Genomic DNA, 57671 nt, shown 5'->3' on the forward strand with positions numbered 1-57671 from the left:
CGCATCAGGCGGCAAACCAACACCATAAACCGGCGCATCAACACCCCGCACAGGCACGCTACCCCCTCAACTCGGTTTGCCGCAGGCGGTACCAACCACCCGCGAAATCGGGTCAGCCACAAACATGACTCAATGGACTAGGACCCACAGCTTAGAAACGATTAAGAACACACGCAACACAAACACCCAAATCTTCAGCAAACTCTCAGGCTCATATGTCCAAATCCATAGGTTCGTCCCGAGCAATTTGGATCATTTCAACTCTGCCTGAGCGGTTAACCCACTGCGCACGCCCAGCGGGAAGACGCTTGAGAAATACGCCCGGGAAGATAGCCCCCTCTTGCCGTTCACCCGACAAAAGGACACCTGCTGCCCCCGCTTCACGGATCGCTTGCATAAGTGGGTCATAAGATGCTCTGGACATGCCGGAGGACCTACGGGCGATGATGATGTGTAGCCCAACATCTGCGGCCTGAGAGATGAAAGGCACTAACGGCTTCAAGGGGTTGTTACCGCCTTCAAGTCCGTCATAGTTATCCACCAGCACATAAATTTCAGGACCGGACCACCACGAACGGGAGCGGAGTTGCTCCGCTGTAATGTCCCTGCCAGGTAGACGACGCCCCAACTCGGAGGCGATCCCCTTAGCTAGCGTTTCGCACCCTTCGCGCGTGCCAGCGAACCCGCCAAGGAACTGATCCGGTACTGCGCCAAGAAGTCCTCGTCGCAGATCCCAGACGCCGAACATGATCTCGCCCGGCCGCTTACCTGCAGTCACTTCCTCGATATATGTGCGCAATGTTGTCGTTTTACCGGACGCACTATCACCGATGACAAAGACATGGCGCTCGTCTCCCTCTATATCGAAGCGAGCGGGGCCAAGCGTCGTCTCCGTGAGACCAAGACACACGGGTGGTGCATCCGGGAATGAACGACGAATCTCCGCAAGAGCGACCGCTGATGGAAGCATGCGTACTGGGGGCGCGCCGGCACCCCGCCACCCTTCCGCAATAGCAGCCACCGTCTCCTGCGGGGTCATTGGTACGCCACCACGTTGCTCCAGGATGGGTAGAGCGATGTGACTATAGGTGCCATCTGCAATCGCAGCGCGCCCAGTGGGCAACCCTACAAGCCCTTCGGAGATCTTTTTCCCCATCGCCGAGTCAATCGGATCATTCAGCGCGAACTCCAGCCGCGTACCAATGACAGCCTGCAACGGCAGACGGAAATCCGCCCAACGCCCAGTAGCAAAGACCACATGGATGCCGTAGGCCAATCCGCGCTGAGCAATTTCAGTGACTTGTTCCGCGACATCGTCATAATCCTTGCGTAAAGTCGACCAGCCATCGATAGCCAAAACAATATCCGCAGCAGGTAGATCCGAAAGCAGACGTTTCTTATGCATCTCGCGCATTTCCTCAACATTGGAAATGTGGTGCGCTGAAAACAGCTGCTCACGCTCCACAAGGAACATGCCAATCTCTGCGACTGTGCGGCGTAGCTTGTCTTCGTCGAAACGCGTGGCCACCGTACCAACGTGCGGCAAGTCCTCCAGATACGACAAACCCGAGCCCGACATGTCAATGAGGTAGAAATTCACCTCTCGCGGGGTGTGCGTCAGCGCTGCCGCAGTAACCAATGTGCGAAGAGCCGTGCTCTTGCCTGATTGCGGCGCTCCCATAATGGCCACGTTGCCACCCGCACCAGAAAGATCAAGAGTCAACGGCCCCTGCCACTGATCCAGGGGCTTATCGCGCAACCCCAGCGTGAAAACCATGTGGCCGGGTGAAGCCGCACTCAAGCCTCGTTCGGACGACATCTCCACCGGACCAACTGCCCCCTGGAGTGATAGGGATTCTGGCAGCGGAGGCAGCCAAATCTGGCGTGTTTTCTCCGCCGCTGGGGCGAGACGCCCGACCACAAGATCAAGAGTGGTTTCCGGTGGAGTGCCGTCAGTCAGCCGTGCGTTGCGCTGTTCCAGAAATTGAGAATGTTCTTTTTCGCGTTGGCGCAGCCACTCCTCCGTGGTGTTGATTAAGTCCAAGGGCATGGGCACTGGTGGCAGCTCGCGTTCATGGGCCCGCTCGATAGCTTCATATGGGCCGGAGACATAAGCAGCCTTGAAACGGTCGAAGATGTCTGGATCCACCTTCAAAAAGCCCGAGCCTGGAATGGGTGGCAGTTCATGGGCATCGGTTGTGCCGATGGCTGCGCGCGATTCCTGAGCGGAGAAGGTGCGCAAACCAATGCGGTAGGACAGGTACGACTCCAAGCCACGCAGACGACCTTCTTCCAAGCGCTGGGAGGCAAGCAGGAGGTGAACACCAATCGAACGGCCGATGCGACCAATTTGGACAAAGAGCTCAATGAACTCAGGTTTAGCGGCAAGCAGCTCACCGAACTCATCAATAACCACAAACAGCACCGGTAGTGGCTCGGTAACTTTACCCTCAGAACGTAGCTGGTTGTATTCAGCAACGTTGGCTAAGTTGCCCGCTTCTTGCAAGACGCGCTGACGCCGCTGAATCTCACCAAGAATTGAGTCATGCAAACGATCCACAAGGCCCGCACCGTCTTCCAAATTGTCCACAATCGCTGCTGTATGCGGCAACGGCTCCAAACCAGCGAAAGTTGCACCACCCTTAAAGTCCACCAACACTAGAGAAAGCTGGTCCGGCGGATGGCAAATCACCTGGGACAAAACAAGGGTGCGCAGCACTTCTGATTTACCGGAACCGGTGGCACCAACACACAGGCCGTGCGGGCCCATACCCGATTTCGCGGACTCTTTGATGTCTAAGTTGATCGGCTCACCATCCGCACCCACTCCGAAAGGCACGTTGAGAAAATCACGAGTCGAACGCGGCTGCCACGCTTCGACAACGTCATACGTGGCAAAGTTAGCTATACCCAGCATGTCATCCAACGCAATCGTGCGCTCCAACGTGGAATCAGGTGACGCATCCTCCACCAAACGCAACGGGGAAATACTGCGTGCGATGGACTCTGCAATAGCCGGTGAGACTTCATCTAGCGACCCCGAATCACCGCCGTACAGTACGCGTTCGGCGTAGCCAGCCTCACCCTCCTTCGGCTCACGGACCTCACCGCGATCCAACAACTGCACAGTAAAAGACCGGTCAGGGCGCAACAGCACACGCACATCTACCTTTGAAGGCTCAGAATGCTGCACCCGCGACGTAGCCAGAACCGTCACACGAGACGACTCTAAAGAGCGCATGGAATCAATCCGCCCAGAAATCTGCTTGCCATGCTCTGAGTCCATATCCAAAACAATGAGCAGGTGAGGTCGGTCAATCAAAGTCTTGTGATAACGAGAGCGCTCTTTGACTTCCTTGTCCCGCTCGCTTAACTCCCTGAGCAATCCCTCGGCAGTCTCCGCGTTAAAAGAGACACTCCGCTTACCAATCGGCCCATCGAATTCCTCCGGGGACAACAGGTGTGGGAACCAAAGCGGCCACGAGCTCCTGTCCGTGTCATCCGCAAGCGGCAAAGCCAAATGGAAACGCACATCATCCGGCGCATGAAAGATCGCCGTCTGACTAAGAATCGCTCGCACTGTCTCCGTGGTCAGCTCCGGTGGGCCGACCAAAGACACCGAACCCCGCGCCGGAATCGCGATAGGCAACCCATCAATACTGCACGTGCGGCGCTTCATCCGATCCAGGTGCGCCTGCGAAATCGGCTCCGCAACCTGCATCGGATTCGTCACCGGCGGAACATCCACACCACGAGCGAACGTGCCAATGCCAGTCCCAATCCGAGTAACCAAAAAATCTTCATCACCCGGGCGACGCTCCCATAGGCGGTAGGGATCCCTCACCACGTCGACAAGCGAACGCGGATGCGGATGGCGGGTGAGCGCTTCAACTTGCTGCTCACGAGCAAGCTCACGGATTTCCCCCTCAACCTCCTCTAAATGCTCGAGGAAACGCTCCCGCTCCTCCTCAGCTTGTCGACGCGACCCCGTGCGTTGACGAATAAACATCAACACAGCACCCAAAATCACCGCCACGAACATGAAACACCCAACCACCATGCGGATCGGGTTGCCCGAAGAAAACATCATCATCACCATGCCCGTACCAGCGATGATGGGCATCAAAAGCATCATCACACCAGCGCCACCACTACGCGAGCGGATAGTAGGCACCTGGGCAAGACGAAGCGGCTTTTCCTTCGGAATCGTGCGATGCAAGCGAGCCGGGCGGTGGACAATACGGGTGCTCATAAGCCCTTTCTCCAAGCGTTCCAAAACAGTAATTAACGGTACCGGCAGTCAACGGTAGGACCACCAAGTCTAAGACTCCGCTGAGATAAGTGTTAGATTATTGTTCCATGACTGATGTCTTCGTCCGCGTGAGCATCTTTTACAAAGAGCGACAGCTCGATGTGAGCTTGCCGTATAACCGCCCCGCCGTTGACGTCGTTGATGATGCAGTGGACCTTTTTGACAGCCATTCTGACCAGACGGGCACAGAATCCCCCGACTCCATTGCCACAGCTGACACCCACACATGGGTCCTATCCTCCCCCAAAACAGGAGTCATTGATCCGCACTCCACACTCGCTGAACATGGCGTGCAGGATGGCAGCAAGCTCTACCTCACCCGCCGCCAAGAGGCAGCACGGACCCCTTTTGTCGATGACGCCATCGCGGAGGTGCGCTCAACCATCGGCGCAGCACAATGGGTGTGGTCCGGCGCAATGCGCAGCAGTGGCGCACTGGCAGTCCTCACATTCCTGATTATCCTGGCCGGCACCATTGCAGGTCGTGGCCTCTGGCTCCACGATCCACCACTGCCACCCCAAGGGTGGGCGCAACTGACCATCATCGTTGTCAGTGCCCTTATTGGTCTTGGCCTGGCACTGTGGCGCAAACACGAATGGATGCGATTCCTTGGGGCACTCCTGCCGCTGGCAACATTCATCATCGCCGAGATATCCCTACGCGGAACCCCCGCACCCCATGCTGCGGCTACAACCGTGATAGCAGTGGCGCTCAGCGCAATACCCGCAATGTGGGCAGCGGGACGAAAAGCACCTGCAGGCGGCCTCGGCGGCATCGTCACAGCACTCATCATTACACTGGTCGCCGGTGTAGTCCTGGCCGGCACGCACTTCGGTGGCAACATCTACGCCATCGCAGCATGGTCAGCATGGCTGCCCATCCTCGTTCTACTCATCGCACCATCCGTAGGCCTGCGCTCAACCGGCCTGCCAGCACTCATCCGCCACAATGAAGCCGGCGACCAAGTAGAACGCGAAGCCATCCGTACACAAGCGCGCCGGGCCGAAGCAATCAGTCGTGGGGTGTCCTGGGCGGCAGTAGTACTCGCCTTGCTCATCCTCATCATTCTTACCGCCAGCCCTGTTTGGCAGCACGGCCTCATCGCAGTGGTGCTCTGCTTTGCTTTGCTACTACGCCAGAATGGCTTTGCCGACGCACGCATCATCACCACACTCATCACAACAGGTGTTTTGGGCCTAAGTCTCACCGCCGGTGCGGCCGTACGCTGGGCACAGAACCAGGGTGTCTCCTTTGAAAACCCTGCACCCTGGTGGCTATCAGCCCAAACAAACATGTGGGTCTGGCTCGTCGCAGCAGCTGTTTTACTGTTGGGTGCAGGCATAGCCGTAGCCATCGCTCTGCGCCAACGCGATGACGTGGAAGAAGCCCGCGTGGCACGCATCCTGTCCATGCTGGATATCTTGGTGTGCCTGGCATCTATCCCCGTCATTCTAGCTGCACAGGGGCTCTACCAGTACTTTTGGGCAACCATCTAACGGGTATTGCTTTCCTCTGGCGTGGAAAACAGCCTTGCCAACAAACGGTTGTACTGCACCACCGCTGCTGGCCCTGTAGGCACCTGGATCGGTTCACGCACGCTCGGTGCGTGGGCAGCAGGAAGTGTGAGCGTATCCGCCGGATCCTCATTCGTCGGTGCAGCACCCACCTTGACCACACTGACTCGGCCTTGCCGGGCCGCCTCATAAAGGTGGTGCCCCGGCCGGTACAGCCACGAATGGTCGGTGTAGTGCCGGTCGGCGACCAGCAACACATGTGTGGCAAGGGATGTTCCGGCAACAATGAGCTCACCACTGCAGGTGTAGGGCAGATCCACAACCACGATGGGCCAGCGGTGGGATGCACGGTGCATCGCCGACATCAACTCCTCTGACGAAAGCGGTTGGGGGCTTGCTGTGGTCAACAGTGGTGATGCCCCTGAAGAATCAGCAAAAGGCTCAATCTGGGCGCGCAGCAACCCCCACGACGGCGCATGCGCCAACCCCACAAGATCACCGCCAGTATGGGCACCCAGAGGCCCTCGAAGTGGCTGATTGACACCATCAGCGTCAACCGCGATCATGGGTAACCGTGCTGCCGCATTAAGAACAATGGAGACCAGTGCCGTGGTTGGGGTGGTTAACATCTGGTCACTAACAGCAGCAACAGCGATAAGCGCTGGTTGATCATCCACGCGACCAACAGTGCGCTGTGAGTGGGCAACGGCATCAGACCACCTGAGGTGGCGTGTGAGGGAAGTCGGAGAAAATTTATTCATAGCGTTTTCGTTCTGAAGCGGAGAATGTGCAAGCTGTGTATAGCATAAGGGGACGCGGTTCTCGCTCCACCGAGCGTGACCGAACAATGAACATGAGGAGTTGAAATGAACGAGCACAAGGACACACAAGCTGGCATTCCGCCGTGGTTGCAGGTGAACCATGAGACCAAAGAGGAAACTGAGCGCTCTCAGGAGCCTCACACAAAGACGTCATCACAACACCCACAATCGTTTGATGGTGCGCCCCGGACCGCCCATTCGCCCAATCCTCCTGCCCCACAGCAGCCACCGGCAAGCTACTCTCGTCCGGAGCCCCAGCTGGCACCACCACAAAAACCGTGGTTTGACGCGCCCAAGGTGACCGAACAGCCGCCGGCCCCGCAACCGACGCCGCCTGAAACTCCACCACCGACACCGCGCCCAGACCAGTCAATTTCACAGCCGGTCACCCGGCAACCTGCGGCACCGCAGAATCCACCTAGTCAGCCTCCATTCGGGCGTACTAGCAGTGAAGTCCAGGAGCGTCCGCTCAAGGCTGAAGCAAGCATGCCACCGAAGAACCAGCCATCCGCTCCCGGATGGGCTCCGACTCAGCCACCTGCGCCTGGAATGTCATCGTCGCCGCAGAATCCGGAGCAACCCCCTCATGTGGAACTCACGCCACCGGTTGCACTGGATCAGCGCAATCTTGTGAATCCCGTGAAGGCCCCACCGAAGGCTGGTTGGCGCAAGCTCGTCCACAACTTGACGGGTGGAAAAATCAACCCTGGTGACTCGCGCTCTGCGATGGAAGAGGACGCACTGCTAGCTGCTGTTCGCACACCATTGCGTGGGGATTACCGCATCGCTGTCATGTCGCTCAAAGGTGGTGTGGGCAAAACAACAACCACTGTTGCCCTTGGTGGTGTTTTTGCCAGCGAACGCGGTGACCGTGTGATCGCCATCGATGCCAACCCTGACCTTGGCACGTTGGCGCAACGCACTGCGGCACCGGGCCCCGCGACCATCCGTGATCTCCTCACAGCAGAGGACACTTCCCGCTACCCGCAGGTGAGAGCATTTACCACACAAGCTGCTTCCCGTTTGGAAGTTATCGGCAGTGAGCGCGATCCGGCAGTGTCGGAAGCTTTCAGTGAGGATGACTACCGGCATGCGATTGATATTTTGCAGCACCACTACAACGTGATTCTTACGGATTGTGGAACGGGGCTTATGCACTCAGCCATGGCTGGTGTTCTGGAGTTGGCTAACACGTTGGTATTGGTAACCTCTTCCGCGCTTGATGGCGCCCAGTCTGCTTCGGCGACGCTGGATTGGCTTGTCATGCACGGTTATGAGCAGCTGGCCGCGAACTCTATCGTGGTCGTTTCTTCATCCGCGCCCGGCAAGCCAACTGTGGACATTGATCAAATTGTGGAGCATTTCCGTTCACGCACACGAGCTGTCCACGTCATCCCGTATGACCGCCACTTGGCGGAAGGTGCTGTGGTGGATTTGAACCGTATGGCTCGACCGACGCTGACGGCCTATCGTCAATTAGCAGCGTCGATCGCGGAAGATTTTGGGTCGTGGCACCGACATGCGCGGTAACAGAATTCTCCTTGCCGTTAGTATCAGTGCTTGTGCGCTAGCTGTAGTGGCGTGCACACCACGTTTGGAACCCCCGGAAGCAGAAAAGATTCCGCCAGTGAACACGGTGTCTGAATGGTCTAAGAATCGTGCTGAGCCCTACGGCATCCCTGAGCGGCAACTGCGAGCGTATGCCTACGCTGCGTGGCGTGTTCAGGCGGACAACGGCTGCCAGTTGGGTTGGCCAACACTTGCTGCCGTGGGCCAAGTCGCCTCGGACCATGGGCGGGCCGAAGGGTCTGTGGTGGGTGAAGATGGGCTCACATCCAAGCCCCTGCGTGGCCTTTCCATCATGAACATGCCGCCTTTGACAGTGCCGGATACAGACAACGCTGTCACCGATGGGGATGCCACACAGGATGTAGCCGTAGGCCCTATGCAAATTATGCCGTCCCGCTGGGAGCAACACGGTAGCTCTGCAGAGGAAGGCCGTAAACCGAATCCTGACAACATTGATGATGCTGCGTTGACCGCAGCACGCATCATGTGTGAAGCCGGCAACCCAACCTCACCGGAGGGATGGGATGAGGGTGTGAAGCGATTCTTTCACACGCCTGAGGCCGTCAAAGAAGTCCATCATGTGGCAAAGGAGCTGTCGCGTTAATGCAAAACACTAAGCGCGCGTGTGCGGCTATCGTGGTTCTCTTTTCTCTGGGCTTGGCGGCCTGCGGGCAACCTGGCTCGGCGAAAGTTGCCAAAATTGAGCAGCAGATTCCCCCGTTGGGTGAGCTGCCGCCGCTGCCCACGAGTTACTTCCCACCGCCCCCAGAACCCGAAACTTCAGAGCCACCACCTCCGCCACCACCGACGTCGGTGCACACGGAGACAGTGACACAAGCGCCGCCTCCTCCACCACCACCGCCACCGCCACCGCCACGGCGACCTGGAATCGAAGAAGCGTTGGATATGCTCCTCCGCCTCTAACGCACCACTTTTGCGCGATGCTGAAGGAAAACACACAGAAGGAAACCACGATGGCACACCGCCCTTCCGCTGCCAGACGGCGCCAGGCTCCCCCTATCTCCCCGCAGCAGGAACCGGAGTTTAACCAAGCCCCACCATCACACCCGAACGCAGGTTCACAGGGCGCACCCGAGCCATTACCGGCTAGTGTGATCCCTTCAGGTGTCCAGGAGGGTGACGGCCAGGCCCATTCCGTCCGCCCGCCCCGCAAGGATCACCGTCTGGCGGTGCAAGCCGAAAAGCTGCGCCTGTCGGCGTTAACTAACGCCATTCAGTTTGGTGAGCAGAATTCCAGCATCAAACCCCGGCGTTTCGGTATTCTTCTTGGCTCTTTGGCCATTGGGCTGGTTATTCTCGGCGGAACCATCGGCGGATCCGCACTCCTGCAGTGGATTGCAAACCGGTAGCAGAATTAGAAGTAGGCATTGAGCAGTAGATACTGAGCCACTAAGAAGAGGAGGGCCCGGCACCGCCGGAGCCCTCCTTCGCCTCTTTAAACGCGTGAGCGTTTAGATCTTCGCCTTGGACTTCTCCAGCTCGTCGAAGATTTCCTTCGGGATGCGGTCGCCCAGGGTCTTGAGGTACTCCTCACCCTCAGCGAACTCGGCTTCGAACTCGGCCGGGTTGACGGCGAGTGCTTCGCGGACGTCCTCGAGTGGTGTGTCCAGGCCGGTGAGGTCCAGGTCCTCGGCGCGGGCAACCAGGCCGGCGACGGTGTCGTCGGCCTCAACGCGGCCCTCGATGCGGTCAATGACCCACTTGAGTACGCGGGAGTTGTCGCCGAAGCCCGGCCACAGGAAGCGGCCGTCCTCACCGCGACGGAACCAGTTGACCAGGAAGATGGACGGCATGCGGTCGCCGCCCTCGGCGCCACGGTCGATCCAGTTCTGGATGTAGTCGCCGACGTTGTAGCCGATGAACGGGAGCATCGCGAACGGGTCGTGGCGCAGGGAACCGACCTTGGCCTCAAGGGAAGCAGCGGTCTGGCCGGAAGCCAGCAGGGAGCCAATCATGGCACCGTGGTTCCAGTCGCGGGCCTGGGTAACCAGCGGGATGGTGGACGGGCGCCGGCCACCGAAGAGGATGGCGTCGAGCTTGACACCCTTCCAGTCGTCGAACTCCGGTGCAGCGGTCGGGCACTGGGAGATGGCCACGCAGTAGCGGGAGTTCGGGTGAGCAGCCGGGGTGCTGGACTCAGGGGTCCAGTCGTTGCCCTGCCAGTCGATGAGGTGCGCCGGCACCTCGCCGTCCATGTCCTCCCACCAGACATCGCCGTCATCAGTCAGCGCGACGTTGGTGAACAGGGTGTTGCCTGGCTCCATGGTGCGCATGGCAATCGGGTTGGAGTCGTAGTTGGTGCCCGGGGCGACGCCGAAGAAGCCGTTCTCCGGGTTGACAGCGTAGAGGCCGTCCTCGCGCAGCTTCAGCCATGCGATGTCATCGCCGACGACCTCAGCGGTCCAGCCCTCAATGGTCGGGGTGATCATGGCCAGGTTGGTCTTACCGCAGGCAGACGGGAATGCTGCTGCGATGTGGTAGGCCTTGCCGTTCGGATCGGTGAGTTTGAGGATGAGCATGTGCTCCGCCATCCAACCCTCTTCGCGGGCCATGACGGAAGCGATACGCAGGGCGTAGCACTTCTTAGCCAGGATGGCGTTGCCGCCGTAGCCGGAACCGTAGGACCAGATTTCCTTGGTCTCCGGGAACTGGGAGATGTACTTGGTGTCATTGCACGGCCACGCCACGTCTTCCTGGCCTGGTTCAAGCGGTGCGCCGATGGAGTGGAGGCAGCGGACAAAGTCGCCGTCCTTGCCAATCTTGTCCAGGGCTTCCTGGCCCATGCGCGTCATGATGCGCATGGACATGACCACGTAGGCGGAGTCCGTCAGCTGCACGCCGAGCTTCGGCTCCGGGTCAGAGATAGGGCCCATGCAGAACGGCACGACGTACATGGTGCGGCCCTTCATGGAGCCACGGAAGTGCTCGGTCATCTCAGCCTTGAGCGCGCTCGGCTCGACCCAGTTGTTGGTCGGGCCGGCATCCTCTTCCTTCTCGCTGGCGATGAAGGTGCGGGACTCCACACGCGCCACGTCGGACGGGTGGGAGCGAGCGAGGAAGCTGTTCGGACGCTTGTCCTCGTTGAGCTTGATCAGCGTGCCCTTTTCTACCAGTTCAGCGGCGAGACGGTCCCACTCTTCGTCTGATCCGTCGGCGAAAACGACCTGCTCCGGCTGGAACAGCTCCACAGCGTCATTAATCCACTCAATCAGTTGTTCGTTTTCGGTGGGGGCCTGCCCCTGAAGACCCTTCACTACGGCGGTCATACATTCTCCTCAATAATCGGCGACTACCCAGTTAATTCTTCCCTCTTAGAGTATCGAAGTGTTACCCCCACCCGCCCGTCTCACGAAACTGCCCACGATAGCGCGACAATGTCACATATTCCCCACCCCCGAAAGAGGGGCCGGGAAGGGCGGCTGACGGCGAGGATAAAACGTCGATAAGCAGCTTTGATTCCTGTAATACCTGCCGAGCGGATGGTTTGTGAGGTCTGCGGGCAGGATGCGCGAATGTTTTTGTCTTTATTGCCCCTATGCGGGGGACTGGCCTCAAAGCTGCGACAATGGCGTGCGTGAATGATTCTCTTGGTGAACTCCCGCACGGCCGTCCCCCGCAAACTGAGTTTGATACGGGCCTGGATTACCCCCGCCTGGGGTCCGTGACTTTCCGTCGTGGCACGCTCACGCCTAATCAGGAGCAGCTTTTCGACGAATGGTGGCCCCGACTCGGCCGCATCCTCACCCATTCAGATGAGGATCAGACCATTGATGTTGATGAGTGGTTTGGGCGCAGCGGACACAAGACCATCGTGGAGATTGGGTCAGGCACGGGCACGTCCACGGCAGCAATGGCTCCGCTGGAGAAAGACACGAACGTGATCGCGGTGGAGCTGTACAAGCCGGGTCTGGCCAAGCTGCTGGGTTCTGTTGTGCGCGGCGAGATTGAGAACATCCGCATGGTGCGTGGGGACGGCGTTGAGGTCCTCGCCCGCATGTTCCCGCCGGAATCCCTCGACGGTGTGCGCATCTTCTTTCCGGATCCGTGGCCGAAGGCGCGGCACCACAAGCGTCGCATCATCCAGTCGGGCACGCTCAACCTCATTGCCACACGCCTGAAGCCGGGCGGCGTGCTGCATGTGGCCACCGATCACGCAGATTACGCCGAGTGGATCAACGAGCTGGTTGAGGTGGAGCCGATGCTGGAATATAAGGGCTGGCCGTGGGAGAATGCCCCCATCCTGACCGACCGCCAGGTGATCACCAAATTTGAGGGCAAAGGCCTGGATAAAGAGCACGTGATTTCTGAATATCTCTGGGTGAAAAAATGACAGATGTACATAGCTTGATCCATTCCTATGCCCCCGGCGCGGATGCCGGCCCGGACAGTTTGCTGCTGGTGTGGGACGCGCCGAATTTGGACATGGGCCTGGGCGCCATCCTGGGTGGCCGCCCCACTGCCGCGTACCGGCCGCGTTTTGATGCGATTGGCCGCTGGCTCGTGCACCGCGCCCTGGACATGCCGGGCGAGGTGGAACCGGAAGCAACCGTGTTCACCAACGTCACGCCCGGTTCCGCCGATGTGGTGCGCCCCTGGGTGGAGGCGCTGCGCAACGTTGGTTTCGCCGTCTTTGCTAAACCGAAGGCGGATGAGGAATCTGATGTGGATGCGGACATGATTGCCCACATCACCCGCCGCCGAGATGAAGGCGTGCTGCGCGGAGTAGTGGTTGCGTCCGCTGACGGGCAGAACTTCCAGGACTTGCTCGAGGAGCTCGTCGCTGACGGCATCCCGGTCACGGTCATTGGTTTTCACGAACACGCCAGCTGGGCAGTCACCGACCCCGCCATCACGTTCGTAGACTTAGAGGACATCCCTGGCGTATTCCGCGAACCGCTGCCGCGCGTCAACCTGGACCAGCTGCCGGACGGCGGTGCGTGGCTGCAGCCGTTCCGCCCGCTGAGCGCACTGATCAAGAACTAGGAGACGCATGTTCTATAGGTGGGGCCGTGCCGCCTACCGGCACCGCAAGATCATTCCTGTGGTGATCATTGCCCTGATCATCCTCATGCAGGTGCTGTGGGGCGCCAAGCTCGGTGAGCGTCTGTCGCAGGAGGGGTGGGAGGATCCGCGCGCAGATTCCACCACCGCTGCGGTGATTGAGGAGGAGACGTTTGGCCGCGACAATGCCGGCGACGTGATCCTGTTGGTCAGCGGCAACGTCACGGACCCGGCGGTGGTGGCGTCCGCCAACGAGCAGATCTCCCGCCTTAAAGATCGCCCGGAAGTTGACCACTTAACCAGCTATTTTGCCACCCCGAACCCGCAGCTGATCTCCCCTGACAAAACGAAGGCTTTTGCCGCGATCGGCCTGGCCGGTGACGGCGAGCAGACCTTGAAGGACTTCCGGGCGCTGCAGGAAGAGCTGGAAGCCATTGAGATCCCTGGCGCCGAAGTGCAGATCGCCGGCGCTACCGCCGTGGCTGATGCGTTGGACCGCGGCATGGCGGATGATATTGCCCGGGCAGAGAAAATCGGTCTGGTTTTTGTCGCCGTGATCCTGCTGTTCGTCTTCGGCGGTGTCATCGCAGCGGCAATGCCGCTGATCGTGGGCGTGCTGTCCATCATCGGTTCGCTGTCGATCCTGTCCATCCTGGCACAGTTCCAGCAGGTCAACGTGTTTTCGCAGTCCATCATCACCCTGTTGGGTCTGGGCTTGGCTATCGACTATGGCCTGTTCATGGTGTCCCGTTTCCGGGAGGAGCTGGATAAGGGCCGCACCGTTGAGGACGCCGTGGCGGAGACCACCACCACGGCAGGCAAGACGGTGTTCTTCTCCGCGCTGCTCATCGGTGTGGCGCTGTCGGGTCTGCTGATGTTCCCGCAGGCCTTCCTCAAGTCCGTCGCCTACGGCGCGATCAGTGCGGTGTTGTTCGCCGCCTTAATTTCAGTGGCGGTACTGCCGGCGTTGTTTGGGATGTTGGGACACAACATCGATAAATGGTCCGTCCGTCGCACCAGCCGGACGGCAAAGCGGCTCGAGGACACGATCTGGTTCAAGATCCCGGCGTGGGCCATGCGCCACTCCAAAGCTGTCATCGTGGGCGTGACCGGCGCACTGTTGGCGCTGACTATTCCCATCGTGGGCATCACCTTCGGCGGTATCAACGAGTCCTACCTGCCTCCCACCAACACGGTGCGCCAGGCACAAGATGACTTCAATGAGACCTTCCCCGCCTTCCGCACGGACCCAGTGAAGCTGGTTGTCACCGGCGCGGACAACCAGCAGCTGGTGGACGTGGTCATGCAAACCCGTCAGGTCACCGGCCTGGCCTCCCCCATGGCACCGACGCAGGCCACGAAGGACGGCACAACAGTGCTCTCCGGCACCCTGGCGGACCGCAATGGTGGTGAGGAAGTCATCGACCAACTCCGCGCCATCACCGCACCGGAGGGTGTGGACCTCTACATCGCCGGCACCCCAGCCATGGAAATCGAATCCATCGAAGCCCTCCTGGAACGCCTACCGTGGATGGCGGTGTACATGGTCGTAGCCACGTTCCTGCTCATGGCGGTGCTCTTCGGCTCGATGATTTTGCCGGCCAAGGCCGTGATTATGAACATCCTGGGTATCGGCGCCACACTCGGTTTCCTCACCCTCGTCTTCGTGGACGGCGTGGGTTCCGGCCTGCTCGGCTTCACACCAGGTCCGCTTATGAGCCCGGTTCTCGTGCTCATCATCGCGATCCTCTACGGTCTGTCCACGGACTATGAAGTCTTCCTGGTCTCGCGGATGGTGGAGGCACGGCACAAGGGCTCGCAAACAAGCGATGCGATTAAATACGGCACCGCGCACACCGGCGGGATTATTACGGCGGCCGCGCTCATCATGATCGTGGTCGCGGGCGCATTCGCGATGAGTGAGATTGTGATGATGAAGTACATTTCCTTCGGCCTCATCTTCTCCCTCGCGCTTGATGCCACGCTCATCCGTCTGCTGCTCGTGCCCGCCGTCATGCACGAACTGCGCGAGGACAACTGGTGGGCCCCACGGTGGATCAAACGCGCCTACGAGAGCTTCGGGGAGGGCAGTTCGCTTATCGACGATGCCCCTGCTTCAGAACCCACCCACCCCCGCACCGGCGAAATCCCCATTGGCGATACCGTCCTTGCCACGCAGCACGCCCGCAGCGGTGTGAGCGTGGACCAGGACAGCGACCTCATTCCCTTCGACGAACTCATGCGCCGACTGAATGACTGATCTTCGTTCCTGGGTGCGGTGGCTGGCCCCCGTCGCGGTCCTCATTGTTGTTGGACTGGTTTTCCGCGATCAACTGCCGTTCCTTGGGCAGGCCTTCGCGGCACTTAGCCACGCCTCCCCCTTGTACGTGACGGCGTCGATTCTGTGCTCGGTGCTGGCCATCGTGGCCATGGCCATTGTGATGCGCATCCTACTCGTGGCTAAACACGTGAACGCGAACATCGGCAATTGCACCGCCATCACTCTGGCCAGCAACGCCTGGTCCACCACTCTCCCCGGTGGTCCCGCCCTGTCCGCGTGGTTGACCTACCGCGTCCACCGCTCTTGGGGCGCTTCACCGGGATTGTGCGGGTGGTTCTTTGTCATCTCCGGCGCACTGTCCACCGTGTGGATGGTGGTCATTGGCATAGCCGCCGCTATCTTTCTTGGCGCCAACCTATCCATGTGGGCTCTCGCTGGCTCTCTCGCCGTAGCCTCTGCTGCCATTGCCGGCCTGTTCTGGGCCGTGTACAACCCGACCGTGCTCGCACGCTGGACGCGCTACCTGCCAACGCGTGTGCGCGAGCGTGTCCTGCCCGTGATCACTCAGCTTGGTGATATCCGCATGTCCCCCCGCGGTTTCATCGCCGCCGCTTTCTGCTCCCTGCTCAACCAGCTTATTGACGTAGCCACCCTCTACTTCTGTGTCGCCGCCGTCACCGGTTCCCTCCCCGGCTTCACCGCCGGTGTGGATGACACCACGATCCAGGGCGTCACCTTGGCCTTCATCATGACCAAGCTGGCCGGTGCTGCCCAGATCACCCCTGGCGGCATTGGCACCGTAGAACCCGTTGCCACCGCCTCCCTGGTGGCCACTGGCCTCACCTTGGTGGAAGCTACTGCCGCCACCCTGATCTACCGCATCGTTTCCTTTGCCCTCATTACCGTCATCGGCTGGGTGGTCTACCTCATTGCTTATGCCGGAAAAGGGTTCATGCTCGGCCGGCAGCACTAACGCCGCCGGTCGAGCATGAACAATTCCCCTCTAAAAGAGGCCAGAAGAACTACGCCGCCGAAGCAACATCCTCCTGAGCATCTTCCTTTTCATCTTCAGGCTTAGCCGAAGAACCAGACTTGGAACTAGACCCCTTAGAGCCAGAGCCCTCCTCCGGAGTCGATTCCTCATCCGACTTCTTCGAACTACTCAGATTCTCCAACGCATCACCAACAGTGATCTGGTTACCGGAACTACCAGAACCAGGAGCACAGAACGCCCACAGCAAACCAGCAGCACCAGCAAGAGCAGCCAACGTACCCAGAACCTTCAACGCATCCTGATTGTTGTAAGCAAAAGCCTTCAACTGACCATCAACCTGCGCAGCAAACCGCGAAGCATCCTCATTGTAGATACCCGTACCCTGCTGAATCCTGGAGTTCGCCTCCTGAATCTGCTTACCAATACTCTCCTGCACCGCCATAATGCCCGGCGCCTTCGCATTACCCAACGCAATCAACGGCAACGACAACAGCAGCGCACTAATCACACCACCAACAGCCGGCAAACAACGCTCAGTAATCGGATCATCACTGGAACCATCACCCGAAGAACCAGGCGCATTCTCATCCAAGTTAGACACCGTGCACGACAACTCAGAACCAGTCTTCGCCGGAACAGTGAACTTGCCACCCTCCAGCGTCACATCAACAGCAACACCAGAATCAGTGCACTTAACACTCTTCGGCTCACCATTAGCCTCAGCCACCGTCACAGTGCCCACAGTATTCGGATTCGACGTACGGTAACGAAGAACCGCAGCACCAGACTCATCAGTGACTACAGCCCCCTCATCAAGAGCCACGATCTTCTTACCCGCATCATCAGCCTTCGCATCCTCAATAGAGAACTTCCAACCAGACTTCGTCGCCGGAGCCGTCGGCTCAACAACCTTGCCACGCTTATTCACAAAGTTCTTCTCAATATTGATCACACCCTGGCAACCCTTAGTCGCTTGCTCCACGAGCGTCGCCGACAACTCGGTGTACTGAGTAACTGGAATCCAGTCATCATCACCAGAGATGTAACCCAAGTAGGTGGCGGCATCCGTACCCGGCTGCACTGCTTTACCAACAGCCAGCGGAACAACCCGAGTACCGGCATTCTTCAGGCTGTTAGCAGCCTCCACCGCGGTTTGAACTGCGGACTTCACTCCGCCACCCGAACCGTCGCCATGCTTATTCGGTTGACCATCAGTGATCAGGTAGACGACCGTGTAATCCTTACCTTGGACCTCACTCAATGCCTTCTGCCAGTTGGTGTACCTGTCAGCACCATTCGATGGAATCGCAAGTTTGTCGATGTGATCGTTCAGAGTCTCCTGCTCAGAGGCAGGGGTCTTGTCTAGGTTTTGCTGCCCCTTTGCCGGAGAATCCGTCGCAAAGTTGTAAATGCCAATCTGGGTATCCGTATCCTTCAATGCATCAACGACAGCCTTGCCAGCCTCCTTCGACTGCGCTAGGCCCTGAGGACCGATCGAACCAGAAACATCAAACACAAGCGCCATGCTCAGGCCACCGCAACGCTCCGGAAGTGGCGGGTTAGCCGCGATGGCATGGCCGGCATCGACCGGCGCGGCAGATGCGCGGGGCGTTGCCACTAGAACGCTGGCAACCAACGCCAGGATGGTGATCAGGGTGACCAGCAGCCACTGTGGGCGCACCCGATGTAATGACTTCATGGAAATGACTCCCAAAACTCTGAGAAACTACCTAAAGGGCTATGGACTCAACATTAGATACCGTTGCATTCCGGTGCAATGAATATCGCGCATGAGCAGCCTCCCTACCCCCAGCTGACACCCTTTCGGGGACGACGTACCTGTCATCGCGGGAAGGGGCGCGGGCTATTCTGGGGCCATGAAGAACTCCACCGCTATCACGCTCGACGTTGTTGCCATTGCACTGTTCGCATTGTTTGCGCGCATTGCACACCAGACTGATGAGATGCCGCTGAACTTTACCGGCTGGCTCAACACCCTGCGGCCGTTCTTGCTCGGCGTGGCGCTGGCGTGGGCAGTGGCGCTGTTTGCTCTGAAGGAAGCTAAAGGTTGGGCCATCTGGCTCATCACCGTGGCTACCGGTTTAATTTTCTGGGCAATAAGAAATCAGCAGCTGCCGCACTGGTCCTTCATTCTCGTAGCCAGTGTGATGTCGGCGCTGCTGATGTTGGGGTGGCGCGGTATTGCGCGCCTGATCAAGCGGTAGGTTAACCGCTGATTAGAACGGCAACTTGCCGGAGGCAATCGACTGAACAACCCAGACGATGTAGTTGATAATTTCGGCGCCGATGTCCAATGCACTGCTGAGCATGGGGTCCTCCCAGGGGGTCGAAGTGTATTTCCTCTAACGATTCAAGTATCGCCACTGAAGCGCAGCTTGTTACAACCGGCTGGCTACAGCGGGTGAATGGCGTGCTTCTTCGGCAGATCCCGGTCGTACTTGGTGGATAGCTGACGTAGAGCTCGGCGCAAGGTCAAGCGGGTCTCTGACGGCTGGATCATCGCATCCAAGTAACCGCGTTCGGTGGCCACGTACGGGGAGGTCATGTTCTCCTCGTAGAAGTCCATGAACACCTTCTTCATGTAGGCGCGCTGGTTCTCATCCTCAATGGTGGCCAGCTGCTTACCCTGAATCATCACGGCAGCAGCAGCAGAACCCATGACGGCGATCTGCGCGGTCGGCCACGCGAAGTTCAGGTCACCCGTCAGGTTCTTCGAACCCATCACGGCGTAAGCACCGCCGTAGGCCTTGCGGACAATGAGAGCGATCTTCGGTACCGTTGCCTCCACCACGGAGAACGCCAGCTTGGCACCACGGTGAATAAGGCCGACCTTCTCCTGGTCCACGCCCGGCAGATAGCCCGGGGTGTCCACCACGAAGATGAGCGGCAGGTTGTACGCATCACAGATCTGAATGAAGCGCGCGCCCTTGTCCGCGGCGTCCGCATCAATACATCCAGCGAAATGCATAGGGTTGTTGGCTACGAAGCCGACCGGGCGGCCGTCGATACGCCCAATGGCGCAGATGAGGTTCGGGGCGTAGTTCTCCTGGATTTCCAGGATCTCCTCATCATCACCCAGCTGGACCAGCAGGTCCATCATGTCGTAGCCGGCGTTTGTGTCATCCGGCATGAACTCATCCAAAGCAGAATCATCCAGGTCCTCGTCCGCCGGCGCCCATGCCACCGGCGGCTCATCAAAAGAGCTGGTGGGAAGGTGTGCGAGCAGGTCGCGGACAAAATCAAACGCCTCATCTTCAGACTGCACGGTGACGGAGACGTTGCCGTTCTGCTCCTGCTGCAGCGCGCCGCCGAGCTCAGCGGAGGAAATATTCTCACCGGTCACCTCACGGATCACGGCTGGGCCGGTGACATACATCTCCGCCTGGCCTTCAACAGCAACAATGAAGTCCGTGGTCACCGGCGCATACACCGCGCCACCAGCGGATTTACCCAGCATGATGGAGATCTGCGGGGAACGGCCAGACAGTGGCAGCTGACGGCGGGCAATCTCCGAGTACATGGCCAGAGAAGTCACCGCGTCCTGAATACGCGCGCCACCGGAATCCTGAATACCAATGACGGGGCAGCCGATCTTGATGGCCATCTCCATCACATCCACGACCTTGCGGCCAAAGGTCACGCCGACGGAGCCGCCGTACACGGTCTTATCGTGCGCGTAAATGGCCACCGGGCGGCCATCGATGCGGCCATAACCAGTCACAACACCGTCGGAGTACACAGCATCCGGGTCGCCGGGGGTGCGGGCGAGGGCGCCGGACTCGACGAAGGACCCTTCGTCCAGAAGCGCATTAATGCGTTGACGCGGCGTGGTTTGCCCAGCATCATCACGCTTCTTCCGCGCGCGCTCTGAGCCCGGATCCTGCGCGCGCTCTAAACGGTCGCGCAGTTCAGCGAGTTTTTCAGCGGTCGTTGCCATTAATCCACTCCTGCATATGCTTGCCGACGATCCCCACCGCCGGCTCATCCACAACCGCCAAGTGATCACCCGGCAGCTGCACGATGGTCAAATCTTCCACGATGGCGGCCCAGCCGCCGTCCGGTGCAATATCTGCGTAAGCAGGCTCCAGCATAATCGCACCTTCGTGCATACCCTCCGCGCGGAAGAGCAACACCGGCACGTCAACATCAGCCCACTTGGTCAAATCCACCTTGCCCAAGATCTGGTTGTCCACGAAGCTAGCGCGCTGGTGCTCCAGCACACCGGCGGACAGGCCGTGCGCCGAGGCGTCCGTGGTGGCCAGGAATTCACCCAGCATGGTCAGCAGCGCATCCTCACCAGCGGTGTCCAGCAGCTCGTAGGGCACCTCAAAATCGAGGCCGTACGTCTCCTTGGCAAAAGCGGCGTAGCGCTCCCAGCGTGCGCGGACGTCCTCCGGGGTATTCGGCGTTGGGTTCCGCGGCTGGGTGGTATCCAGCAGTGCGATGAATTTCACCTCCGGGGTGTCCTCGCCGGCCCCGGAGCTGGCGCGGTTTTGCAGCTGGTGCGCCACCTCATAGGCCAGGGCACCACCGAAGGACCAGCCAGCCAGCACGATCGGCTGGCCTGCGGCGAGTTCCACGATGTCCTCGATGTAGGCCGCGGCACGCTCCTCGAGGCTGCCTTCGAGACGCTCCAGGCCGTACACCGGAACGTTGTCCGCCAGGCGACGCGTCAGCGGTTCGTACACCACGGTCGAACCACCAGCCGGGTGGAAAAGGAACACCGACGGCGTGGTCTCATCCGTGCGTGCGCGCAGCACGCGGACGTTGCCCTCCACAGCGGTTTCCAGCCCTTCACGCACCACGTTGGCCAGCGGCTCCAAGGTGTCTGCGTCCAGCACCTGCTGCGCGGTCACCTCGATGCCGGAGCGCTCCGTCAGGTGCGCGGCGATCTCACCGGCCACGTTCTCATCGATCTTTGGCAGCGGCGAGGTCACACCAGCAGCGGCCGCACCGGCGTACTTCGCCCACGCACCAAAGACCATGCGCTCAGAGGCATCGCGCGGGGCGACACCCACGCCGGTAGCGGGCTGGTCAGCCCCTGGCTGCTCTACCTCTGTTTCTACTGGCTGAGCCTGCGCAGCGGGCTCAACCAGGCCAGCCCCCGTTTCCCGTGGCAGGTCGGTCTTTGACCGGCCTGCCACGGCGTCTTCAACCATGTGGATGACGTCGGCCACGGAGGCGTCGCGAAGCGCCTGGAGCTGCAGCGGCGGGATCTGGAAGTCGTTTTCCACACGGTTCTTGATGCGCATGCCCATGAGGGAATCCAGGCCCAGGTCAATGAGTGGCAGTTCCACCGGCAGGTCATCCACGTCATAGCCCATGGACTCAGACACGATGGCGCGGAGGCGTTCTTCCACGGTTTCCTTGGCGGGATCCCACACGACGGACTCCACATCCACGGCACCGGGAACACCGGACTCGCGGGCGGCTTCGGCCAGCTCACGTGCGGCGGCCACTTCCGGGGGCTGGGGGTTGTCCGTCACGCCGGGGAGGGGAGTATTGGCCAGATCCAAAGTCGTGGCAAAGCCTTCTGCGATGAGTGCTTCCCCACTGTGCACCGTGACGGTGAGACCACCGAGACCACGGCGAACCAAGGTGGTGAGCTCGCCCGAGGCGGGCAGGGAGGCGCGCTCCTCCGCAGCGATGACCCGCGCATTCGGGTCCGTCTCACCGGCGGCAAGCTCCACGAGCTGCATGACCGAGTAAATCTGATCGGCCTGCGTGGCGTAGGCCAGGGTCCCGTCAGGAAGCGAGACGCGCGCACCCAGCGGGCCGGAACCCGACGCGGAGGGGCGAGCATCCGTCCACAGATCATTGCGCTTGAACTGCGTATGCGGCAGATCCGCGCGCGCACCAGCACCAGCAATCGCGGCGAGATCCACCGGCATGCCCTGGACATACAGCTTGGCGGCGAGGTCCAGCAGCGTGGCCACCTCGTTCTCCTTGCGCTTCAAGGAGAACAGCAGCTGCGCATCCGGCTTGCCCACGGAGAATGCCGTGTTCATCATGCCCATGATCGCAACCGGGTTCGGGGAAATCTCCACCAACGTGGTGTGATCAGCAGCAAAAGCCGCCTCCGTGGCATCCTGGAACATCACCGGTTGGCGCGTCATGCGGATCCAGTAGTCCACGTCATGCACGGTCTCACCCGGGCGGTGCGTGCCGTCGACGGAACCAAAATGCGTGATGCGCAGCGGCTTCGGCTCAATGCCCGCGATCTCGCCGGCCAGCTCACCCAGGATCGGATCAAGCATACTCGTGTGGCCAGCACCGCGAACCTGCAGCTTGCGCGCGAATTTCTCTTCCGCTTCCAGCGCCGCCACCAGGTAATCCACGGCCTTGCCGGGCCCACCCACGGTGGTCATGCCCGGACCCGCGTATACCGCGGGCTCAACGCCGACAGCTTCGGGATGCTTGTCGACGAACTCCGTCAACTGCTCCCTGCTCAACTCCACCACGGCCATGGCACCTTCTGCATCGGTGCCAGCCACCTGCTTCTCCCCCTCACCCATGAGGCGGGCGCGAGCGCAGGCGATGGTGAGTGCGTCCTCGGCGGACAGGCCACCGGCGGCATATGCCGCGGCCATCTCGCCCATGGACATGCCCATCGTGGCAGCCGGGGTGATGCCGTAGCTAGCCAGAAGATCTGTCACTGCGATTTGAATGGCGGTGATGGTGACTTGGCCGGTTTCGGTGTCATACGTCTGCTCATCATCAAGAATGAGGTCCATCATGGACCAACCGGATTCAAAGGCAACGACCTTGTCCAGCTCCTGGATGCGCTCGCGGAACAGCGGGGAGACCTCTACTAGGCGTTTGGCCATCTTGCGGTGCTGCGAACCAAAACCGGAGTAGACGAACACCGGGCCAGCGGCCGCCGGGCTATCAGCGGAGTACACGCCCTGCGTGTTCTTACCCTGGGCGACGTAGCCCATGCGCTTGGTGGCTTCTTCCAGGGTGGATGCGGTGACCACGGCGCGTGAACGGCCATGGTTGCGGCCAGCCAGCGTGCGGGCCACTGCGCGCAGATCCGTCTTCGCGCCGGTTTTCTCCAGCGCCTCTTCCACCACGCCCGCCATATCCCGGCGACGCGAGGGCAACAGGCCAGACACCGGCAGCAGAACAAGGTCCGGGTTCTCCGGATCAATCAGTGCAGATGGCGTGTCAGCCTCGACCTTGTAGTCCGACGCATCAAAGTCGCTGAGCACTACGTGTGCATTCGTGCCACCGAAGCCGAAACCGGACACACCAGCGGTGCGGCGGCCGGAGTACTGCGGCCACTCGCGGGGATCTTCCACGATCTCAATAGACTGCGCATCAAAGTCCACATACCTGTTCGGCGCGGTGAAATTAGCAGTCGGCGGAACCGTGTCGTGCTTGAGCGCATCGATGACCTTGATCATGGCCACAACACCAGCGGCGGATTCAGCGTGGCCGATGGTGGACTTCGCCGACCCCAGCAGCAGTGGCTCCGAATCCGGGCGGCCAGCGCCGGAACCCAAGACCTCACCCAGGGCGGTGGCCTCAATCGGATCACCTAGGGCGGTTCCCGTGCCGTGGGCCTCCACCAGGTCCACCGTTGCCGGATCCACACCAGCATCCGCGTACGCGCGACGCAGCACATCCACCTGTGCTTCCGGGTTCGGGGCGGTCAGACCATTGGAGTGGCCATCCGAGTTCGTGGCCGAACCCTTGATCACGGCCAGCACGTCATCCCCATCCGCAATCGCGTCCTCAACGCGCTTGAGCACGATGAAGCCGGCGGCCTCCGCACGCACAAAACCATCCGCATCATCCGAAAACGCGCTGATTTTGCCAGTCGGGCTAATCACGCCCAGCTCGGAGAAAGCAGTGGAGATAAACGGCGAGGCCATGATGTTCACGCCACCGGCCAAGGCGACATCCGTTTCCCCATCGCGCAGTGCGCGCACGGCATGATGCACTGCAACCAGGGAAGAGGAGCACGCGGTGTCCACGTTCATGCTTGGGCCGCGGAAGTCGAAGGCGTAGGAAATACGGTTCGGAATGATGGAGCTCGCTGTACCCGTCAGTGCATACGGGTGCGCCGACGCCGGGTCGGAGGTGATCAACATGCCGTAATCATTCGAGGAGGAGCCTACGAAGACACCGACGGATTCCCCGCACAGATCACTGGCCGGCAGGTTGGCATCTTCGAGTGCCTCCCACGCCAGTTCCAACATGATGCGCTGCTGCGGGTCCATATTGGTGGCTTCCAATGGGGACAGACCAAAGAACTCATTATCAAAGGTGCGGATGTCATCCAGGTAGCCACCCTGGACGTTCTGCTCCTCCATCTTCTTGGCCATCACCGGGTCACCGAGGTACTCGGACCAGCGGCCTTCCGGCACATCACCCGTGACGCACTGGCCGGTGACAAACAGGTCCCACAGTTCATCCGGGTTGGCTGCCTTGGGGAAGCGGCCAGCGCGACCCACCACAGCAATGTCCCCAGAGCTATCCGTGGCGCGGCGAGTGCTCACCGGCTTGGCCTCACCGGACAGGCCGGTACCCGCCAGCAAACCATGCGCGAGCGCCTCCACCGTGGGGAACTGGTACGCCACCGTGGGGTCCAGTTTGATATCCAGCAGGTTCTCCAGTTCACCGGACAAGACGATGACATCGCGGGAGGACAGCCCCAGGTTCTCCAAAGGTGCAGCTGGGTCTACCTCATCAACACTGGTTCCAGTGGCATCTGAAATCCACTGCCGCAACCAGGTGATCAGTTCTGCCTCGGTCATCGTCTGTGCCACAGGTCCTTCCTAGTGAATACCGTTAAAAAAATTGAACAGGGCAATCCAGTTATGTATCGGACGGTCAAGGTTAACCGTTAGCCAAATACTTCTTTCGATTAACCTGTCGGGCAATCTTGCCGGAGGAGGATCGCGCGATCTCATTCGGGGCGTAGAAGCGCACTTCTTCCGGGCTGATGCCGTGTTTGCTGCTCACCGCACCGCGGATCGCGTCCTCGGCGAGTGCATCGGCAGTCGGGTCAGCGCCTTCAACGCGTTCAACCAGCAGCACCAGCTTCTCCACATCCTCACCCGGGACAGCGAATGCTGCCACCGAATCAGGGCGCACATGATCGCTGGCCTCCATGACGGTGGCTTCAATGTCCTGCGGGTAGTGGTTACGGCCGGCAATGACAATGAGATCCTTCACGCGGCCAGTGATGTACAGGTGTCCCTCATAGAGTGACACCAGGTCACCGGTAGCCAGCCACCCATCATTCGGCGTGTCTTCCGGCACGGTGGAACCTTCAGCCAGGCGCTGACCAAGAGTGTTGCGGAAAGTCTGCAGTGTCTCGTCCTCGCGGCCTTCATACCCCACCGCCACGTTGTCGCCGTGGATCCACAGCTCACCGATGGTTCCTTCCGGCACCTCATTGCTTGTCGAGGGATCCACCACCGCCACCGCCATATCCGGCACCGGCTGCCCATTGGAAGCGAACGCGATACCGGACGCATCACCCGCGGAGACTTCCACGATCTTGCCTTCGCCGACCTGCTCGCGGTCAAAGTACTTGAACAGCGGGCGCTCCTCGGTCTGCGGGGTGGACACGATGAGGGTGGCTTCTGCCAGACCATAGGACGGGCGCAGCGCCAGCGGGTCCAGCTTGGATGGGGCAAATGCCTCCACGAAGCTTTCCACGGCAGCGCGCGTGACCGGCTCGGAGCCGACGATAATGCCGTCTACCTGGCTGAAGTCATAGTCTTCGGCGTTCTCCGGCGTGGCGTATCGTGCCGCCAGATCCAGCGCGAAGTTCGGCACAACGGTGTAGGTGAACTGGTCTTCATCGCCTTCACGGAAAGTCATCTGGTCCATCCAGCGCTTCGGCTGCTGGATGAAGTCACGCGGGCTCATCAGCTCGAACTCGATACCCATGATGGTCACGAACACGGTGAGGATGATGCCCATATCGTGGTGCAGTGGCAGCCACGTGGACAGACGCAGCGGCATTTTCAGTTCCGCTGCATCATAAATCTGCAGAACGTTGGTCAGGATCGACCGGTTGGTCAGCACAACACCCGCCGGCAAACGCGTAGAGCCGGAGGTGTACTGCAGGAACGCCACCTGGTTCACCGGGTCAATGTCTTCCCGCTCCTCCGGCGGCGTCCACGCGTCCGCGAGGGAATCCGGCAGGGAATCAACCACGAGAATGCGCGGGCGCTCCGGCTTAGGCACCTCCGCGAAGAACTCGCGGACAGCCTTGGCACCCACGTTGTTGGTCAGGACCGTCTTCGCACCACAGTCAGCCATGACGGAACGCAGCTGCTCATCGTGGCCCGGCTCATTCGGGTCATACAGTGGCACCGGCACCTGATCGGCGTACACGGCACCCATGAAGGCAAAGATGTACTCCGGGGAATTCGCCGCCAAGATGGCCACACGGTCCCCCGGCGCGCCGGTCTGCTGCAGGCGGGCTGCCACAGCCTTGATGCGGGTGATTACCTCTTCACGGGTGAAGTCCACCGGGGTGCCTTCACGCGATTCGGAGAAATCCCAGTAGCGCATCTGGTGCAGGTCGCCCGTACCCATCTCCGCACTGCCCTGGTAGAGCATTTCGCACAGCTGGTAGAGCGAGAGCTCCGGCGGCAGGTCAATCTTGTCGTCGTCATAGAACTGGTAGAGCAGTTGCTCGAGATCCATACTTCTTCCGCTCCTTTTGTTGTGGCTAACTAACTTCAGCGATGCGCTGTCGAATCCACTCTACGGTCCATGCGTTCGCTGTGGTGCCAGGAATCACGTTTGGGTTGGATGCGTACATGGCGTGCACACCATTCGCGTTCACCAAATCTTGTGCTCGACCCAGCGCATCCACCACGTTTGGCGGTGCATCGCAGATGCTGTCATCCGGGGCACAAATCTCAATGGCTCGATCATTCAGGACACCGAAGCCACCTTCACGCACACCCCGCATGGTGGCGCCAGGCACAACTGCCTGCACAATGCGGTTCAAGGGGTGCAGGGCGATCTCCGCACCCACACCGCCGAGTTCCACACCGGGGTTGATGCCCACCGCGTTCTCGCGGCGTCCATCCGCGATCATCACCACACCGGCGATGCGCTCCGGACTGACCACACCGACATCACGTCCGATCTCATTGGCAATATCACCAACAATGACCGCTCCCTGGGAGAACCCAGCCAAGATGAATTGAGTTGAAGCGCACGTGTCCGCCACGAACTTCAGTTCAGCCTTGAGTCTCTCCGTGCCCTCATTACGCGAATCGTCATAGCTCATCTCACCGCGGGACTGCACAGACTTGAACTGTGCCGTGTACGGCAACGTCCACACACGCACATCATTGATGTCGTACTGTTCCTGCAGTGGCTGCGTAATGGAAAGCATGAAGCTCAGCGGGTTTGCCTGCGGATTAAACGGATCATCATCCTTGGATGACTCCCACGTGCCCGGCGCGGAGATAACCTCCACCGCCGGGCACCATGCGGGCTCATCAGGCTCCCCTGGGCCTGGTGGCAGGACCTCATCAATCGGACCACCGTCTGGCCCGAGCCACTTCACCGCACCGAAGGCGATGACACCCACAACAAACAGGGCAGTAACAAGAGTAAGGACTTTGCGGGTGCGCACGTGCGCGCCTCCTAACTAGCAGAGGTTGGCGTGCGCGGCGTCGTCGATAAGCTTGATCAGCTGCTCATGGTCCAGTTCAGTGCGCTGCTGCTCAATGAGCTGACCAGCCACCGCGTCACGAGTGATAGTTTCACCACCGCACAACGTACCGGCGGTAGCTAAAAGTTGATCTTCGTTCCCTTCAATTTTCACTCCACCTTCCCGTAGAGCTTCCAGGTAAGCCTCCTGCTCTGGAGGACGCTTCGCGGTGTTCTCCGGGAAATCAGAGACCTCGCTCGCAGCACCTTCATTCTCCAGAGCATCATCCTCCGGGCGCTTCTCGCTCGGCTTCGTGCTCGTGGTGGTGGACGCGGTACTCGTCGCAGAACTCGTCACCGCACTCGGGGTTGCGGTCACATCAGAACTATCGACGGTCGTCCCACCACACGCAGCCAACGTCAAACCAGCCACGGCGAGGGACAGTGCTACTGCGATATTACGCATAAGAGGTGTGACTCCTTAGTTCTTACGCTCGCGGACCTGGCCGAAGATCTCGTCCAAGGTGCCGTGCTGGAACGTGATGGTCTTACCACCGGCCGGGATGTCCTTCATGTCAGACGTTGGCCAGCCAAGGCGGCCCTGCTCCCAACCGTTCTTGCCCCACTCGTTGAAGATGTTGCCGTAGTAGATCACGTGAGCACCAGACGCCGGGGAGAAGTAGATGTTGCCGTGCTCGAACTCTTGGAAGAAGCCACCATTGATCTTCTTCTCGTTGCTCGTTGGGTAGCCCAGGTTAGAGCGGGCGGTGCCCATCTCCGCGTACTTCGCGCCGATGGCACCGAAGACCATGTGGTGGCCCTCGCCCACGCCCTCTGGGTTGCGGGTCAGGTAACCATTCTGGAACTTCTGCACGTAGCCAGCACCAACAGCCTCAGCCTCAGCGACCGGGTAGCCCAGCGGGCCACCCTCGTAGCCACCCTTACCCCATGCTGCGAACATATCGCCCGGGATAGCCTGCGCACCGGTCTCCGGGGTCCAGTAGACGGAACCACGCTCAAAGTGGACGTAGCGGCCCTTACCATCCGGGGTGGTCAGCTCGCTCGTCTTGGGGAAGCCCAACCAACCAGCCGGGCCACCCAGAGCGTTGTACTTAGCGAGGATCGCACCGATCAGCACGTGCGCACCGGTATCCGGGGACCAGAACGCGGAACCATTCCTGAACTCCTGAGCCTTACCGCGGCCACCGGCCACGTCGTACTCGTTGTTCACGCAGGAACCGATAGCACCGGACTTGGTGGCCTCACTGATCGCACCAATGGCGTTGCACTGTGCACCACGATCACCCTCCGGAATGTTCAGCGACTCAGCAATGAACGGCCATGCCTGGGACATCTCAAACTGCCAGTACTCCCAGGAGTGAACACCCGACGGACGGTACCGAGTGACGATCGGCACGCCCGCCTGCTTCGCATACCGCTCAAAGGTCTGGGTGGACATGCGGGAGATAATCTCCAAGCCAACACCAGCCGCATTGGCTGGGCCCTTTGCCACAGACTCAGCGTTACCAAAGTCATCCTTGCCCGAGCCAGCAGAGACGTAGACCGTCTTGCCCTTCAAGTTCTCAATACCCAGCTTCGGATCATGGTCGATCCAATCCTGGGAACCAGCCGGGCCCCACATTGCCTCAGAGTTGTAGCCGCCAGCATCCTTTTGAGCTGCCATAATTGCCATCGGCATACCGGACGTGGTGGTGTCCAAGTAGCCAGAGAAGGAACCCACAAAGTTGAACAGGTGCGGGTTACGCTCCGCCAAGTTCACAGCAGCCGTACCACCCATGGACAGGCCCACGACAGCGCGGGAACCATTCGAGCGGTACTCATTGTTCAGCACCGGGACCAGCTCCTTTGTCAGGAAGGTCTCCCACTTGTAGTGCTTACCGTTATCCGGCTGCTGCCAATCGGAGTAGAAAGAGGACTCGCCGCCCACCGGCAGAACCACGTTGACATTCTTGTCCGCGTAGAACTGCTCGATATTCGTCTCGATGGTCCAACCATTCTCATCATCACGCGCACGCAAACCATCAAGCGCCCACACCTCCGGGAACTTCGCCTGCGGGTTCGAGTGCCAGTCACGCGCCAGCAGGATCTGCACCTGGATCTGCTCACCCGGCATCGCCGCCGAATTAATGAACACAGCCACACGACGCTGCGTCAACCACTCAATACGATCAACCGTCACACCCTCCGGCAGACCATCAATCTGCGGATTCTCATCCACCTCAATCGGCGTGCGCTTCGGCGGGTCCGACGGACGCAGACCATCGGAAAGGCCACGCCCAGAGGACAAAGAGCTGGACAGATCAGAGGAACCAATCTGTGCAACCGCCGGAGCGACGGCTACGCCAACAGCCAGTGCTGTCGGGACCGCGGCGATAGCGAGCATCTGGCCCTTCGTGGCCTTGCGGGGAAAACGTCGAGGTGTCAAGCGCATGGAGGCATCCCTTTAGTGGTTCGAGTGTTTCACTGTTCTTCACTCAGAAAAACAGGTACGGAAAATACCGGAGCTCACCACCCCAGGGGTTCCCCTCCCCTAGGCCGGGCCGGCTGCTTCATTATGTTGTGGCATGAAGTTTAAGTTTCACTTGAGACTTTACCCTGGAGACACGCCGAGTGAAAGGTGTGAATTGTGGGTTTAGTGGTGATCGCGTGTTTGTTGGGGCCTCTTTCCGGTCCCTGCCAGTGCACGATTTCCGGAAATCGTGCACAACCCGCATTAAAACACCAGGACTGCTCTTAACTTTGGAAAGTTCAGGGCAGAGGCCCGACCAACTCCGAGGAGTTCGTCGTGGGCTTCCTCGAGCAAGGGCCCTCAAAAGTGGAAAAGCCTCCAAAACCAACAAAAAATCCCTCCCAGCCCTTTTCAAAGGGACTGGAAGGGATCCCGTCACTCGTACGAGCGATTACCACGCATTCATGTGGTTGAGCACGCGCGCCTTGGTCTTGACCATCTGGCCGCCGAACTCTTTCCAGTTGTGCAGGCCCAGTGACGGGTAATCCGAGGTTACGTTGATACCGGTCAGGCGGGCCTTGCCTTCCCAGATGCGGGTGCTTGCCATTGCGCCGATCTCGAGGAGAGAGCCAGCGACCTGGTGCTGGGGCAGGTAGCTCGCATCAGCCGGGCCTGGGATGCCGCTGGCGGCAGAGATATACACGTCGGTGTTGCGCAGGCCGTGCATGTTGAGGAACGGGTCGTTCTCAAAACGGGTCGGGCTGAGCAGGGAGCCGTACATGGCGTTGATGTTGTAGCCACCCGCATCCAAAAGCGACAGACGCAGCATGGTCTGCATACCTGGCAGCGTAGTGGTCAGGTAGCCAGAGAAGCTGAGCACCTGACGGAACTGGTTGGGGTGCTTAGCTGCCAGGTTCATTGCGGCGGTGCCACCCATGGACAGGCCGATGATGGAGTTGTTGTTCGGCGCGACACCGAAGTGCTGCTGGAGGTAGCCGGGCAGCTCACGAGTGAGGAAGGTCTCCCAACGGTAGGTCTTGCCGTTGCCGTACTGCGGGTCCGCAGTCCAGTCGGCGTAGAAGGAGCCCTCACCGCCAACCGGGGCAACCAGGGTGATGTTCGAGTTCTCGTAGATGGCTGCCGCGTTGACGTCCTCGAACCAGGCGTTGGTCTTCTCCGTCGCACGCAGGCCGTCCAGCAGGTACAGGCCAGCGTTGCCACCGCGTGCTGCCGGCACGATCTGAACCGGGATGTTGCGGTTCATCGACGGGGACCACACGTCACAGCGCTGCACCCAGTAGCCAACTGGATCCCAGTGGCAGTGTCCGGTTGCGTCAGGGCGCAGCCACCCACGCGGGTTGGCGTGTGCCTCATTCGGCGCAACAAGCATCATGCTCATCGCTGCTACAACTGCTGTCACCAGCGCGATCAGGGCGCGGCGCACAGAGAGAGTCGCGTTCATGTTCTCACCAATCAGATCTTCGGGAAAATTTTGGGATTACATCCCGGTATGTCGCAGATTGTCTGCAAAGCGTTACCGTGATGTTATCAACGGTGCACAAAACTTTTCCACTTATTGGTCTGACCAGTACACGGGCGGGCCTTCCAACCCCACGTCTTCGCCGGCGGCGATGCGCTCGAGCGTGTCCGCATCAAGGTACACATCAGGGAAATCATTGACGGTCAACGTGCGACCTTTTGTCAGTGCCCAGCCCATGTTTTTCACAAAACGCTTCGCACTCATCGGTTCGCGGTAGGTAGCAATAAGCTCGTTGATCTCAGGCGTACGCAGCGCCGCGCGTGCTTGCCGGACGAGCTGCTTATCCGCGTTCTCCGGCAACTCCTCGACATCCACCCCCGTATCTGCCAACTGCCAGTAGTACGGCAACTGCTTGTCGTGGCCGATGCGTCCGTCCGATAGGCGTGGTTGACGCGCGGCCAGAGGCGTGGTTAAGCCGACGGAGTCCAGGATGCGATCATCCAGCTCAGCCAGCATCCCGGTCATGCCCAAATTGATGTGGTACGCCGTGGGCGGCAGCTGCCCGAGGTCCGTCTGCGCGTCCTTCCCGGTCATACGGGAGCGGGGCTGCCACTGGAAGGCGCTTGGGTGCCCTTGGATGCGCACCAGGGTCACCGCGGCAGTCGAATTAGTCTCATCGGAATGGATTGCGTCCCAGGCTTCGGGCCACCCGTTCATCATGTCTGAGGCGTAGAAGTCTTCGGCGTAGCGTGGCGGGTTACCGGATTCACGGAGCAAGACTGCCGTCCAGAATTCTCGTTCGTCCACGATAGTGAGCTCCACCGGGTTCTCATCAAAAGGATCAAAACCTAAGTCGTGGCCACGGTGGATGACCAACCCCGCCCAGATGACTAGCCCCGCGGTGGCCACCCCCGTAATCAGCGTGGCTGGCACCGCCATCACCGGCAGCAGCATGGCAAACAGGGGCAGCAAAACCATGCGTCCGTGCATGAAGTCCCCGCCCACTTTCACCACATATATAAGGTGCAGTGCGCCACAGCCGAAGACCAAGAGGGCCACCAAGGCCTGTTTGCCAGCGCGTTGGTAGATAAACATTGCACCCAAAGCGATGGCGATAAGGAGGGGCAACCACAGCCAGTAAGGGTGCACCGTGTCCCATACATAGGCGGCACCCGTGCGCCAAGCGGATTCGGAGGCAGACTTAGCCACCGCGGTGTGGGGTGTGAGCAGCCCGTAGTAGCCCATACGGAAGATCGTGTAGGCCGCCGGCAACGGCAAGGCCGCAGCCAGAATTCCGCCGACGCGGCGCAGATTGTGGCGGTTCAAAGCAAGCAGCAGCACACCGGTCAATCCGCCGTACAAGGCCAGTTCAGGCCTGACCAGCCACGACAAACCAGCCCAGAAGGCAAGCCAGTACAGGGTAGAGGATTTTTCCGAATCCTCTGCCCAGCGCACCAACAGCGCGAACCATACCGCCAGCCATGCCAGGGACAAGCCCCATTCCAAACCGGAGGTGGCAAAGTCCCGTGCGGGCGGCAGGGCGAGGTAGATGATGATGCCAAACGGCAACACCGTGTGCTGCCCCCACAGCTTGCCCGCGGCAACAGTGCCCACCACCGCCGCGATGACGGTGAAGGCAAGGGCCAGCCACATCGCTACATCCTCAAGCTTCATCCCTGGCAACCAAGAGAAAGCAACAATGAGGTACTGCCACAGGGTGGACGTGTTCGCCTCAACGCGCTCACCAACATTGAACACGGGGCCGTTACCGGCGAGGATGTTGCGCACGGTGCGCAGCACAATCAGCCCGTCATCGCTGATCCAGCGGCGGGCGAAACCACCCCAGAATGCGAAAGCGCCCGCGATGAGAGCCGACAAGAGCAGCGAAAGACGGGCGCTTTTTTCCATGCGGAGCATCCTAGCTCATGGCAGGAATCACATAGACAGCCATCACGATGGTGAAGATCCAGAGCAGGGCAAGCATCTGCAATACCCTGTCTTCCAGAGCAATTTCATCCGGGGCGCCACCATTGCCGCTATCCACTTCGGCTGCGTAGCGCAGGATGGCGATGATGAAGGGGACCATGGAGATCTGGTACCAGAGGCCTTCGGCGGGGGCGACGCCGTCGGAAAGCGTGAAGCCCCACAGTGCATAGGACATGACCACGGCTGTGGCGGACAGTGTCCACACGAAACGCAGGTAGGTCTGCGTGTAGCCCTGCAGCGACTTGCGGATCTTCGCGCCCGTACGCTCCGCGAGCAGCAATTCCGCGTAGCGCTTGCCGGAGGCCATGAACAGCGACCCGAACGCCGCGACCAACAGGAACCACTGCGACAGATCAATATTCGCCGCAACACCGCCAGCCATAGCGCGCAGCATGAAACCGGAAGACACCAGCGCGATATCAATCACCGGGATGTGCTTCCAGCCGAAGCAGTAGCCCAGCTGAAGCGCGATGTACACGCCAATCACCGTTGCCAGCGCCACACCATCAGAAGCCAGGAACGACAGGCCGATAGCTAGCGCGATAAGCGTTGCCGCCATTGCATACGCCAAACCAATGGGCAGCTTGCCGGAGGCAATCGGGCGGAAACGCTTCGTCGGGTGAGCGCGGTCTGCCTCCACATCACGCGCGTCATTGACCAGGTAGATCGAAGACGCACCGAAGCAGAACACGATGAACGCCAGCGCAATATCCCACACGGTGCGAGACGTGAAGGAATCCGTTCCTGCAGCCAAAGGTGCCGCCAGAACCAAGACGTTCTTGACCCACTGCTTCGGGCGCAAGCCCTTGATCATCGCGTCGGGCAGGTTCTTCGGCGGAGTCTTCTTCCGGTTGTAATCCACACCCTCGGTGTGGGGCTCAGATTTCAGAAACGGCTCGTCCTGCAAAGGCGGAGTGTTCGGCTCGGTCATGCTGTCTGCCTTTCAATCTCAATCGCGGCGCGCGCCACCCCAGCCCCCAGGAGCGCACCCGCCAGAGTGTCCGTGGGATAGTGCACGCCCAGGACCATGCGGGACGCCATCATAATGGGAATGCCGGCGTACGGCAGTTTTGAACCAGTGATGTCTGCAAGGTGCACCATCGCAGCGCTTGTCGACGTCGCATGCGAACTCGGAAAACTCAACTTCGACGGCGTACCCACACCCACCTTGATCCTGGGATCATGCGGGCGACGGCGCCGGACGATCCGCTTGATCACCACGGATGCCGCGTGTGCTGTAAAAGCTCCAGCACCCATGGCCAGCCACTTCCGTCGACGCTTCTCATCCACAGCCGCACCTGCCGCCGAGATGCCCAGCCACCCAAGGGCGTGCTCACCGAAGTGGCTGAGGCCACGGGCGGTGGGGAGGACCCCGGGGGCGTCGAAAAGCAATTTCTGAAGCTCGCGTAGAGCGCTCACTTCATAAGTAGTCAAAGAGTTTTTATTGCTCATCGAAGATCTTCTTCCAGTTCTCGTGGCTGGTCAGCTCCGGGCGTGCCTCGCGGTAGGTGCGCTTGAGCCCCGCCCAACGATCCTTGATCTCCGCGCGCAGACGCTTCTGCTCATCGAGGAGAGTCTTAGCCAGCTCCTTATCACGCTTGCGGAAGGCCACACCCGTGCCACCAGCCGTGGACACCGTCGCGGAATCCACGCGAGCCAACGTGTACCAACGCGCCTCCTCCGCGGTGAGGTTGAGCTGCGGCGCCTCCCAATGCGCACGATCCTCCGGTTTACGCAGGTGAAGCAGAGACTTCGCAGCCCACGGAATCTTCTTGATCTTGGCCAGACGCCCACCCATCTTGTTCGTGGGCACACCCGGTGCGCCTGTTGCTGCCGGCAAATCCGCCGCGGACGGCAGCACCTGCGCATCGGGGAAGCCCTTCCGGATCTCCTGAATCCGCGGCAGCGAGGATTCAAGGATGTCAAAGAGCTGGTCCGGGCCGGCGAGGAAGTCCTTCATCGCCTCATTCTGGATAGCGATGGTGGAGTACTCCATGCACACGTAGTGCTTGAGCGTGGACTTCAGCATGTTCTTCAGCATCGCCTCCGGATTCTCCGGACCGTAGATGCTGGCCACGATGAGGCGGTTGCGCATGTGGAAGTACGCCTGCCAGTCAATAGCATCGTCCTTGTCGGCCCAGGCCATGTGCCAGATGGCAACGCCGGGCCATGTGACCGTGGGAAAACCTGCTTCTTTGGCGCGCAACGCGTACTCGTTATCGTCCCACTTAATGAACAGCGGGAGTGGCAGACCCATCTTCTCCGCGACCACGCGCGGGAAAAGGTTCATCCACCAGCCGTTGTAATCCACATCAATGCGGCGGTGCAACGGGCGCGAGGTGGTCTTGCGCGGATCGAGATCCTCTTCCTCCGTACCCACGTAACCAAGCGGATATTTAGCAAAGTCGTGGTCGTAGACGGCATGTTTCGCGGCGGAGAACATAAAGATGTTCGGGTCCACCGTCTCACCCGTGGTGCGCAACTGGCTGCGATCCTGCAAGTTCAGCATCTGGCCGCCGACGAGGATCGGGCTCTTGGCATAGCGGGCGGCCTGCACCGCGCGCAGGATCGAATCCGGCTCAATCGCGATGTCATCGTCCATGTACAGAATGAACGGGACATCGGTCTGGTTGAGCGCCTCATGCATAATGCGGGAGTAACCGCCGGAACCACCAAGATTTCCTTGCTGGAAGATTTTCAATCTTCCAGCAAGATTCTTCTCGGCCTCCCTGAAGTCCGGTTCATCCGCTGGGTGCTGGTTACCCTGGTCCGGCATCAGCACATCCGTGATTGCCTCCAGCACCAGCGGGTCTTCTGCCAAAGCGTGCAGCGCGTTGACAGCATCGCGCGGACGGTTGAACGTCGGGATACCCACCGCGACCTTCTTCTCCGAGGGCGCAATCGTGCTGCCATCCGGAAGCACCTGCTCCTTCGGCTCATGCGGCGCGAACCAGCCGGCACCCGTGATCGTCGCGTCCGACTCCGCGTTCACGTCGAACCACAACCAGCCACCATCTTCAAAGTTGGCCAGCTTCAGCGGGATCTCCACCCGGGCGTCCTTCGCCTCCACGTTGGTCACTGCGATGCGCACACCATCATGCTTCGAGCGGTACACCGAAATCGTCGCCGCACCTTCCACATCCATGGCCAACACGACTGTGTCCAGCTGCGACCAGCGGCGCCAATACGACGCCGGGAAAGCATTGAAATACGTTTCGAAGGAGACTTCCTCACCCGCCCCCATGCTGAAGCTTGTCCGGCCCGACCACGTCACACGCTGTTTATTCTGCTCCGCCTCAATGAGGTACAGCATGCGGACGTCGTGCGGTTCGCCCTTCTTTGGCATCAGCACACGCTGAAGGACGTCTACTGCAGTCGTTGTTTCCACAGATCTCACTTTCGGTGCCTAAATAGAGTGTCGCCCTAAGCGTAGTGCGTCCACGCTTGCCGACGGGTTTTCGGCGCTCGAACACGCCCTGCCGCTTTTGTGCGAGCGGAACTGTGCCCTAACTCCCCGGATTCGAGAGCAGTCCTGGTGTTTTAGAGAGTTCAATGCACGATTCCCGGGAATCGTGCATTGGGAACGCGAAAAGCCCTGACCCGGATGAGAATCCAGGCCAGGGCTCGAGGCTAGTAGCAGCCAGTTAGGCGGCGATCAGGGTCTCGCCGTACTTGGCGGGGTCGAGGGTGCCGTCCGCAATGCCAGCGAGTTGCTCTGCAGCTGCACGGCCAGCGAGAAGCGGAACCCAGCGGGTCACCTTCGCGCGCTCCAGGTGCTCTGCAAGAACTGCCTCAAGCACAGCGTCGACGACATGTACGCCCACGACACCATCAAACCGGGCGTGCAAGTCCTTGGAAATATTGTTGATTGCGATCATGGCATCCTCCTTTCCTTGAACGTGATAGCCATGAACTTGTATGTGGTCGTTCCATGGAGGGGTACCTCCTCGGACGAGGCTCGCGGGGTAAACATTTACGTTAGCCCTTTGTTAACCTGTCGTTAACTTTAGCAGATGGTTGGTGAACATCAAGCATTTAATTAACCCACTAGGGCGTGTGGCGGTTCACCTGCCCGTTTAGCGTGAATATAATTTCGCAAGCTATTGCACCATGTGCAAGTTAACACCCTGTTCATCTTCACGGTTCGCGCTTTAGGTCATTTGTTAACCCTTTAGTTAACTTTGATGGCTTTAAGAGACCTCGAGAGACCTTTTCGTCGTGCTAACCTCCCCGCTGTGCCTATCCATGCCGCAGAATCCCCCAACCTCGACCGCACTCCGGCAGCATCAGCAGCCTTCCGCGTAGCGGTTCCACTGTTGTACACGGTGATGGCGTTCGTCCTTGTCCGTTCTGCCATAGTGTTCCCGCAGCTAAACCCGGGAACGGACTTCACGCCGATCTGGGACGCGGCCAATAAGTATGTCTCGGGGGCGGCGGTGTTTGGGTCGGATTACACCGTCGATAAGCCTCACTACCTGTACACCCCTGCGGGCACGGTGCTGATTGCTCCGGTTGCTGTCTTCGGCTCGCAAGAAGTGGCGCGCGCGGTGATGGCTGCCCTCGGCGCGCTTTGCATCGTCGCTGCCATCGCTGTGGCTGCGCATATGGTTCGTCCGCGCTGGTTCCACATTGTCTTCCCGCTGGCAGTGAGCTTCTTCTTCATCACACCGGAACCAGTCCGAACAACTTTGGCGTTGACCAATATCAACGGATTCATGCTGCTCTTGCAGGTGCTGTTCATCTGGTTCTCCCTGCGCCTCCGGGAGCGGAAGGTCGGCTGGCTCAACCACTTCAAACGGCCGGAAGCCTGGGCGGCGGGCGCGATCGCGGGTGTGGCTTTGTCCATCAAACCCCAGTTCGCGGTGCTGTTTATCGTCTCCCTGACCTATTGGCAGGTGGCCGTGGTTGTTATCGCCGCCCTCGTCGCCGCAGCGCTGTTCACGGTCGGATGGTTCACCATCGCGGAACCGGAACTCTTCTTCACCAACCTCGTCCCCTACCTCAGCGAGCCCCGGCCCCGCTTCAATGGTTCTGTCAGCGGACTCGGCATTGTCCTCGACTGGCCAAATACGGTGACCACCGCCTTAACGCTGTTCGTCACCGCAGCATCACTCGCCGCGGTCGCCTTGATGTGGCGATGGAAAGAAGCGGACCCGGTGCTGTTCACCTTCGTGGCCACTGGCGTGTGCTTCGCCGGCGGCTTCATGGCAAGCGGACTGTTGCAAAACTACTACTCCATCTGGCTCATTCCGCTCGTGCTCACCATCGCCGGGCGCCAATCCCCAGTGCGCTGGCCAGTTACCGTTCTCATTCTGCTGTTCATGTACGGCAACTGGACCTGGCCAGAAACCGACAACGTGCCCTTAGGCGTCACGCTGGCTTATATCCCGTCGTTCATGTTCATCGCGCTGCCGGTTGCAGTTGGCGCGTGGGCGCTGGCCAATCGGCCTGTGGAAGAGCAGCAAGTCGAAGCACCAGCGTCCCGCACTGTTGCTGGAGACTTTTAGGCACCAGAATCACATGCTCCTACCTGGGCGTTTTGCACTTTGAAACGCTTTCACTTTGCGTTTTGAAACGCAACTGCTTGGCGTTTGGGAATCGCATATCACCCAGCTAACGCCACCGAAGCCAATCCTGCTCATTCGAGCCAGAGAGGCTGCGTGGCTACGTTTCCTTTGGCGCGCTCTGCTGCGCCCGCGGCGGAAGGCCGGATCCCCAGCATCGGACATGCTGGTGGCCAAGCTCACGGGCTTCGTATGCGACATCAACCGTTACTTGGTGGCAACGTTCGTGCCCGTAAGCGGCTAAAGCGCGTCAGTTGTTCGGGAGTTGTTTCAAACAACTCTGAAACAACTAGGCAAACAACTCCCAGAAAAACACGCCGAAAACAGCGCGTTTACGCAGGCAGACATAGTTGTTTCGAGTTGTTTGGAGTTGTTTATTACTCCCCAATATCCGGCGACTCCTGCGCCCCACGCCACGTGATGATCGCGCCAGCGACCGCGATCAGCACGATGCCCGCCACCATTGACCAGGTCAGCTCGTCGCCGGAGAAGGCCCAGCCCAAAATCGCGCCGATCACAGGGTCAAGGGCAAAAAGCGTACCGACGACCGCCGCCGACACAATCCCCGCCGCAATCGTGTCCATGACATAAGGGATCACCGCGCCGATGAAGCCGGAGATGATGATGGTGATCCACATGGGGGCATCAAGAAGCGGAACGGCAGGCACGGAAAACGGCATGAGAATGAGCGCGGCGACGACCACCGACAAGGCGAGATCCGGCATGCCGCCACCGTCGGTGCCGCCCATGCGCGCGGCGAAAAGTGTGTAGGCACCGAAGAACACCGCACCGAGCGCAGCGAAGCCAATGCCGACGATGTCCAGGTCATTGGAGGGCTGCGCGATGAGAGCGACACCGATGAACGCGACGACAGCCCACAGGCGCGAGCGCCACATGGTCAGACCAAGGAACGACACCACGCACGGGCCAAGGAAGTCGATGGTCACGGCGACACCTTGCGGAAGGCGCGCGATAGCGGCGTAGACCATCATGCTCATCATGCCCATGGCCACGCCGTACACCACGATGTTGATGGCGCGGGCGCGCGTCATGCCGGTCAGCTTCGGCCGGAACAGCACCACCATGATCACCGCGGCAGCCGCCATGCGCAGGCCCGACACCCCCGGCGCGCCGACAGCGGCCAGCATGTCCGTGACAATCACGGCGGCGGCCTGCGTCCCCAGCGAGCCGATGAGCACCATCAGGACCGGGGCCGCCGGCAGAGCAAGAAAAGCGTTGATGCCCTGCCAGGTCAATCGGGTTTGGTTACGTTCGCGTGGCACTCGGGAAAGGCTAGTACATGGGTGCAGAACTTGAGCGTTCGATCGCGCCCCCTCGCGCCGAAATAGTAAAGATAGTAAAAATAGTAAAGATAGTAAGAAATAGTAAGGAGGCGGAATGTCAGCGATCCAGCGGCGACCCAAGAACCCTTTCACCGCAACGGTTGGAAAGACACCGGTGGTGGTCGCGGGGCGCGATGAGTATCTCCGCGATTTTGACGCCGCCATCCAGGACGGTCCAGGAAGCCACGAACGTATCTCCATCATCACCGGTCCGAGGGGAGTGGGCAAGACTGTTTTGCTGAATGAATTCGAAGCAGTCGCCAAATCTCACGCTTGGCACGTCATCTCCGAAACCAAAACTCGCGGTTTTATCGATCGCATCCGCGACCGTGCATACAAGCTCGTGGAGGAGCTTTCCGGCGAACCCAAGCGCCGCCTCTCCGGAATCAAACTCCCCTATCTCGGCTTTGACACCGAATCTGTTCCTGCTTATTCACCCACCCCAACATTGAGGTCGGTGCTTGATGAACTGTTTGACTGCCAGGCGGAGATTGATGCCCGCCTCGGCCAGGAACCAGTTGGGCTGCTGATTACCTTGGATGAGCTGCACTACGCCCACATGGACGAGATTGTTGAATTCGGCACGACTATCCAACATCTTGTCCGGGAAGATCGTCAGATTGCGGTTGCGATGGCCGGCATCCCTGGTGCCGTGAAACCACTTCTCGCTGCTGATGAAGGCCGCAACCCCGTGACCTTCTTGCGCCGCGCAAACAGGATTGAAACCGGAATGGTTTCGATCGAAGAGGTGCGCGTGGCATTGGAGGAGACCACTGCTCAAGTTGGGGTTTCATGGACCCCGGGGGCCCTCGACATCGCATCCAAGGCCACTGGTGGATACCCCTTCATGATCCAGCTGGTTGGGCAGCACGCGTTCCGTAACCTCACCGACAACGTGATCGATGAGGAAGCGGTGTCGCATGGCATCGGTGCTGCCCGGAGGAAACTCGGCCAGCTTGTGCACGAACCGTCGCTTGCAGATCTGTCTGAGGTTGATCGCACCTTCCTCACCGCGATGTCCACCGACGATGGCCCATCACGCATGTTGGACATCGCGGCGCGCATGGGCGTCGATTCGCAATACGCGGGCACCTATCGCAAGAGGCTTATCGACGCTGAAATGATCCGCCCAACATCCCACGGCTACGTCGACTACGAGCTGCCCTACATGCGCGAGTACCTACGTTCACACCATGCGACAGACGCAATGGAGCAGTTCTCCATCTGGCCGGAATAAGAACGCGGTAGTAGTGGACCCCTAGTGCCCGCGCGGCTGGTCGATGGGTTTGCCGTCGACGAAGTAGGTGCGCACGTGGTTGTCAAAGACGGAGAGTGCTGCGCCGATGGCCATGTGCATGTCTAGGTACTGGTAGGTGCCCAGGCGGCCACCGAAGAGGACCTTGTTCTCCCGGGACTCAGCGGCGGCGAGTTCGCGGTAGCGCTTGAGCATCTCGCGGTCTTCCGGGGTGTTGATCGGGTAGTAGACCTCATCATCGTCCTCGGCGAAGCGGGAGTACTCCTTCACAATGACGGTCTTATCGTCGGGGTACTCGGCGCGCTCTGGGTGGAAGTGGCGGAACTCGTGGATGCGGGTGTACGGGACATCCGCATCGTTGTAGTTCATCACCGGGGTGCCCTGGAAGTCACCAGTGTCTAGGACTTCCTGCTCGAAGTCGAGGGTGCGCCAACCCAGACGGCCTTCGGCGTAGTCGAAGTAGCGGTCCAGCGGGCCGGTGTACACCACCGGGGCTTCGGGGGATTCACCGCGAATGGTGTCACGGACGTCGAACCAGTCGGTGTCCAGGTGGACGTCGATAAGCTCATGCGATGCCATCTTCTCCAGCCAGGCAGCGTAACCGTCGACAGGGAGGCCTTCGTACTTGTCGTTGAAGTAGCGGTTGTTGAAGGTGTAGCGCACTGGCAGGCGGGAGATGATTTCCGGCGGCAGGTCCGTCGGGTCGGTCTGCCATTGTTTGGCGGTGTAGTGCTTCACAAATGCGTCGTAAAGCGGTTTGCCGATGAGCGCGATACCACGCTCCTCCAGGTTCGTGGCTGCGGCCGGGTCGAGGCCCTCGCGCTGCTCCTCGATGAGGGCCTTCGCCTCGTCGGGGCTGTAGTACTTGCCAAAGAACTGGTTGATCAGGCCCAGGCCCATGGGGAACTGATACGCCGTGCCGTCGTGCATGGCAAACACGCGGTGCTGGTAGTCGGTGAATTCAGCGAAGCGGTTGACGTACTCCCACACGCGGTCATTGGAGGTGTGGAACAGGTGCGCGCCGTATTTGTGCACCTCAATGCCCGTCTCCGGTTCCTTTTCGGAGTACGCATTGCCGCCGATGTGCTCTCGCTTTTCGACGACGAGTACCCGCTTACCCAGCTCACTCGCCGCCTGCTCCGCAATGGTGAGGCCGAAGAAGCCGGAGCCGACAACGATGAGGTCATACGTATTGGTGTCACCTGAAGTCATGGGCCCAAGGCTACTGGGGAGGAGGGCCGAAACGCTGGATTGGCGCGACACACCCGCAAGTCACATTGTTCACAAAAGTCACATGAGTATCCTATAGTTGCTTCTGATCTAGATTAGTCACAGCTGTCACTATTAACCCAGGAGCACTGAACGTGAAACAACGACGCCACCTCAACCCTTCCTCTAGGAAGAAGACTCCGGTCATCGCAGTTGCCAGCACCCTCGCCGTCATTGCGGCGGGTGCCTTTGGCGGCAACGAGATCCTCAAGACCCAGGACGTCGGCTCTGCCAACATTCAGGTTTCCACCTCCACCGCATCCCTGGCTGACGCGGAGTCCATCATTGTTGATGATCCCGCCGTGGCCACCCAGGGTGAAGGCGATGAAGCCCGCACGGTGAAAGAGTTCGTCCGCGATGAGGAATTCTCCGTTTTCGGCCTGACCTGGGAAGGCGACCGCGACATCGTCGCTTTCGTCCGCGCTGAGCGCCCAGACGGCACCTGGTCCGAGTGGTACGAGATGGATGCTGAGGCTGGTCCCGACGGCGTTGCCAACGGCACCGAGCCGATTTACGTGGAAAAGACCAAGCGTGTTCAGGTCTCCACCGCCAACGTTGACCTGGTGGCACACGATGCGCCGGCTAAGGCACCGGCAGAGAATGCGCCGGCTGAGCAACCAGCTGAAGCCCCCGCTGAGACCGCTGACGCTGTTGATCCCTCGCTTCCGGATTCCGCCCCGGTTGACCTGTCCGGCTTCACACCCGGCACCGCACCGTCCGTCCTGGGCGACCGCGCTCTGCCGACCAACTATGGCGAGATCGCCCCGGTTGCAGACGTTGAGGAGCTGGACGATCAACCAGCCGAGGCTGCACCGGTGACCACCGCTGCTGATCTGGATGCTGTGTTTATTGAGGGCGGCGAAGGTACCGCCGACGGTGCAATTGCCCCGGCGCAGTACAACACCAGCGGCATGCCACGCGTGGTTTCCCGCGCATCCTGGGGCGCCGGCAAGAGCCGCACCCCCTACTACTCGGAGCCAACCAAGGCGATCACCATTCACCACACCGCTGGTTCGAATAACTACACCGCGGCGCAGGCGCCGGGCATCGTCCGCGGCATTTGGTCCTACCACGCCCATAACCTGGGTTGGGGCGATGTGGGGTACAACGCCCTCGTGGATAAGTACGGCAACATCTACGAAGGCCGCGCAGGCGGTCTGGACCGTAACCCGCAGGGCGCTCATGTGGGTGGCTTCAACGCACACACTTGGGGCATCTCCATGCTGGGCAACTACCAGACGGCGGCACCTACCCCAGCGTCCCTGAACGCAATGGGTGAAATGATCGGCTGGAAGGCCGGCACTGCGGGCCTTGACCCGACCGGTAAGACCTGGCTGACCTCTGATGCAAACTTCAAAGGCTCCAAGTACTCCCGTGGCCAGGGCGCCAACTTCAATGTTGTGAATGCTCACCGTGACTTCCACTACAACACCTGCCCGGGCGACAACCTGTACGGCCAGATGGGGTACATCCGCAACGTAGCTAAGGCTAAGGCTGATGCGGTGAAGTCCAACCGTGCGTACACCCCGCCCGCATCGAACCCGCAGCAGACCACACCGACTCCGCCGGAGGGGAACACACCTGCGCCGTCACAGCCGACTCCGCCAAGGACCGGCACGGTGCCGAATAGTGATGGCACCAACACCACCATCAATAACCTGGCTAACACCTCCAGCAAGGTCTCCTTCGAAGGCATCATGAATGGTGACCCGGCTGCTATCGCTACCGCCGTGGGCACCGTCGGTGGCGCAGTTCTGCTCTTCGCTGCTGGCAACGGCATGCTGCCGAAGCAGGTGACCAACGTGGCAAACGTGGAGATCATCCCAGGTATCACCCTAGCTAGCCTCCGCCCGTACGTTGGCCAACTGGTTAACGTCGTGGGCAGCCCGGAGGCGAAGCAGAAGTGGAGCAAGTTTGAGCCGATGCTCGGCCAGCTCGACGGCGTGCTTCAGGGTGTGGGTGGCGATGAGTACGGCATCTTTGAAAAGGGCATCGCGCTACTCAGCTCCGATGGCAACCAGGTGATCATGCCTGAGAAGATCGCCGATGCGTGGCTCAAGCAGGGCCTGGACTTGGGCCCGCTGGGTAAGCCGGTGAAGTCCGATGCCGCCGCCAATAACGGTGACATCCGAGTGGACTTTGACCGCGGTTCCATCACCTACCGCGTGACCACGGGCAACCTGGATATCGACGTGAAGTAAATCACGCTAGATCAAGGGAGCGAGCCACGGCTTCCTCCCACCGCGCAATGAGCCGGTCCCGGTCGGGACCGGCCATTGTGTTTTCCCAGGTCTTTTCATCACCCAGGCTCAGTGGCTCCTCCAGGAGCCCGGCACCGATCCCGGCGGCACTCGCTGCGCCCATCACGGTGGTTTCCATGTTGTCAGGCCGCACCACGGTGGATTCCAGCACGTCGGCCTGCATTTGCATGAGGAGGTCGTTGCCGGTCATGCCACCGTCCACACGCAAGGCATCAATGCTTATCTGCGCATCTGCTTCCATTGCCCGCACCACCTCCCGCGTCTGCAGGCAGGTGGCATCCAGGGCTGCCCGCGCGATGTGGCGCCGGTCGGTGTAGCGCGTGATTCCGGTGATCACGCCGCGGGCATCTGGGCGCCAGCGTGGCGCGAACAGTCCGGAGAACGCGGGCACGATGACCACCCCGGCGGAATCCTCCACCTGGCCAGCCAGCTTCTCCGATTCTGCGGCGTGGTTGATGATGCCCAGTTGGTCCCGCAGCCACTGAATGAGCGAACCACCCACGGCCACGGACCCCTCCAAGGCGTACACCGGCGGCTTGCCCGCCTTCTGGTACGCAACGGTGGTGAGCAAACCATGCTCTGAAAACTGTGGCTTATCACCGGTGTTGAGCAGCATGAACAGGCCAGTACCGTAGGTCATCTTCGCGGTGCCCTTGTCCAGGCAGCCCTGCCCGAACAGTGCGGCCTGCTGGTCGCCCAGCACGCCCGTGATGGGCACATCACGTGAGCTCTTCTGCCGGCGAATGGACCCAAAGTGGCCGAAGCTCGGTTTGATCTCCGGCAGAATCTGTCGTGGCACACCGATTTCCGTGCACAGCTTTTCATCCCACTCCAGCGTTTCCAGATCCATGAGCAGCGTGCGCGATGCATTGGTTACGTCGGTGACATGTTGGGCGCGATCCCTGGCAAACCCAAACATCTCCGCGAACTTAGACCGGCGCGGTTCCCGTGCCCCGCCCGTGAGGTTCCAGATCAGCCAGGTATCAATCGTGCCAGCGAGCAGTTCGCCCTTCTCCGCACGTTCGCGCGCGCCCTCCACGTTATCCAGGATCCACGCCCACTTCGGGCCGGCCGGATACGAGTTAGCCAGAAGCCCCGTCTTCTTCAGATACCGCGACTTATCCCCATCCGGCACCACGTCTTCCGTGCGGGTGTCCTGCCACACGATGGCGTTATAAATCGGCTTTCCAGTCTCTTTGTCCCAGATCACCGCGGTTTCACGCTGGTTGGTCAGCCCGACGGCAGCCAGGTCCTCCACATCCAGGTCCGCATCAACCAACGCCTCCGACAACGCGCGGCGAGTGTTGCGCCAGATCTCACGCGGGTTGTGCTCCACCCACCCTTCGCGCGGCATGATCTGCTCATGCTCAAACTGGGCGGTGCCCACCACCTCGCCGTCGGGGGTGGTGATGTAGCACCGGGTGGACGTTGTTCCCTGGTCAATCGCGGCGATGTATGGCATGGGGTTATTTAACCCTAGAACCAACTCTCAAGAACACGCGCTACACCAAAATCATCATTCGAGGTGGTCACAACATCAGCCGCATCCTGCACGAGCGGCTCCGCATTCGCCATCGCCACACCTATGCCGGCCCACGCCAACATCTCCATGTCATTCGGCATATCACCAAAAGCAAGGACTCGCTCACGCTCAATGCCATATTGCGTAGCCACGATCGACACACCCGTCGCCTTATTCACCCCCGGTGCGCTGAACTCCAGCAGACCCTCGTTCATGGAGTAGGTCACGTGTGCGTCTTCGGGGTCGATGAGGGGCGCCAATACATCGAAAAGCTCCTGCGAACTCATCTCCGGGTGGCGTACGAGAATCTTCGCCGCGGGCACCGACGTCAGCTCCGCAACGTCCACCACCCCGTAGCCGATGTCCCACAAATCAGGGCTGTAACCAGGGGTGATGAGGAAGCATTCTTCCTCCGGATCGAAGGCGGAACTGCCCACGCGCTCCACACCGAAACCGTAAGCGCCATAGCCTGCCAGCGCCTCACGCGTGATCTCCGCGATGCGCCCCAACGCCTCCGGGTCCAGCTCGTGGCGCACCAGCACCTCATCCCGCGACGGGTCATACACCACCGCACCATTGGCGCAGATGCACTCCGGAGTGAACGGCAACTGGTCCAGCACCGGCGCCAACCACCGGTGTGGCCTGCCTGTTGCCAGCGCGATCTTCGTGCCTATGCGCGCCGCCCGCGAAATCGTGTCACGCAAACGCGGACTCACACGCCCGTTGCTATCCAGCAACGTGCCATCAATATCGCTCACAATCAGCTTTGGTGGATTCGGAGCTGACACGGTGAATCGACCTACCCTTTCTTCCTCTTCTTCCGCTCTTTCCGGTTCTTGCGCTCCGCCTTTTCACGCTGGTCAAGCACTTTCGCTTCCTCCACCGTGGGAGCTGAGCCGCCCATCGACGCGGCCATCCAATCCAAACCCTCCGGGAAGGGGCCGAAGCGGTCGTTGTATTCCTCCCGCGCCCCGTCGAGAAGCACCTGCATCGCGTCTTTCAGCCGGGCCGTAATTTCCTCGTGCGAGCCCTCCGTGGACACCGCGGGGCCAATATTTGTGATGATCGGGTACTTCGTCCGACCCATCTCAACCTTCCCACGCTTCGCCCAAATCCGCTGCGTGCCCCATGAAACAGATGGAATTAACGTTGCTCCTGAGGCCTTCGCAATACGCGCCGCACCCGTTTTGAACTCCTCCAGCTCAAACGAACGCGCCAAAGTGCCCTCTGGGAAGATGCCCACAACCTCATCGCTGTCCGTCAGCCGCTCAATCGCCTTATCGACGCTATCCGCACCCCTCGACCGATCCACCTCAATCTGTCCCGCGCCCCGCGCGGCCTTCCCCACCAGCCAGTGATCAAACAGCTCCTTCTTGGCCATGTAGCGCGTCGCTCTGCGCCCCCGCAGGAGACCCGGCAACGCACCGGTGACAAAGTCGTAGTAGCCAATGTGGTTACCAGCGACGAGAACCGGCCCGTCCGCGGGCATGTTCTCCAGACCATTGACATAAAACTTCAAACCCTGAAGCCGCAGAACAGACGCCACCGTGTTGAGGATCGCGCGGTACCAACGCTCGTTTTTCCACCCCGGTTGTTCCGGCAGCTCAGGGACATCCTCCGGGATGTAAAAAACACCCTTGTCAACGCGGTAGTTCGTCATGCCTTACCCCTGCTTCTTCGGCTGCTTGGTGGCCTGTTTCTTGGCGAGCCTCGCTGCACGTTCCTTTTGCTGGATGGCCGTTGCTTCTTCCAGAGTTGGCGCCGAACCACCCAGCGCAGCAGGCATCCACCTCTGGCCGGGTTCAAACGGGCCGAACCGGCGGGCATATTCCGCGCGGTTACGTTCCAATAACTCCTGCATCGCTGCCTTCACCCGGCGCGTGTCCTCCTCCGCGTCACCAGTGGTGTACACCGGCTTGCCGTAGCTGAGCATGATCGGGGTGTGAGAACGTCCCAGGTTTTTGGGGATCCCTTTGGTCCAAATCCTTTGCGAACCCCAGATCACCGTAGGAATCATGGGCACACCGGCCTCATCCGCAATACGGACCGCACCCGTTTTGAACTCCGCCAACTCAAAGGACCGCGAGATCGTGGACTCCGGGAAGATGCCCACCAGGCCACCGCCGCTGAGCCACTTCGTTGCCTCGGCGATCGAGTCCGCTCCCGCCGCCCGGTCCACCGGCACATGCTTCATCCCCCGCATGAGCGCGCCCACAATCTTGGTGTCAAAGACCTCTTTCTTCGCCATAAACCGCACCAGACGCTTCCCCCGCAAGTGCGCACCGATGCCGGCGATGATGAAGTCGTAGTAGCCCGTGTGGTTGATCACCAACAAGGCACCGTCCCGCTCCGGGAGATTCTCCGCACCGTGGACATAAAACCGCAGGCCCTGGGCCCGCATGATGCGCTTAAACCCATTAATAATGGCCTGGTAGAAACGCTCCTTCGACTCCACCGGATGCGGTGCCGGTTCTGCAAAATCTGCCGGCACCTCAAACAGTGGCCCAATCCACCGCTTCGGTTCGTTGTCCCCAGTCATGATGGGACCCCCTTCACAGAAAGCTAGTTCTTCGAAAGGATATCTTTTCCAACCCACGGACGCAGTGCCTCCGGCACCATCACGGAGCCATCCGCACGCTGGTTGTTCTCCAAGATGGCCACAAGCCAGCGCGTCGTAGCCAACGTGCCGTTGAGGGTGGCAGCAATCTGCGTCTTACCCTCCTCATCCCTGTAACGAGTAGCCAGGCGACGGCCCTGGAACGTCGTGCAGTTCGACGTCGACGTCAGCTCGCGGTACGTACCCTGCGACGGCACCCACGCCTCCGTATCAAATTTGCGGGCAGCTGACGAGCCAAGGTCGCCCGCCGCGACGTCGATAATGCGGTACGGCACTTCCACCGCGGCGAGCATCTCACGCTCAAGCCCCAGCAACTTCTGGTGCATCTCCTCTGCATCTTCCGGCTTGCAGTAAACAAACATCTCGAGTTTGTCGAACTGGTGGACACGCAAAATACCCTTCGTGTCCTTGCCGTAGGAGCCTGCTTCTCTGCGGAAACAGCTCGACCAGCCCGCATATAGCAGCGGGCCATCGGAGAGATCAATAATCTCGTCCTTGTGGTAGCCCGCCAACGCCACTTCCGACGTACCCACTAGGTACAACTCATCGCGCTCAAGGTAGTAAATCTCCTCATCATGCGCATCCAAAAAGCCCGTACCCTGCATAATCTCCGGACGGACAAGCACCGGCGGGACCATCACCTTAAAACCAGCCTCACGCGCCTTCTGCGCCGCCAGCATCAACATGCCCAGCTGCAGCCACGCGCCGTCACCCACCAGGTAGTAGAAGCGGGCGCCGCCGACTTTGGTGCCCCGTTTGACGTCGATAAGCCCCAGCTCCTCGCCGAGATCCAAGTGATCCTTGACCTCGAAATCAAACTCCGGCACCTCCCCCACATGCTCCAGCACGACGAAGTCCTCCTCGCCACCCGCGGGCGCACCCGCGATGACATTGGAGATGGAATACTGCAGCTGCGCCACACGCTCCTCAGCCTCCGACTGAGCAGCCTCCGCCTCCTTCACCTTCGCCTTCAGCTCATTCGACCCCTCCAGCAACGCCGGACGGTCCTCCGGGGCAGCCTGGCCAATCTTCTTGCCAAAAGCCTTCTGCTCCCCCCGCAACTCATCCGCCTTAGAAATGGCCGCGCGCCGCTCCTCATCGGCCTTCAACAGCGCATCAACTAACGACGGATCCTCACCCCGCGCCTCTTGAGAAGCACGAACAACATCAGGATTTTCACGCAGAAACTTCAGATCAATCACAATCCCCAACCCTACCCGTTGGACTGGGCCCACGAGCTGCAGGCATGATGGAGAACATGAACAACGGCAACTCGCTTTCCCGCACAGGACTGCGCACCCTTCTCATCGCCGGACTCGCCGGCGCACTGGGCATGGGTACATACGCCGGCACAACCGGATTCTCCCTGGCTGCCCAACCTGGCGGCACCACAGGGAAGGTCACCCCGGAACCCGACGCAAACGGCATCATCCCCTTCACCGCTGCCAAAGAAGGCACCTGCCTCACCTGGGACATGGACGGCGAAGGCACCATCAGCGCCTTCGAAGAAACCGACTGCAACAACGAACACCGCTTCGAAGTCTCCTCCCGCGAAGACCTGAACACCTACCCCACCGCCGAATTCGGCCCCGACGCCCCACCACCCAACCAAACCCGCCAAGCCCAGCTCCGCGAGGAACTCTGCCAAACCGCCTCCATCCGCTACCTCGGCGGACGCTACGACCCCTCCGGCCGCTACTCCATCGCCCCCATCCTGCCGCCCACCGACGCATGGGAAGACGGTGACCGCACCATGCTCTGCGGCCTCCAAGAAACAAACACCGACGGCGTACCTATCCTCACCACCGGCAAAGCCGCCGAACGCGACCAAGCCCGCGTCGCCGAAACCGGAACCTGCCTGATCAGCGACCAAGCCAACACCCTCACTGCTGTGGACTGCACCGAACCCCACCACATCGAGGTCACCGGCAAAATCGACCTCGCCCCCGTCTTCGCCGACCACACCCCCTCGGTCGACGAACAAAACAAATACCTTGGTGATGTCTGCGCCAAAGCCGCCGAAGAATACGTCGGCAGCGAAGAAAACCTCTACCAAACAACCCTGCAGATCTACTGGGGTACCTCACCCATCCGCGCCTGGGACGGTGGCAGCCGCACCGTCAACTGCGGCCTCATGTTTGCCAAGGACGACCGCTTCTCCACCCTGACCGGCTCCGCCAAGGACGGCCGTGAAGCCCTCACCATCGACGGAGCAGTGCCTGAAGCCCCGCCGGAGCGCCGTCCGCTGCGCTCTGAACAGGGCGGAACTGGTGGGGCCGGCGCGTCTGATGGCCCAGTCCCCGTTGCACCCCAGCCCTACAACGCGCCTTAAACCATGGAACCCATCAGCGACGAAGAGTTCGAAGCCCTCATCAACGACGCCCTCGACCTCATCCCCGAATCCTTCGCCCGTTCCATGACCAACATGGTCATCCTGGCCCGGCCCTACAACGAGGACAACCCCACCCTGCTTGGCCTTTTCGAGGGCGTCCCCCTCACCGAACAACACGCCAACCACACCGGCCACCTGCCGGATGCCGTGTTCATCTACAAAGATGCACTCGAAGCCATCTGCTCAGACATCGACGAGCTCCGCCACGAGGTCAAAGTCACCGTCTTCCACGAGGTGGGACACTACTTCGGGTTGGAAGAAGACGAGTTGCATGAGTTGGGGTGGGGGTAGCGTCGATAAGCAGCGAGGCGCTGTGTAAACGGTGACATGGCCCTCGGGCGGTAATTTTAAACCTGCAGGTCACAGATTTCTGTCTAGTGATAGTTACCAGGGAAGTGTAAAATTTTACACAGAACTTCGGACCGGAGGGAACCAAACCCCATCCCGCGGCAGTCTAAAACTATGTGAACACTTCACCTTTCAATCCGCCACAACCGCCACGCAACGGGATGAATGTGGACGGGAAAATGCCCGGCGGCCTGCACACAAACGGCCTGGGACTGCCCGTGAACGGCACATTCACCATGCCCAGCGGCTTCGCGCGCCCACCAGAACTTGCCCACCAACAATCCTTCGACCATCCGCGCCGCATCATCTACCGCGCACCGGCAGCCAGCCGCGCCATAGCGATGTGGCTCGAGCACCCACACCTGACCATCTGCGGCCTCAGCGCGCTCGCACTCTTTGGCCTGCCGTTTTTCGCCGACAGCAACGACACCACACTGCGCGGCATGACACGACGGAAACAGCTGGCCACCCAATTCACCCCGCTCGTCCTGCGCCGTCCCGCCGACACCACCTGGGCTGTCCGCGCCTGCGGGTACGTCATCCCGATCTCTCCACCCGAAGTCGCCGTCGCCGAAACCCTCCAGCTCATCCGCCACGGCACCTACTCATGGCAGGTCTATCCCGTCGATGGGTACGACCCCACGGACATCAGGGCCATTCAGCTTATCGACGCCTCCCTCCGCCACCTCCCCCTCCCCCTCGCCCCCATCCTCACCGCCAGCCGGGGAATGGTGAACCAGCGGTGGCTAAAGAAGGTGAGTGGGCTTTCGAGCGCCTTGGCCGACTCCCCCAAAGAAACCGAAATGCGCCTCCTCATCCTGGCCCTGTGCCGCGAGCTTGGCCTGGAGCTGGGTGTGGATCTGGTTGAACAACATGTCCTGATGGGCGGCGACAAGATCATCACCGTGTTTGACCTGGCCATTCCCGGCCTACGCATCGGCATCATGTACGACGGTGAACACCACCTCACCCGCCAACAACGCGACCGGGATAGCCGCATCAACATCGAGTGCGCCAAGCAGGACTGGGCCGTCATCCGTGTTACTGCGGGGACCCTCCACTCCCTGCCGGACACGCTCCGGCAATTGGTCTTGGCCCGGCGCGGCTTCCTCCAGGGGTAGGTCTGAATGGGATCGAGCCGCCAGTTTTAGGCCCTCCCCCGGGGGCGCTGTGTAAAAAATTACATGCCCCTCGCGCGGCATTTTTAAACCCGCAGGTCACAGATTTCTGCCCGGCGATCGTTACCAGGGCAATGTAAAATTTTACACAGCGTCCCGCAGGGAAGGGCTCGGCGAGGGCCGGCGGAAGGGCCGGGGTCAGCCGCGCAGACCCGCCAAGTCGTAGGCCCCCCACCGCACAACCTCCCAGTCACCGAAGGTGGCGGCGGGGTCGTCACCAGGGTTGAGCACGACGTATTCGCAGTTGGGGAGGTAGGACTGCTCGGCAAATTGGGGGTCAACCTGGCAGGCGTTGGCGGTGAAAGCCCTGATGGCCCCGCCGTGGGAAACCACGACAGTCGAGTCTGTGGAAGAACCCGTGGAAGAACCCGCAGAAGACTGGGCAGGGTCAAGCGCGGCCAGCACTCCGGCGCGGTAGCGGGTGAGGAAGGTGTCTAGGGAATCGCCGTCTTCAACAGTGGCGGCGAGGTCGCGGCGGTAGAAGCCACGGAAGGCGTTGAGGTAGGCCTCGTGGGCTGCCCAGGAGTTGTGCATCTCCCACCGGCCAGCGTGGATTTCTTGGAGGCCGGGGAGGGCGGGGATGTCGCTGACCAGGGAAGAAAAGGCAATGGCAGCGGTCTGCCGGGCACGGAGGGCTTCGGAGGAGAAGACGCGGTCCACCTGGTAGGAGGCAGAAATGGCTTGGCCGGCAGCCAAAGCTTGTTCCTCGCCGAGTGCGGTTAGGGGTGCACCGGGGACGAGGGTGTCCAGTTTGCGGTCGACGTTGGAGGTGGTTTGGCCGTGTCGTAAAAGAATCAGCATGACTAATCTCCTAACTCTCCGAGAACTCCAGTGCGCGCGGCCCGAACCCATTGTTCAGCCTGGGCGAGGCGGGCCGGGTCCATCGTGACAGAAGGAACAACCCCAGAGCCCTCCGCGCGGTAGCGCGGCCAGGACCCCAGGAAGGTGACCGTGGTGGCGCGGAGCCAGAGGGAGCGCAGGGCCTCGGCGAGTGGGATGTCGTCGATGTGTCCTACCAGGTCAACGTAGAAGTTATAGGTGTTGGCTTCTTCGCGGGTGGGGCGGGATTCAATGCGGGTGAGGTCCACGCCGCGGTAGGCGAATTCGTGCAGGGCTCCGACCAAGGTGCCGGCTTCGTTGGGGAGCTGGAAGACGACGGAGCTGCGGTCATCGCCGGTGCGCGGGGTGGGCACGCCGGTAGGTCCTGCCAGTACGAAGCGGGTGCGGGCAGTGGCTAGGTCGGCGATGCCGGTGGCGTGGACTTCCAGCCCGAACAGGTCGGCGGCGCGCAGTGGCGCGGCGGCAACATCGGCTTTCCCCTCCGCCACGGCTTGGGCGGCAGCGGCGTTGGAGGTCGCGGCGAGGTACTCCACCGGCGGCAGGTTCTGGTTAAGCCAGCGGCGGACTTGGCGGTGGGCGACGGGGTGGGTGGAGAAGCGGGTGGCGTCGATAAGCGAAAAGCCTGGCCTTGTCATGATGGCGAAGCTGATGGGAAGCTCCACCTCCCCATAGACCTGCACGCCGGGCGCTTCGAGGAATGCGTCGGATGTGCTGGTCACGGCGCCGTCGACGGAGTTCTCAATCGCGACGACGGCCCAGTCCGCGTGGCCTTCGCGCACGGCATTGAGCGCCTCGGAGGGTGAGTCGACGGGCAGCGGCGTGATCTCGCCGAGCCCTTCCACGAGCCGCCACAGCGCCTCCTCCGTGAACGTGCCCGCGGGCCCTAGATACGCGACGGTTGCAGTCATAGGTACCCAGCCTACAGTTGCACGCATGAAGCGACTTGTTGCCGAGGTGGCCATTGTTCTGTGCATCACGTTCGGCATGGCGGGGGTCAAGGCCCTACTCAGGCTTATCGACGCCGCCCAGTCCCCCCTCAACCAACACCAGGTTGTGCTTAATGGCGCCACCTCGGCCCTCCCCTGGCTGGATATCTCCTTGCAGGTGGCATCCGCCCTGACCTTGTTCGCGTGGGGCGCGTTGGCGCTCTACCTGCTGGAGCGGTGTCTGGAGCGTCCTTCGTGGCGGGATCTGGCGTGGGGTGCCGGGTTGGCGGCACTGATTGGCATTCCGGGGCTGGCCTTGTACGTGGGGGCGTATCACCTGGGGTTCTCGGCAGAGGTGGTGCCAGCGACGGACGCGTCGCGCGTGCCACTGCTGCTTCTATGGTCCGCGGCGAATGCGTTCAGTGAGGAAGTCGTGGTGGTGCTGTGGCTGGTCACCCGGCTGCGCCAACTGAAGGTGCCGGTGTGGGGCGCCGTCGCTGGATCGGCGGTACTACGTGGTTCCTACCACCTCTACCAGGGGTTTTCGGCGGGTGTGGGCAACGTGGTGATGGGCGTTGTGTTCGCGTGGTTCTTCGCACGCACTGGGAAAGTGTGGCCGCTCATCCTGGCGCACTTCCTCATCGACGTGGTGGCCTACGTGGGGTATCTCATGCTCGACCTGTCATGGCTCCGGCTGTAGCGCACCAGGGATTTGTGGATTGGACCGTTTAGAATGTGCCCCATGTCCAACCCGCACTCCAACGACCCCCGGGACAACCCGGGGGAATTTCTGCTGGGCAAAGATGGGGCACCGATCCTGGATAGGTACGGCCGACCCATCCGTCGACGCTCCGCACAAAGAGTATCCGCGGAGCGACCGGAAAGACCTGAGCATCCCCGCCAGCACATGCCTGGTGAGGGCGGGTACCAACCCCGACGGGAACCACTGCCTCCGCGGCAGGCAGCGCAGCCAGCGAGGCCAGCGCGGCCGGTGCAGCGACGCGGTGGACGCCCAACGCAACGGCCAACGCAGCGGCCAGTCGGGCGGCCAGGAGGACGGCCGGGACCGAGGCCCGTGGGACGGCCCGCAAAAAGACCCCCGCAACGACCACGGCGCCGCCGCAATCCGTTGAACCTACTGGGGTGGATCCTCTCGATCGTCCTGGTGGGCGCCGTGGTGGTCACGTTGGTGGCGGATGCGCGGCTGGCACGGGTGGATGCGTTGCCGGATGCGCGGATTGGTAATACGGCGGGGACGAACTGGCTGATTGTGGGATCGGATTCGCGGCAGGGCCTGTCCGACGAGGACGTGGCGCGGTTGGGAACGGGCGGCGATATTGGTTCGGGTCGCACGGATGCCATCATGCTGTTCCACATCCCAGCCACGGGCAAGGCAACCCTGTTGTCCATCCCGCGTGATTCCTATGTGGAGATCCCTGGGTATGGCTACGACAAGGTCAATGCGGCGTTCGCGTTTGGGGGACCGAAGTTGCTCAGCCAGACGGTGGAAAACGCCACTGGTTTACGGGTGGACCACTATGCGGAAGTGGGCATGGGTGGTCTTGCCGGACTGACGGATGTGGCTGGTGGTGTGGAGCTGTGCCCACCGGAGCCGATCCAGGATCCGCTGGCCAACCTGGATATTCAGGCGGGCTGCCAGGTGATGGATGGGCCGACAGCGTTGGGGTACGTGCGTACGCGTGCAACGGCGATGGGGGATCTGGACCGGGTAGCTCGTCAGCGAGAATTCCTCGGTGCCCTGATGCATACGGTTGTGTCACCGAAGGTGCTGCTCAACCCGTTCCGGGCGGTGCCGTTGGCGTTGAAAGGCAGCCAGCTGTTCACCGTGGGCAAGAACGACCACGTGTGGCACCTAGCCCGCCTGGCGTTGGCCATGCGCGGCGGGATCAACACGGAAACAGTGCCGATTTCCCATTTCGCTGACACCGAGGTCGGCAACGTCGCCGTGTGGGACGACGCTGCCGCCGGGCAGTTGTTTGGGGGAATGAGGTAGTTAGCGGGGGGCGTCGATAGGCGTAGCTCCCGGCTCAT

Annotated in this window: 43 protein-coding genes (1 of these 43 running past the window's edge); 17 read left to right on the forward strand and 26 right to left on the reverse strand. The window is 60.6% G+C overall.

The features are described from left to right. Positions 1-211: 211 nt before the first annotated feature. Entirely contained in the window at positions 212-4252 is a 4041-nt protein-coding gene (gene eccCa, locus QP968_RS09515; RefSeq protein WP_284856164.1) for a type VII secretion protein EccCa, read from the reverse strand. A 107-nt stretch (positions 4253-4359) separates the two neighbouring features. Here eccCa and eccD point away from each other — a divergent pair, with 107 nt between their 5' ends. After that, complete coding sequence (gene eccD, locus QP968_RS09520) at positions 4360-5808, forward strand: type VII secretion integral membrane protein EccD (RefSeq protein WP_284856165.1); 1449 nt, start codon at positions 4360-4362, stop codon at positions 5806-5808. Here eccD and QP968_RS09525 read toward each other — a convergent pair. Beyond that, the gene (locus tag QP968_RS09525; RefSeq protein WP_284856166.1) at positions 5805-6587 is read right to left on the reverse strand and encodes a hypothetical protein; all 783 of its coding nucleotides are present in this window, start codon (positions 6585-6587) and stop codon (positions 5805-5807) included. The genes eccD and QP968_RS09525 overlap by 4 nt on opposite strands. 546 nt (positions 6588-7133) lie before the next feature. Between QP968_RS09525 and QP968_RS09530 the strand changes: the two genes are divergently transcribed. From QP968_RS09530 to QP968_RS09540, 3 genes are all read left to right on the forward strand, one after another. Next, complete coding sequence (locus QP968_RS09530) at positions 7134-8177, forward strand: MinD/ParA family ATP-binding protein (protein ID WP_502870936.1); 1044 nt, start codon at positions 7134-7136, stop codon at positions 8175-8177. A gap of 97 nt (positions 8178-8274) precedes the next feature. Continuing rightward, positions 8275-8820: a lysozyme family protein gene (locus QP968_RS09535; RefSeq protein ID WP_284856167.1), complete on the forward strand. Its 546-nt coding sequence runs from the start codon at positions 8275-8277 to the stop codon at positions 8818-8820. A 370-nt stretch (positions 8821-9190) separates the two neighbouring features. Beyond that, positions 9191-9586: a hypothetical protein gene (locus QP968_RS09540; protein ID WP_284856168.1), complete on the forward strand. Its 396-nt coding sequence runs from the start codon at positions 9191-9193 to the stop codon at positions 9584-9586. Positions 9587-9688: 102 nt separating this feature from the next. On the opposite strand, the gene QP968_RS09545 is transcribed toward QP968_RS09540, so the two are convergent. Continuing rightward, complete coding sequence (locus QP968_RS09545) at positions 9689-11503, reverse strand: phosphoenolpyruvate carboxykinase (GTP) (RefSeq protein ID WP_284856169.1); 1815 nt, start codon at positions 11501-11503, stop codon at positions 9689-9691. Between the two features lie 299 nt (positions 11504-11802). On the opposite strand from QP968_RS09545, the gene trmB reads away from it, so the two are divergent. From trmB to QP968_RS09565, 4 genes are read left to right on the forward strand one after another with little or no spacing between them, the layout of a single operon-like run. Further along, positions 11803-12567, forward strand: coding sequence for a tRNA (guanosine(46)-N7)-methyltransferase TrmB (gene trmB / locus QP968_RS09550; protein ID WP_284856170.1), 765 nt, complete (start codon positions 11803-11805; stop codon positions 12565-12567). Then, the gene (locus QP968_RS09555; RefSeq protein WP_284856171.1) at positions 12564-13220 is read left to right on the forward strand and encodes an NYN domain-containing protein; all 657 of its coding nucleotides are present in this window, start codon (positions 12564-12566) and stop codon (positions 13218-13220) included. Before trmB ends, QP968_RS09555 begins: the two co-directional genes overlap by 4 nt. 7 nt (positions 13221-13227) lie before the next feature. Beyond that, a complete protein-coding gene (locus tag QP968_RS09560) occupies positions 13228-15498 on the forward strand; it encodes an MMPL family transporter (protein ID WP_284856172.1) in 2271 nt (756 codons plus the stop codon). After that, on the forward strand, positions 15491-16492 hold the full coding sequence (locus QP968_RS09565) for a lysylphosphatidylglycerol synthase transmembrane domain-containing protein (RefSeq protein WP_284856173.1): 1002 nt from the start codon (positions 15491-15493) through the stop codon (positions 16490-16492). The genes QP968_RS09560 and QP968_RS09565 overlap by 8 nt, the downstream gene beginning before the upstream one ends. A gap of 49 nt (positions 16493-16541) precedes the next feature. Here the strand turns inward: QP968_RS09565 and QP968_RS09570 are convergent, their stop codons facing one another. Then, on the reverse strand, positions 16542-18212 hold the full coding sequence (locus QP968_RS09570) for a vWA domain-containing protein (protein WP_284856174.1): 1671 nt from the start codon (positions 18210-18212) through the stop codon (positions 16542-16544). A 178-nt stretch (positions 18213-18390) separates the two neighbouring features. On the opposite strand from QP968_RS09570, the gene QP968_RS09575 reads away from it, so the two are divergent. After that, on the forward strand, positions 18391-18738 hold the full coding sequence (locus QP968_RS09575; RefSeq protein WP_284856175.1) for a DUF3054 domain-containing protein: 348 nt from the start codon (positions 18391-18393) through the stop codon (positions 18736-18738). 188 nt (positions 18739-18926) lie between these two features. On the opposite strand, the gene QP968_RS09580 is transcribed toward QP968_RS09575, so the two are convergent. The 12 genes from QP968_RS09580 to QP968_RS09635 form a co-directional block, all read right to left on the reverse strand. Continuing rightward, positions 18927-20471 carry an acyl-CoA carboxylase subunit beta gene (locus tag QP968_RS09580; RefSeq protein ID WP_284856176.1) on the reverse strand — a complete coding sequence of 515 codons (1545 nt, stop codon included), beginning with the start codon at positions 20469-20471 and terminating at the stop codon, positions 18927-18929. Further along, entirely contained in the window at positions 20455-25296 is a 4842-nt protein-coding gene (pks13, locus tag QP968_RS09585) for a polyketide synthase Pks13 (protein ID WP_284856215.1), read from the reverse strand. The genes QP968_RS09580 and pks13 overlap by 17 nt, the downstream gene beginning before the upstream one ends. Before the next feature lie 82 nt (positions 25297-25378). Then, positions 25379-27205: a FadD32-like long-chain-fatty-acid--AMP ligase gene (locus tag QP968_RS09590; RefSeq protein WP_284856177.1), complete on the reverse strand. Its 1827-nt coding sequence runs from the start codon at positions 27203-27205 to the stop codon at positions 25379-25381. A gap of 25 nt (positions 27206-27230) precedes the next feature. Further along, on the reverse strand, positions 27231-28151 hold the full coding sequence (locus QP968_RS09595; protein WP_284856178.1) for a cutinase family protein: 921 nt from the start codon (positions 28149-28151) through the stop codon (positions 27231-27233). 15 nt (positions 28152-28166) lie between these two features. After that, positions 28167-28634 (reverse strand): hypothetical protein, encoded by a 468-nt coding sequence (locus QP968_RS09600; RefSeq protein WP_284856179.1) that lies wholly within the window; start codon positions 28632-28634, stop codon positions 28167-28169. A 15-nt stretch (positions 28635-28649) separates the two neighbouring features. Beyond that, positions 28650-30620 carry an alpha/beta hydrolase-fold protein gene (locus tag QP968_RS09605; RefSeq protein ID WP_284856181.1) on the reverse strand — a complete coding sequence of 657 codons (1971 nt, stop codon included), beginning with the start codon at positions 30618-30620 and terminating at the stop codon, positions 28650-28652. A 469-nt stretch (positions 30621-31089) separates the two neighbouring features. Further along, positions 31090-32100, reverse strand: a complete 1011-nt coding sequence (locus QP968_RS09610; RefSeq protein ID WP_284856183.1) for an alpha/beta hydrolase — start codon at positions 32098-32100, stop codon at positions 31090-31092. Between the two features lie 111 nt (positions 32101-32211). Continuing rightward, positions 32212-34026: an arabinofuranosyltransferase AftB family protein gene (locus tag QP968_RS09615; protein WP_284856184.1), complete on the reverse strand. Its 1815-nt coding sequence runs from the start codon at positions 34024-34026 to the stop codon at positions 32212-32214. Positions 34027-34036: 10 nt separating this feature from the next. Then, the gene (locus tag QP968_RS09620) at positions 34037-35035 is read right to left on the reverse strand and encodes a decaprenyl-phosphate phosphoribosyltransferase (RefSeq protein WP_284856185.1); all 999 of its coding nucleotides are present in this window, start codon (positions 35033-35035) and stop codon (positions 34037-34039) included. Then, positions 35032-35556: a phosphatase PAP2 family protein gene (locus tag QP968_RS09625; protein WP_284856186.1), complete on the reverse strand. Its 525-nt coding sequence runs from the start codon at positions 35554-35556 to the stop codon at positions 35032-35034. Before QP968_RS09625 ends, QP968_RS09620 begins: the two co-directional genes overlap by 4 nt. Continuing rightward, a complete protein-coding gene (locus tag QP968_RS09630; RefSeq protein ID WP_284856187.1) occupies positions 35546-37492 on the reverse strand; it encodes a glycosyltransferase in 1947 nt (648 codons plus the stop codon). The genes QP968_RS09625 and QP968_RS09630 overlap by 11 nt, the downstream gene beginning before the upstream one ends. 256 nt (positions 37493-37748) lie before the next feature. Beyond that, entirely contained in the window at positions 37749-37982 is a 234-nt protein-coding gene (locus tag QP968_RS09635; protein ID WP_284856188.1) for a three-helix bundle dimerization domain-containing protein, read from the reverse strand. A gap of 357 nt (positions 37983-38339) precedes the next feature. Between QP968_RS09635 and QP968_RS09640 the strand changes: the two genes are divergently transcribed. Beyond that, a complete protein-coding gene (locus tag QP968_RS09640; protein WP_284856189.1) occupies positions 38340-39611 on the forward strand; it encodes a glycosyltransferase family 87 protein in 1272 nt (423 codons plus the stop codon). Positions 39612-40045: 434 nt separating this feature from the next. Here the strand turns inward: QP968_RS09640 and QP968_RS09645 are convergent, their stop codons facing one another. After that, a complete protein-coding gene (locus tag QP968_RS09645; RefSeq protein WP_284856190.1) occupies positions 40046-40951 on the reverse strand; it encodes an EamA family transporter in 906 nt (301 codons plus the stop codon). Between the two features lie 115 nt (positions 40952-41066). On the opposite strand from QP968_RS09645, the gene QP968_RS09650 reads away from it, so the two are divergent. Further along, positions 41067-42248, forward strand: a complete 1182-nt coding sequence (locus QP968_RS09650; protein WP_284856191.1) for an ATP-binding protein — start codon at positions 41067-41069, stop codon at positions 42246-42248. A gap of 21 nt (positions 42249-42269) precedes the next feature. On the opposite strand, the gene glf is transcribed toward QP968_RS09650, so the two are convergent. Then, positions 42270-43478 (reverse strand): UDP-galactopyranose mutase, encoded by a 1209-nt coding sequence (glf, locus tag QP968_RS09655; RefSeq protein ID WP_284856192.1) that lies wholly within the window; start codon positions 43476-43478, stop codon positions 42270-42272. Positions 43479-43630: 152 nt separating this feature from the next. Between glf and QP968_RS09660 the strand changes: the two genes are divergently transcribed. Next, entirely contained in the window at positions 43631-45736 is a 2106-nt protein-coding gene (locus QP968_RS09660; protein WP_284856195.1) for an N-acetylmuramoyl-L-alanine amidase, read from the forward strand. 1 nt (position 45737) lies between these two features. Here QP968_RS09660 and glpK read toward each other — a convergent pair whose 3' ends face one another. The 5 genes from glpK to serS are packed head-to-tail and all read right to left on the reverse strand — an operon-like array spanning position 45738 to position 51137. Further along, entirely contained in the window at positions 45738-47258 is a 1521-nt protein-coding gene (gene glpK / locus QP968_RS09665) for a glycerol kinase GlpK (RefSeq protein ID WP_284856196.1), read from the reverse strand. 14 nt (positions 47259-47272) lie between these two features. Beyond that, the gene (locus QP968_RS09670; protein WP_284856197.1) at positions 47273-48106 is read right to left on the reverse strand and encodes an HAD family hydrolase; all 834 of its coding nucleotides are present in this window, start codon (positions 48104-48106) and stop codon (positions 47273-47275) included. Positions 48107-48117: 11 nt separating this feature from the next. Then, positions 48118-48978 carry a lysophospholipid acyltransferase family protein gene (locus tag QP968_RS09675; protein WP_284856198.1) on the reverse strand — a complete coding sequence of 287 codons (861 nt, stop codon included), beginning with the start codon at positions 48976-48978 and terminating at the stop codon, positions 48118-48120. A gap of 3 nt (positions 48979-48981) precedes the next feature. After that, positions 48982-49857 (reverse strand): lysophospholipid acyltransferase family protein, encoded by an 876-nt coding sequence (locus tag QP968_RS09680; protein WP_284856199.1) that lies wholly within the window; start codon positions 49855-49857, stop codon positions 48982-48984. Positions 49858-49880: 23 nt separating this feature from the next. Further along, on the reverse strand, positions 49881-51137 hold the full coding sequence (gene serS / locus QP968_RS09685) for a serine--tRNA ligase (RefSeq protein ID WP_284856200.1): 1257 nt from the start codon (positions 51135-51137) through the stop codon (positions 49881-49883). A 44-nt stretch (positions 51138-51181) separates the two neighbouring features. Between serS and QP968_RS09690 the strand changes: the two genes are divergently transcribed. The 3 genes from QP968_RS09690 (at position 51182) to QP968_RS09700 (ending at position 53796) form a co-directional block, all read left to right on the forward strand. After that, entirely contained in the window at positions 51182-52267 is a 1086-nt protein-coding gene (locus QP968_RS09690) for a septum formation family protein (RefSeq protein ID WP_284856201.1), read from the forward strand. A 3-nt stretch (positions 52268-52270) separates the two neighbouring features. Continuing rightward, complete coding sequence (locus QP968_RS09695) at positions 52271-52618, forward strand: metallopeptidase family protein (protein WP_284856202.1); 348 nt, start codon at positions 52271-52273, stop codon at positions 52616-52618. Between the two features lie 173 nt (positions 52619-52791). Beyond that, the gene (locus QP968_RS09700; protein ID WP_284856203.1) at positions 52792-53796 is read left to right on the forward strand and encodes a putative endonuclease domain-containing protein; all 1005 of its coding nucleotides are present in this window, start codon (positions 52792-52794) and stop codon (positions 53794-53796) included. Between the two features lie 195 nt (positions 53797-53991). Here the strand turns inward: QP968_RS09700 and QP968_RS09705 are convergent, their stop codons facing one another. Both QP968_RS09705 and pheA read right to left on the reverse strand, forming a co-directional pair. Then, positions 53992-54654: a histidine phosphatase family protein gene (locus tag QP968_RS09705; protein WP_284856204.1), complete on the reverse strand. Its 663-nt coding sequence runs from the start codon at positions 54652-54654 to the stop codon at positions 53992-53994. Positions 54655-54656: 2 nt separating this feature from the next. Next, entirely contained in the window at positions 54657-55601 is a 945-nt protein-coding gene (gene pheA, locus QP968_RS09710; protein ID WP_284856205.1) for a prephenate dehydratase, read from the reverse strand. 25 nt (positions 55602-55626) lie between these two features. On the opposite strand from pheA, the gene QP968_RS09715 reads away from it, so the two are divergent. Both QP968_RS09715 and QP968_RS09720 read left to right on the forward strand, forming a co-directional pair. After that, positions 55627-56319 (forward strand): CPBP family intramembrane glutamic endopeptidase, encoded by a 693-nt coding sequence (locus tag QP968_RS09715; RefSeq protein ID WP_284856206.1) that lies wholly within the window; start codon positions 55627-55629, stop codon positions 56317-56319. 42 nt (positions 56320-56361) lie between these two features. After that, positions 56362-57633, forward strand: coding sequence for an LCP family protein (locus QP968_RS09720; protein WP_284856207.1), 1272 nt, complete (start codon positions 56362-56364; stop codon positions 57631-57633). Here QP968_RS09720 and QP968_RS09725 read toward each other — a convergent pair whose 3' ends face one another. Next, positions 57634-57671 carry the 3' end of an amino acid permease gene (locus QP968_RS09725; RefSeq protein ID WP_284856208.1) on the reverse strand. The gene runs 1420 nt beyond the window's last position, so 38 of the gene's 1458 nt are visible here — the last part of the coding sequence; its start codon lies off the right edge, out of view; it ends in the stop codon at positions 57634-57636.

The organism is Corynebacterium sp. MSK041, from assembly GCF_030232265.1.
Taxonomy (GTDB): Bacteria; Actinomycetota; Actinomycetes; order Mycobacteriales; family Mycobacteriaceae; genus Corynebacterium.

Excerpts from the sequence above, each read along its gene's own strand:
- QP968_RS09615 (WP_284856184.1), bottom strand. The coding sequence starts at position 34,026 with ATGGAAAAAAGCGCCCGTCTTTCGCTGCTCTTGTCGGCTCTCATCGCG.
- QP968_RS09555 (WP_284856171.1), top strand. The coding sequence starts at position 12,564 with ATGACAGATGTACATAGCTTGATCCATTCCTATGCCCCCGGCGCGGAT.
- QP968_RS09635 (WP_284856188.1), bottom strand. The coding sequence starts at position 37,982 with ATGATCGCAATCAACAATATTTCCAAGGACTTGCACGCCCGGTTTGAT.
- QP968_RS09690 (WP_284856201.1), top strand. The coding sequence starts at position 51,182 with ATGATGGAGAACATGAACAACGGCAACTCGCTTTCCCGCACAGGACTG.
- pheA (WP_284856205.1), bottom strand. The coding sequence starts at position 55,601 with ATGACTGCAACCGTCGCGTATCTAGGGCCCGCGGGCACGTTCACGGAG.
- QP968_RS09570 (WP_284856174.1), bottom strand. The coding sequence starts at position 18,212 with ATGAAGTCATTACATCGGGTGCGCCCACAGTGGCTGCTGGTCACCCTG.
- QP968_RS09610 (WP_284856183.1), bottom strand. The coding sequence starts at position 32,100 with ATGAACGCGACTCTCTCTGTGCGCCGCGCCCTGATCGCGCTGGTGACA.
- QP968_RS09590 (WP_284856177.1), bottom strand. The coding sequence starts at position 27,205 with ATGGATCTCGAGCAACTGCTCTACCAGTTCTATGACGACGACAAGATT.
- pks13 (WP_284856215.1), bottom strand. The coding sequence starts at position 25,296 with ATGACCGAGGCAGAACTGATCACCTGGTTGCGGCAGTGGATTTCAGAT.
- QP968_RS09620 (WP_284856185.1), bottom strand. The coding sequence starts at position 35,035 with ATGACCGAGCCGAACACTCCGCCTTTGCAGGACGAGCCGTTTCTGAAA.
- QP968_RS09675 (WP_284856198.1), bottom strand. The coding sequence starts at position 48,978 with ATGACGAACTACCGCGTTGACAAGGGTGTTTTTTACATCCCGGAGGAT.
- QP968_RS09525 (WP_284856166.1), bottom strand. The coding sequence starts at position 6,587 with ATGAATAAATTTTCTCCGACTTCCCTCACACGCCACCTCAGGTGGTCT.
- QP968_RS09650 (WP_284856191.1), top strand. The coding sequence starts at position 41,067 with ATGTCAGCGATCCAGCGGCGACCCAAGAACCCTTTCACCGCAACGGTT.
- trmB (WP_284856170.1), top strand. The coding sequence starts at position 11,803 with ATGGCGTGCGTGAATGATTCTCTTGGTGAACTCCCGCACGGCCGTCCC.
- QP968_RS09680 (WP_284856199.1), bottom strand. The coding sequence starts at position 49,857 with ATGACTGGGGACAACGAACCGAAGCGGTGGATTGGGCCACTGTTTGAG.
- QP968_RS09565 (WP_284856173.1), top strand. The coding sequence starts at position 15,491 with ATGACTGATCTTCGTTCCTGGGTGCGGTGGCTGGCCCCCGTCGCGGTC.
- QP968_RS09605 (WP_284856181.1), bottom strand. The coding sequence starts at position 30,620 with ATGCGCTTGACACCTCGACGTTTTCCCCGCAAGGCCACGAAGGGCCAG.
- QP968_RS09580 (WP_284856176.1), bottom strand. The coding sequence starts at position 20,471 with ATGGCAACGACCGCTGAAAAACTCGCTGAACTGCGCGACCGTTTAGAG.
- QP968_RS09560 (WP_284856172.1), top strand. The coding sequence starts at position 13,228 with ATGTTCTATAGGTGGGGCCGTGCCGCCTACCGGCACCGCAAGATCATT.
- QP968_RS09715 (WP_284856206.1), top strand. The coding sequence starts at position 55,627 with ATGAAGCGACTTGTTGCCGAGGTGGCCATTGTTCTGTGCATCACGTTC.
- QP968_RS09600 (WP_284856179.1), bottom strand. The coding sequence starts at position 28,634 with ATGCGTAATATCGCAGTAGCACTGTCCCTCGCCGTGGCTGGTTTGACG.
- QP968_RS09705 (WP_284856204.1), bottom strand. The coding sequence starts at position 54,654 with ATGCTGATTCTTTTACGACACGGCCAAACCACCTCCAACGTCGACCGC.
- QP968_RS09695 (WP_284856202.1), top strand. The coding sequence starts at position 52,271 with ATGGAACCCATCAGCGACGAAGAGTTCGAAGCCCTCATCAACGACGCC.
- QP968_RS09625 (WP_284856186.1), bottom strand. The coding sequence starts at position 35,556 with ATGAGCAATAAAAACTCTTTGACTACTTATGAAGTGAGCGCTCTACGC.
- glpK (WP_284856196.1), bottom strand. The coding sequence starts at position 47,258 with ATGCCATACATCGCCGCGATTGACCAGGGAACAACGTCCACCCGGTGC.
- QP968_RS09530 (WP_502870936.1), top strand. The coding sequence starts at position 7,134 with ATGCCACCGAAGAACCAGCCATCCGCTCCCGGATGGGCTCCGACTCAG.
- QP968_RS09720 (WP_284856207.1), top strand. The coding sequence starts at position 56,362 with ATGTCCAACCCGCACTCCAACGACCCCCGGGACAACCCGGGGGAATTT.
- eccCa (WP_284856164.1), bottom strand. The coding sequence starts at position 4,252 with ATGAGCACCCGTATTGTCCACCGCCCGGCTCGCTTGCATCGCACGATT.
- QP968_RS09575 (WP_284856175.1), top strand. The coding sequence starts at position 18,391 with ATGAAGAACTCCACCGCTATCACGCTCGACGTTGTTGCCATTGCACTG.
- QP968_RS09540 (WP_284856168.1), top strand. The coding sequence starts at position 9,191 with ATGGCACACCGCCCTTCCGCTGCCAGACGGCGCCAGGCTCCCCCTATC.
- eccD (WP_284856165.1), top strand. The coding sequence starts at position 4,360 with ATGACTGATGTCTTCGTCCGCGTGAGCATCTTTTACAAAGAGCGACAG.
- glf (WP_284856192.1), bottom strand. The coding sequence starts at position 43,478 with ATGACTTCAGGTGACACCAATACGTATGACCTCATCGTTGTCGGCTCC.
- QP968_RS09545 (WP_284856169.1), bottom strand. The coding sequence starts at position 11,503 with ATGACCGCCGTAGTGAAGGGTCTTCAGGGGCAGGCCCCCACCGAAAAC.